General features: G+C 40.2%; 52 protein-coding genes (2 of these 52 only partly in view). 33 read left to right on the top strand and 19 right to left on the bottom strand.

Going from position 1 to position 57,671, the window contains the following annotated elements; translation table 11 throughout:
• The 3 genes from ACFSGI_RS21395 to ACFSGI_RS21405 form a co-directional block, all read right to left on the bottom strand.
• On the bottom strand, positions 1–473 hold the 5' portion of the coding sequence (locus tag ACFSGI_RS21395) for a hypothetical protein (protein ID WP_204826221.1). 253 nt of this gene lie to the left of the window's left edge; only the first 473 of its 726 coding nucleotides appear in the window; it begins with the start codon at positions 471–473; the stop codon falls past the left edge of the window.
• Between the two features lie 195 nt (positions 474–668).
• A complete protein-coding gene (locus ACFSGI_RS21400; RefSeq protein ID WP_204826222.1) occupies positions 669–2,477 on the bottom strand; it encodes an ABC transporter ATP-binding protein in 1,809 nt (602 codons plus the stop codon).
• Complete coding sequence (locus tag ACFSGI_RS21405; protein WP_204826223.1) at positions 2,470–4,206, bottom strand: ABC transporter ATP-binding protein; 1,737 nt, start codon at positions 4,204–4,206, stop codon at positions 2,470–2,472. The genes ACFSGI_RS21400 and ACFSGI_RS21405 overlap by 8 nt, the downstream gene beginning before the upstream one ends.
• 215 nt (positions 4,207–4,421) lie before the next feature.
• Here ACFSGI_RS21405 and glsA point away from each other — a divergent pair, with 215 nt between their 5' ends.
• From glsA to ACFSGI_RS21425, 4 genes are all read left to right on the top strand, one after another.
• Positions 4,422–5,363: a glutaminase A gene (gene glsA, locus ACFSGI_RS21410; protein ID WP_204826224.1), complete on the top strand. Its 942-nt coding sequence runs from the start codon at positions 4,422–4,424 to the stop codon at positions 5,361–5,363.
• A gap of 245 nt (positions 5,364–5,608) precedes the next feature.
• The gene (locus ACFSGI_RS21415) at positions 5,609–6,664 is read left to right on the top strand and encodes a FecCD family ABC transporter permease (RefSeq protein ID WP_204826225.1); all 1,056 of its coding nucleotides are present in this window, start codon (positions 5,609–5,611) and stop codon (positions 6,662–6,664) included.
• Between the two features lie 8 nt (positions 6,665–6,672).
• The gene (locus ACFSGI_RS21420; RefSeq protein ID WP_204826333.1) at positions 6,673–7,686 is read left to right on the top strand and encodes a FecCD family ABC transporter permease; all 1,014 of its coding nucleotides are present in this window, start codon (positions 6,673–6,675) and stop codon (positions 7,684–7,686) included.
• 159 nt (positions 7,687–7,845) lie between these two features.
• On the top strand, positions 7,846–8,709 hold the full coding sequence (locus ACFSGI_RS21425; protein WP_204826226.1) for an ABC transporter ATP-binding protein: 864 nt from the start codon (positions 7,846–7,848) through the stop codon (positions 8,707–8,709).
• A 172-nt stretch (positions 8,710–8,881) separates the two neighbouring features.
• On the opposite strand, the gene ACFSGI_RS21430 is transcribed toward ACFSGI_RS21425, so the two are convergent.
• Positions 8,882–9,538, bottom strand: a complete 657-nt coding sequence (locus ACFSGI_RS21430; protein ID WP_204826227.1) for a pyridoxine/pyridoxamine 5'-phosphate oxidase — start codon at positions 9,536–9,538, stop codon at positions 8,882–8,884.
• 398 nt (positions 9,539–9,936) lie between these two features.
• Between ACFSGI_RS21430 and ACFSGI_RS21435 the strand changes: the two genes are divergently transcribed.
• From ACFSGI_RS21435 to ACFSGI_RS21455, 5 genes are all read left to right on the top strand, one after another.
• Positions 9,937–11,298 (top strand): FAD-dependent oxidoreductase, encoded by a 1,362-nt coding sequence (locus tag ACFSGI_RS21435; protein WP_204826228.1) that lies wholly within the window; start codon positions 9,937–9,939, stop codon positions 11,296–11,298.
• A gap of 237 nt (positions 11,299–11,535) precedes the next feature.
• Complete coding sequence (locus ACFSGI_RS21440) at positions 11,536–12,423, top strand: formate/nitrite transporter family protein (RefSeq protein ID WP_204826229.1); 888 nt, start codon at positions 11,536–11,538, stop codon at positions 12,421–12,423.
• Between the two features lie 202 nt (positions 12,424–12,625).
• Complete coding sequence (locus ACFSGI_RS21445; RefSeq protein WP_204826230.1) at positions 12,626–13,042, top strand: GNAT family N-acetyltransferase; 417 nt, start codon at positions 12,626–12,628, stop codon at positions 13,040–13,042.
• Between the two features lie 116 nt (positions 13,043–13,158).
• Positions 13,159–14,364: a sensor histidine kinase gene (locus ACFSGI_RS21450; protein WP_204826231.1), complete on the top strand. Its 1,206-nt coding sequence runs from the start codon at positions 13,159–13,161 to the stop codon at positions 14,362–14,364.
• A 249-nt stretch (positions 14,365–14,613) separates the two neighbouring features.
• Positions 14,614–15,831, top strand: a complete 1,218-nt coding sequence (locus ACFSGI_RS21455) for a sensor histidine kinase (RefSeq protein WP_204826232.1) — start codon at positions 14,614–14,616, stop codon at positions 15,829–15,831.
• 125 nt (positions 15,832–15,956) lie between these two features.
• Here the strand turns inward: ACFSGI_RS21455 and ACFSGI_RS21460 are convergent, their stop codons facing one another.
• The 3 genes from ACFSGI_RS21460 to ACFSGI_RS21470 form a co-directional block, all read right to left on the bottom strand.
• Positions 15,957–17,594, bottom strand: a complete 1,638-nt coding sequence (locus ACFSGI_RS21460; protein ID WP_204826233.1) for a copper amine oxidase N-terminal domain-containing protein — start codon at positions 17,592–17,594, stop codon at positions 15,957–15,959.
• A gap of 591 nt (positions 17,595–18,185) precedes the next feature.
• Positions 18,186–18,632: a carboxymuconolactone decarboxylase family protein gene (locus tag ACFSGI_RS21465; RefSeq protein WP_204826234.1), complete on the bottom strand. Its 447-nt coding sequence runs from the start codon at positions 18,630–18,632 to the stop codon at positions 18,186–18,188.
• 88 nt (positions 18,633–18,720) lie between these two features.
• Entirely contained in the window at positions 18,721–19,635 is a 915-nt protein-coding gene (locus ACFSGI_RS21470; RefSeq protein ID WP_204826235.1) for a sigma-70 family RNA polymerase sigma factor, read from the bottom strand.
• A 154-nt stretch (positions 19,636–19,789) separates the two neighbouring features.
• Between ACFSGI_RS21470 and ACFSGI_RS21475 the strand changes: the two genes are divergently transcribed.
• Entirely contained in the window at positions 19,790–21,028 is a 1,239-nt protein-coding gene (locus ACFSGI_RS21475) for an MFS transporter (RefSeq protein WP_204826236.1), read from the top strand.
• A 75-nt stretch (positions 21,029–21,103) separates the two neighbouring features.
• A complete protein-coding gene (locus tag ACFSGI_RS21480) occupies positions 21,104–21,601 on the top strand; it encodes a GNAT family N-acetyltransferase (RefSeq protein ID WP_204826237.1) in 498 nt (165 codons plus the stop codon).
• Here ACFSGI_RS21480 and ACFSGI_RS21485 read toward each other — a convergent pair.
• The gene (locus tag ACFSGI_RS21485) at positions 21,589–22,008 is read right to left on the bottom strand and encodes a hypothetical protein (RefSeq protein ID WP_204826238.1); all 420 of its coding nucleotides are present in this window, start codon (positions 22,006–22,008) and stop codon (positions 21,589–21,591) included. The genes ACFSGI_RS21480 and ACFSGI_RS21485 overlap by 13 nt on opposite strands.
• A 279-nt stretch (positions 22,009–22,287) precedes the next feature.
• Here ACFSGI_RS21485 and ACFSGI_RS21490 point away from each other — a divergent pair, with 279 nt between their 5' ends.
• From ACFSGI_RS21490 to ACFSGI_RS21500, 3 genes are read left to right on the top strand one after another with little or no spacing between them, the layout of a single operon-like run.
• Entirely contained in the window at positions 22,288–24,012 is a 1,725-nt protein-coding gene (locus ACFSGI_RS21490; protein ID WP_379284442.1) for a response regulator transcription factor, read from the top strand.
• The gene (locus ACFSGI_RS21495) at positions 24,009–25,097 is read left to right on the top strand and encodes a HEAT repeat domain-containing protein (RefSeq protein ID WP_204826240.1); all 1,089 of its coding nucleotides are present in this window, start codon (positions 24,009–24,011) and stop codon (positions 25,095–25,097) included. The genes ACFSGI_RS21490 and ACFSGI_RS21495 overlap by 4 nt, the downstream gene beginning before the upstream one ends.
• Positions 25,078–26,577, top strand: coding sequence for a glycosyltransferase family 2 protein (locus tag ACFSGI_RS21500; protein WP_204826241.1), 1,500 nt, complete (start codon positions 25,078–25,080; stop codon positions 26,575–26,577). Before ACFSGI_RS21495 ends, ACFSGI_RS21500 begins: the two co-directional genes overlap by 20 nt.
• A gap of 112 nt (positions 26,578–26,689) precedes the next feature.
• On the opposite strand, the gene ACFSGI_RS21505 is transcribed toward ACFSGI_RS21500, so the two are convergent.
• Positions 26,690–27,238 carry a GNAT family N-acetyltransferase gene (locus ACFSGI_RS21505; RefSeq protein WP_204826242.1) on the bottom strand — a complete coding sequence of 183 codons (549 nt, stop codon included), beginning with the start codon at positions 27,236–27,238 and terminating at the stop codon, positions 26,690–26,692.
• Between the two features lie 78 nt (positions 27,239–27,316).
• The gene (locus tag ACFSGI_RS21510) at positions 27,317–27,577 is read right to left on the bottom strand and encodes a DUF2164 domain-containing protein (RefSeq protein WP_204826243.1); all 261 of its coding nucleotides are present in this window, start codon (positions 27,575–27,577) and stop codon (positions 27,317–27,319) included.
• A 211-nt stretch (positions 27,578–27,788) separates the two neighbouring features.
• Between ACFSGI_RS21510 and ACFSGI_RS21515 the strand changes: the two genes are divergently transcribed.
• On the top strand, positions 27,789–29,480 hold the full coding sequence (locus ACFSGI_RS21515; RefSeq protein WP_204826244.1) for a glutamine--tRNA ligase/YqeY domain fusion protein: 1,692 nt from the start codon (positions 27,789–27,791) through the stop codon (positions 29,478–29,480).
• Positions 29,481–29,668: 188 nt separating this feature from the next.
• Here the strand turns inward: ACFSGI_RS21515 and ACFSGI_RS21520 are convergent, their stop codons facing one another.
• Positions 29,669–30,874, bottom strand: a complete 1,206-nt coding sequence (locus ACFSGI_RS21520; RefSeq protein ID WP_204826245.1) for an MFS transporter — start codon at positions 30,872–30,874, stop codon at positions 29,669–29,671.
• Positions 30,875–30,977: 103 nt separating this feature from the next.
• On the opposite strand from ACFSGI_RS21520, the gene mobA reads away from it, so the two are divergent.
• The 3 genes from mobA to ACFSGI_RS21535 all read left to right on the top strand — a co-directional run bounded on the left by mobA (position 30,978) and on the right by ACFSGI_RS21535 (position 32,875).
• Positions 30,978–31,625: a molybdenum cofactor guanylyltransferase gene (gene mobA, locus ACFSGI_RS21525; protein WP_204826246.1), complete on the top strand. Its 648-nt coding sequence runs from the start codon at positions 30,978–30,980 to the stop codon at positions 31,623–31,625.
• 237 nt (positions 31,626–31,862) lie between these two features.
• On the top strand, positions 31,863–32,534 hold the full coding sequence (locus tag ACFSGI_RS21530; protein WP_204826247.1) for a TorD/DmsD family molecular chaperone: 672 nt from the start codon (positions 31,863–31,865) through the stop codon (positions 32,532–32,534).
• Between the two features lie 140 nt (positions 32,535–32,674).
• A complete protein-coding gene (locus tag ACFSGI_RS21535) occupies positions 32,675–32,875 on the top strand; it encodes a hypothetical protein (protein ID WP_204826248.1) in 201 nt (66 codons plus the stop codon).
• A 5-nt stretch (positions 32,876–32,880) separates the two neighbouring features.
• On the opposite strand, the gene ACFSGI_RS21540 is transcribed toward ACFSGI_RS21535, so the two are convergent.
• The 4 genes from ACFSGI_RS21540 to ACFSGI_RS21555 are packed head-to-tail and all read right to left on the bottom strand — an operon-like array spanning position 32,881 to position 35,154.
• On the bottom strand, positions 32,881–33,822 hold the full coding sequence (locus ACFSGI_RS21540) for a 1-phosphofructokinase family hexose kinase (RefSeq protein WP_204826249.1): 942 nt from the start codon (positions 33,820–33,822) through the stop codon (positions 32,881–32,883).
• 14 nt (positions 33,823–33,836) lie between these two features.
• On the bottom strand, positions 33,837–34,151 hold the full coding sequence (locus ACFSGI_RS21545; protein ID WP_204826250.1) for a DMT family transporter: 315 nt from the start codon (positions 34,149–34,151) through the stop codon (positions 33,837–33,839).
• Entirely contained in the window at positions 34,151–34,516 is a 366-nt protein-coding gene (locus tag ACFSGI_RS21550; RefSeq protein ID WP_204826251.1) for a DMT family transporter, read from the bottom strand. Before ACFSGI_RS21550 ends, ACFSGI_RS21545 begins: the two co-directional genes overlap by 1 nt.
• A 41-nt stretch (positions 34,517–34,557) precedes the next feature.
• On the bottom strand, positions 34,558–35,154 hold the full coding sequence (locus ACFSGI_RS21555) for a TetR/AcrR family transcriptional regulator (protein WP_204826252.1): 597 nt from the start codon (positions 35,152–35,154) through the stop codon (positions 34,558–34,560).
• A 178-nt stretch (positions 35,155–35,332) separates the two neighbouring features.
• Between ACFSGI_RS21555 and cls the strand changes: the two genes are divergently transcribed.
• Positions 35,333–36,841 carry a cardiolipin synthase gene (gene cls, locus ACFSGI_RS21560; protein ID WP_204826253.1) on the top strand — a complete coding sequence of 503 codons (1,509 nt, stop codon included), beginning with the start codon at positions 35,333–35,335 and terminating at the stop codon, positions 36,839–36,841.
• Between the two features lie 155 nt (positions 36,842–36,996).
• Here the strand turns inward: cls and ACFSGI_RS21565 are convergent, their stop codons facing one another.
• Positions 36,997–37,605, bottom strand: a complete 609-nt coding sequence (locus tag ACFSGI_RS21565; RefSeq protein WP_204826254.1) for an esterase/lipase family protein — start codon at positions 37,603–37,605, stop codon at positions 36,997–36,999.
• Between the two features lie 230 nt (positions 37,606–37,835).
• Positions 37,836–39,347: a phospholipase D family protein gene (locus ACFSGI_RS21570; RefSeq protein WP_204826255.1), complete on the bottom strand. Its 1,512-nt coding sequence runs from the start codon at positions 39,345–39,347 to the stop codon at positions 37,836–37,838.
• A gap of 183 nt (positions 39,348–39,530) precedes the next feature.
• Here ACFSGI_RS21570 and ACFSGI_RS21575 point away from each other — a divergent pair, with 183 nt between their 5' ends.
• The 11 genes from ACFSGI_RS21575 to ychF all read left to right on the top strand — a co-directional run bounded on the left by ACFSGI_RS21575 (position 39,531) and on the right by ychF (position 52,448).
• Positions 39,531–41,081: a phytoene desaturase family protein gene (locus ACFSGI_RS21575; protein WP_204826256.1), complete on the top strand. Its 1,551-nt coding sequence runs from the start codon at positions 39,531–39,533 to the stop codon at positions 41,079–41,081.
• A complete protein-coding gene (locus ACFSGI_RS21580) occupies positions 41,078–42,541 on the top strand; it encodes a phytoene desaturase family protein (protein WP_204826257.1) in 1,464 nt (487 codons plus the stop codon). Before ACFSGI_RS21575 ends, ACFSGI_RS21580 begins: the two co-directional genes overlap by 4 nt.
• The gene (locus tag ACFSGI_RS21585) at positions 42,538–43,419 is read left to right on the top strand and encodes a phytoene/squalene synthase family protein (protein WP_379284353.1); all 882 of its coding nucleotides are present in this window, start codon (positions 42,538–42,540) and stop codon (positions 43,417–43,419) included. The genes ACFSGI_RS21580 and ACFSGI_RS21585 overlap by 4 nt, the downstream gene beginning before the upstream one ends.
• A 1-nt stretch (position 43,420) precedes the next feature.
• On the top strand, positions 43,421–44,215 hold the full coding sequence (locus ACFSGI_RS21590) for a carotenoid biosynthesis protein (protein WP_204826258.1): 795 nt from the start codon (positions 43,421–43,423) through the stop codon (positions 44,213–44,215).
• Positions 44,199–44,936, top strand: a complete 738-nt coding sequence (locus ACFSGI_RS21595; RefSeq protein WP_204826259.1) for a lysophospholipid acyltransferase family protein — start codon at positions 44,199–44,201, stop codon at positions 44,934–44,936. The genes ACFSGI_RS21590 and ACFSGI_RS21595 overlap by 17 nt, the downstream gene beginning before the upstream one ends.
• 4 nt (positions 44,937–44,940) lie before the next feature.
• Positions 44,941–46,143 (top strand): glycosyltransferase family 2 protein, encoded by a 1,203-nt coding sequence (locus ACFSGI_RS21600; RefSeq protein ID WP_204826260.1) that lies wholly within the window; start codon positions 44,941–44,943, stop codon positions 46,141–46,143.
• Positions 46,140–47,624, top strand: coding sequence for a phytoene desaturase family protein (locus ACFSGI_RS21605; RefSeq protein ID WP_204826261.1), 1,485 nt, complete (start codon positions 46,140–46,142; stop codon positions 47,622–47,624). The genes ACFSGI_RS21600 and ACFSGI_RS21605 overlap by 4 nt, the downstream gene beginning before the upstream one ends.
• 14 nt (positions 47,625–47,638) lie before the next feature.
• A complete protein-coding gene (gene fni / locus ACFSGI_RS21610; protein WP_204826262.1) occupies positions 47,639–48,691 on the top strand; it encodes a type 2 isopentenyl-diphosphate Delta-isomerase in 1,053 nt (350 codons plus the stop codon).
• 130 nt (positions 48,692–48,821) lie between these two features.
• On the top strand, positions 48,822–49,313 hold the full coding sequence (locus ACFSGI_RS21615; RefSeq protein WP_204826263.1) for a hypothetical protein: 492 nt from the start codon (positions 48,822–48,824) through the stop codon (positions 49,311–49,313).
• A gap of 201 nt (positions 49,314–49,514) precedes the next feature.
• Positions 49,515–51,254 carry a methyl-accepting chemotaxis protein gene (locus ACFSGI_RS21620; RefSeq protein WP_204826264.1) on the top strand — a complete coding sequence of 580 codons (1,740 nt, stop codon included), beginning with the start codon at positions 49,515–49,517 and terminating at the stop codon, positions 51,252–51,254.
• Positions 51,255–51,347: 93 nt separating this feature from the next.
• On the top strand, positions 51,348–52,448 hold the full coding sequence (gene ychF, locus ACFSGI_RS21625) for a redox-regulated ATPase YchF (RefSeq protein ID WP_204826265.1): 1,101 nt from the start codon (positions 51,348–51,350) through the stop codon (positions 52,446–52,448).
• 69 nt (positions 52,449–52,517) lie between these two features.
• On the opposite strand, the gene ACFSGI_RS21630 is transcribed toward ychF, so the two are convergent.
• Together ACFSGI_RS21630 and ACFSGI_RS21635 are read right to left on the bottom strand one after the other, a co-directional pair.
• Positions 52,518–53,369, bottom strand: a complete 852-nt coding sequence (locus ACFSGI_RS21630; RefSeq protein WP_379284359.1) for a hypothetical protein — start codon at positions 53,367–53,369, stop codon at positions 52,518–52,520.
• A gap of 279 nt (positions 53,370–53,648) precedes the next feature.
• Positions 53,649–54,635, bottom strand: a complete 987-nt coding sequence (locus tag ACFSGI_RS21635) for an aldo/keto reductase (RefSeq protein WP_204826267.1) — start codon at positions 54,633–54,635, stop codon at positions 53,649–53,651.
• A gap of 401 nt (positions 54,636–55,036) precedes the next feature.
• Between ACFSGI_RS21635 and prfA the strand changes: the two genes are divergently transcribed.
• The 3 genes in view from prfA to ACFSGI_RS21650 are tightly spaced (at most 31 nt apart) and all read left to right on the top strand, a layout consistent with a single transcriptional unit that may run on beyond the window.
• On the top strand, positions 55,037–56,104 hold the full coding sequence (prfA, locus tag ACFSGI_RS21640) for a peptide chain release factor 1 (RefSeq protein WP_204826268.1): 1,068 nt from the start codon (positions 55,037–55,039) through the stop codon (positions 56,102–56,104).
• A 31-nt stretch (positions 56,105–56,135) separates the two neighbouring features.
• Positions 56,136–57,011 carry a peptide chain release factor N(5)-glutamine methyltransferase gene (gene prmC / locus ACFSGI_RS21645; protein WP_204826335.1) on the top strand — a complete coding sequence of 292 codons (876 nt, stop codon included), beginning with the start codon at positions 56,136–56,138 and terminating at the stop codon, positions 57,009–57,011.
• Between the two features lie 25 nt (positions 57,012–57,036).
• A protein-coding gene (locus ACFSGI_RS21650; protein ID WP_204826269.1) for an FtsW/RodA/SpoVE family cell cycle protein crosses the window boundary here: on the top strand, positions 57,037–57,671 show its 5' portion. Its footprint extends 547 nt past the window's final position; the window shows 635 of its 1,182 coding nt (coding positions 1–635); the start codon lies at positions 57,037–57,039; its stop codon lies off the right edge, out of view.

The raw sequence follows: 57,671 nt of genomic DNA on the forward strand, positions 1-57,671 counted from the left end.
TCATACTTATGACGGTCATATGCATGCTGATTAATAAAACTAGCTCTATTTGTTCCTCCGTTAAGCTTATAAGGAACTGTATTTGTTTTGACTGGTTTTGTTGGTTTTGTTGGTTTACCAGGTTTTCTTTTTTGCTCTTCAATTCCTTGGTTAGGAATATTTAATCCTATAGAAGGACTTGAAATAATATTTGTTATATTTTTATTAATATCTGTAGTAATAGTTAAATTAGTACTAGTTTCAAAACCATATTCATCTCTAGAAGTATATGTAACTTGTGTCACTGTATTTTCTATTAATGTACTTTGTATTTCTTTTAAACCATATAATTCTATTTTTTGTTGTATGTTTTCTGTGGCCTGTGTTGTAGCAGATAGTGCATTTTCTGTACTTGAAGCTTGCACTACAGTGGGGGTTGCTATAGATATTGCTGTTACTGTACTTAAAATAATAGTATTCCATTTCTTTTTCATTTTTGATACCTCCAAATATTTTTTGAAATTAACCTTTAATAACTTAACATTCAAATAATACTAATGCAAATAACAGTAAAAAAATACATATGTAAGGTTAGTTTGATTTTTCAGGTGAGCTTATATGATTTTAATCAAAATTCTTTCCATTAAAATCATATAAGCTAATAAAAAAGATTTTATTGTATATTTATATTACACCACACGATTGAATTGGCTTTGATACAGATCATGATAGAATCCACCTGCTTGCAGTAACTCATCATGAGTTCCACGCTCTACGACTTCGCCGCTCTGGATCACGAGAATCTGATCGGCTTCACGTATAGTGCTCAGTCGATGAGCAATCACAAAGCTAGTACGTCCTTGCATTAACTGTTTCATCGCTGTCTGAATATGCATTTCTGTACGTGTATCAACACTACTTGTAGCTTCATCCAGAATCAGAACCGATGGATTAGCAAGAATCGCACGCGCTATCGTTAACAATTGGCGTTGTCCTTGACTTAGATTGCTTCCATCGGCAGAGAGAAGCGAATCATACCCTTCCGGTAATTTGTGAATAAAAGAATGAGCATTCGCCAGCTTCGCCGCTTCTTCAATCTCCTGATCAGTTGCTTCAAGTCGTCCATACCGAATATTATCGCGTACAGTACCGGAAAATAAATAAGCATCTTGCAATACAATCCCGATTCGACTACGCAAGTTTTCTTTATCCAGTAAACGAATATCTTCACCATCGATTGTAATCATACCGCTATCAATTTCATAGAAACGGGTAAGCAGATTAATAATTGTTGTTTTTCCTGCTCCTGTAGGGCCCACAAGCGCAATCGTCTGTCCAGGCTTAGCTGTTAAAGAAACATCTCGTAAAATCGGTGATCCTTCTTTGTAGCTAAATTGGACATGATCAAAAATGACTTCACCATGTACTTGAGCAGGGAGTTGATGTACAGCTATTTTCTCATCTTCTGTACTTTCAGGGCGTTCATCCAATACTTCAAAAACTCGTTCTGCTCCAGCAATAGCCGATTGCAGTAGATTGAATTGATTTGCCAGTTCATTGATCGGACGACTGAATTGCTTGGAGTAACTAAGAAAACTGACGATCACACCGACACTGGTCAACCCTTGCAAAAATAACCATCCACCAGACAAAGCAATCAACGCATAACTGATATTGTTCACCAAGTTCATCACTGGTCCCATATTACCAGACCAGCTCTGTGCACGAATACTGGCATGAAGTAGTCGATTGTTAATCTCTTTAAATTCGGTTAGACTGCGAGATTCCTGAACATAGGCTTTAACAACCTTTTGACCGGATACCGTTTCTTCAATATATCCATTGAGTCCGCCTAATTCTTTTTGTTGTGCTCCAAAATAACGACGGGTATGACGGGTGATCAAGCGTGTGAGCCAGAACATAATAGGTACAGTCACCAGTGTCACCAACGTTAACCAAATATTCAGCAATACCATAATCGTGAGCGTACCCATAAGAGTAAGAGCACTGGTCATAATCTGTACAACACTTTGATTGAGTGTAGTCGTTACATTTTCAATATCATTTGTCGATCGACTCATAAGATCCCCGCTGCTATGTGTATCGAAAAAGCGTAACGGCAAGTCATGTAAGTGTTTGAAAAGATCGCGTCTAATTTGAAATACCGTTTGCTGAGAAACAGCAGTCATAATATAAGCTTGTATCCAACTGGTCAGACTAGAGATCACATATAAAGCTAGCAACCATACACACAGCTGGGCTAAACCTGTATAATTACCCGTTAAAATGTATCGGTCAAAAGCTACTGTGCCGAGCAAATAGGGAGTAATCAGATTGAAAGCTGTTCCTAATAACGTCAATATAAAAACAAGCAATAGACCTTTGCGTTGTTGACGTAAATAATCCCAGAGACGGCGTACAGTTCCTTTAGCATTTTTGGCTTTGACAGGAGCGCTATTTGATCGCCCGGCTCGACCAGGCATCATCGGATTACCCATGAGCTTCGACCTCCTGTCCTAATTGCGAACGATATATTTCTTGATAAGTTACGCTATGTTTGATCAAGTAAGCATGATCGCCACGATCGATAATTTTGCCATCTTCCATAATTAATATCAGGTCAGCATCCAGTACAGAAGTGATGCGCTGTGCAATAATCAAGCGTGTACTGGAAGACAATCGTTCTTCAAGCGCTTTTTGGATCAACGCTTCTGTACGCAGATCGACAGCGCTGGTGCTATCATCCATGATAAGAAGTGGAGGCTGAATCAGTAAAGCACGTGCAATCGAAAGACGCTGTTTTTGACCTCCTGATAGATTGACTCCCCGTTGTCCGAGTAACGTATCATATCCTTCAGGCAGTTTCTCTATAAATTCGTGCGCTTGTGCCGCTTTAGCTGCTGATTCTACTTCTGCTTGAGAAGCATGAGGTCTACCGTAACGAATATTATCGCGAATACTACCGCTAAACAACAATGCTTGTTGCAACACAATTCCTATCGAACTTCGTAGTTGATCTAGATTCCACTGTTGTACATTCACATCTTGCACCAACACAGCGCCAGCGGTGACATCATACATACGCGGAATCAGATGAACAAGGCTAGACTTCCCTGCACCGGTAGCTCCTAGAATCGCAATCGTCTGTCCTGCTGTAGCCACAAAGCTAATTTGATCCAATACCGCAGGAGAATCATCATCATAAGCGAAAGAAACATCGCGAAATTCAAGTTTCCCTACTTGCTCTGGATCAGGTGTGATTGCTTGATCCGGAGCATTTATATCAGGTTCAGTATGTAACACTTCATTGATTCGTTCTGCTGAAGCAGTAGCTCTAGACACCGACACCAATGTCATACTTAACATCATTAGAGACATTAGTACTTGTGTTGCATAGTTGATAAAAGCAATCAGATCACCGACAGGCAAAGCACCTGTTTTGGTCAGTCCACCACCGAACCAGAGAACAGCCACTATACAGACATCCATAATTAACATCATAATCGGCCCAATTAGAGCGACTACCCGATTGGCTTTGATCGCTATATTCGTATAATCTTGATTGACGACATCATATCGTTTATTTTCATGGATAGCCCGTACAAAAGCTTTGATCACTCGAATACCTGCCAGATTTTCTTGAGTGACTGTATTCACCTGATCTAATTCCGCTTGTACCCGGCTGAAAATAGGAAAAGCAGTTCGCATAATCCATATCAATGTAATCAGCAAAATAGGCATAGCAATCAACAAAATAATCGCTAATTTAAAACTAATCGTAAATGCCATAATCAAACTACCGATAGATAATAGAGGGGAACGTACTAACATTCGCAAAGCCATTAACACTAAATTTTGCAATTGCACAACATCGTTTGTGAGACGTGTAATTAAAGAACCCGAGGAAAAGTGGTCTAGATTATGAAAAGAAAAGCGCTGAATATGTTGGAACAGCTCTGCTCGAATATCTGCTCCAAAATGCTGAGAAGCGATACTGGCATAGATCGTACAACCGATGCCGCCTAACATCCCGATCAAAGAGAGTCCAATCATCAACAATCCGGTCTGCTGAATATGTCCAAGATCACCTTGCATGATGCCTTGATCAACAATGCTAGCGACTAATTTGGGTTGCATTAAGTCCATGATCACTTCGACCATCATTAATAAAGGAGCAAGTAGTGCGGCGGTACGGTAAGGCTTTAAATATTTTAGTAAAGCAATCATAGATCCACCTTCTATCTTCAAATATGTAAGCGTCAAACACACATATGTTTATGTTAACGTATATGCAGATTATTCGTAAAGCATCGATTAGACAGCAGTATAATTTCAATGAAGATTAGTATAAGATGGTGTAGAAAATAAATTCGAAATCATGAGATGAAAATACACACTCATTGAATATAGAAAATAAGTATAGATTTGAAGGAGGATTGTCGATGAGTCAAGAACAAATGGAACGATTAAAAACATTATTGCCCGATTGGTTAGAAACAAGTCGTCTGCATACCAGTCAGGGAAAGGTAGCTTCTTATATTCCAGAGCTTGCCAAATCTTCACAAGATGCATTAGGGATTTTTATCGCAGATTCGCAAGGGAAAGTGATCTCAGCAGGCGATTGCGGAATTCCTTTTACCATGCAAAGTATATCTAAAGTGTTTACTTTAATACTGGCACTAATGGATCATGGAGAAGAAGCTGTATTCTTTAATGTAGGAAAAGAACCTACGGGTGATGATTTTGATTCAATGATCAAATTAGAACTGGTAGAGCCAGGGATTCCGTTTAATCCGTTGATTAATGCAGGAGCAATCACTGTATCTTCATTAATCTCCGGTGAGAATCCGCAAGAAAAGTCAGAGCGTGTGCTGCAATTTTTCCGCAAGCTCGCAGCGAATGACAAAATCGATTACAATCTGGCAGTCTATGAATCAGAGACGGAATCCGGTCATTTGAATCGTTCACTGGCTTATTTCCTCAAGCAAAATGGGATTATCAAAGATCCGGTAGATGATGTACTAGAAGTGTATTTCCGTCATTGTTCGATCGAAGTCAATTGTGCCGATCTGGCACGGATGGCATTAGTACTTGCTTTTGACGGGGTAGATCCTTGTTCTGGTGAAGAATTGATTCCCCGCCGTTATGTACAGATCGCTAAAACATTTATGATTACTTGCGGAATGTATAACGCTTCTGGCGAATTTGCAATCGATGTAGGTCTGCCTGCCAAAAGTGGAGTATCCGGCGGAATCTTAACGATGGTTCCCGGACAGTATGGAATCGGATTAGTAGGGCCTTCGCTGAACAAAAGAGGCAATAGTATCGCAGGTGTGCATTTATTGGAACGTTTATCTAAAGAGTTCGATTGGAGCTTGTTTTAAACGGATAAGTTGAGATGAAATAAAGTATATTTAGAATTTGCTTATCTAATTCAGTAGAAAAAGAATAATAGTCTATCGTTCAAAACGTCTAAATCCTCTAAAAACAGAGAAATTTAGGCGTTTTTTTGTGATAAGTGTTGACAAATGATAATGATTATCAGTATCTTTAAACATATGCAATTATTACTTTTATAACAACGACTATAAATGAAACAATAGATTTTGATGTAGAAAGAGGCTTGCTTATGAATCGCAGCAATGTTGTGAAAGGCAGACAGACCTCACCTAAAGAGCAGATATGGTCGCGTCCTTACACAGCAATTTCGATCATCATCGGTGGGCTTGTCCTGTTGATATTAGGTTGTGCATTTTCTATCGCCAAAGGCAGTAAAGATATTCCGCTTGAAGAAGTCTGGCAAGCATTAGTTGCTTTTAATCCTTCAAATAGTGATCATCAGATCATATGGGAACTTCGCTTACCACGCACGATTGCAGGTGCTCTGGTTGGAGCGGCTTTTGCTGTATCTGGCGCACTAATGCAAGGAATGACACGTAATCCGATTGCAGACCCGGGATTACTAGGGGTCAATGCAGGAGCAGGATTTGTATTAGCTCTTTGTTTTGCTTTTTTTCCGGGGCTGTCATTTAATCAGTTAATTCTGTTTTCTTTTGCTGGCGCTGCTCTTGGTGTAGGACTGGTCTACGGGATCGGATCACTTGCCAAAGGTGGGCTCAGTCCCGTACGTCTAGCATTAGCAGGATCAGCAGTAGCTGCTTTATTAGTCGCATTATCGGAAGGAATTGCTTTATATTTTCGGATTTCACAAGATATAGCGTTCTGGTATGCCGGTGGTGTAGCAGGGGTTACATGGTCGCAGGTGAATATCTTATGGCCGTGGATACTTTTAGCACTGATTGGTTCTTTATTTCTTTCTCGTTCGATAACGATTCTCAATTTAGGGGATGATGTTGCTTCTGGATTGGGACAACGTACCGCATTAGTGCGTTTGGGCGCTGTACTGTCTGTAATGGTGTTAGCAGGAGCTTCTGTATCGACAGTAGGAGCTGTCGGCTTTCTAGGTTTGATGATTCCTCATGCCGCGCGTGCGATGGTGGGTGTCGATTACAAATGGGTGATTCCTACGTCTGCGATTCTAGGTGCATTGTTGATGGTATTTGCAGATACGATCGGACGACTGAGTAATCCTCCTCATGAAACGCCGGTTAGTGCGTTGATCGCTGTGATTGGCGTACCTTACTTCTTCTATATTATTCGGAAGAAAGTGAGGGATAATCTGTGAATCAAGCGATGTTTCACCGCAAACGCACGATACGTACGACTATTACATTAATTGTATTAGCACTAATCGCTTTTGGCGTGTTGTTGCTAAGTATGAATACAGGATTTAGTAAAATGTCTCCACTCGATGTATTACGTACGTTATTTGGAGGCGGAACACCCAAGCAACATTTGATTTTATTTGAATTTCGCTTACCACGGATTGTGATTGCTCTATTGGTTGGAATTGGCTTGGCGATAGCAGGAGCAATTCTGCAAGGAGTATCTCGCAATGGATTAGCAGATCCGGGGATTCTTGGTATTAACTCGGGAGCAGGATTAGCAGTCGTATTATATGTAGTGACTAATCCGCAACGCGAATCTACTTCGCCGATGTTATTGCCTTTTCTAGCATTAATCGGAGCATTTGCAGCAGCGATTATTATTTATCTGATGGCATACAAACGTCATAAAGGGATATCGTCTGCACGTCTGGTCTTATCAGGTATAGCACTTGCCGCCGGCATTAACGCATTAATGATTGTACTTACGATTCGATTAGACCCGAATGAATTTAACTTTATTGCAACCTGGCAAGCCGGAAGTATCTGGGGAAGTAGCTGGAAATTTGTAATTACTTTATTACCATGGTTAATCGTACTGATACCTATAGCTTTGTGGAAAGCAAGACAATTGGATGTGTTTTCTTTAGGAGATGACACAGCGACAGGGCTTGGTTCACATCTCAATATACAGCGCATGATATTGTTGGTCGTTGCGGTAGCGATTAGCGCGGCTTGTGTAGCAGTGAGTGGCGGAATTGGATTTATCGGTCTACTCGGCCCGCATATTGCTCGTCGTCTGGTTGGCCCTCGTTATGAACATGTGATTCCGGTATCCGCACTGATCGGCGCGGTACTGTTGCTAACAGCGGATATGGTTGGTCGGTCGTTGTTACAGAATTCTGAAATTCCCGCAGGGGTAATGGTCGCTATTATCGGCGCACCCTACTTCTTATACTTATTGGCACGTTCCAAAGCCTAACAGTAAGTGATATCGCGTAATACTTCCAAGCAAAATATAAAATTAACAAGTTGTGTCGCTGTTGCTAATGATTAATCTTGATCGTGTAGTCTAAGATTGAAAATACAGAGTGGAGTCAGGTGTATTGTGCATCGGGTTCACTGAAAAGGGTGGATAACAATGGTTCGTTTAATGACGTCTAAGCTTGATATTGCATATGAAGATCGGTTGATTGTAGAAGACTTGAGTGTACAGATTCCTCAAGGACAGATTACAGCATTAGTCGGAGCCAACGGTTCAGGCAAATCAACGATTCTGAAAACGATGGCACGTATTATGCAACCCAAATCGGGAGCAGTATTACTGGACGGCAAATCGATCCACAAACAATCTACTCGTGAAATTGCCAAACAATTAGCCATTTTGCCTCAGAATCCGACAGCACCTGAAGGATTGACGGTCACTGAATTGGTATCATATGGACGTTTCCCGTATCAAAAAGGATTCGGTTCGATGAAAGCAGAAGATAAAGCGATGGTTGAATGGGCTATCGAAGCGACAGGTATGGTAGACTTCTATGATCGTCCAATCGATCAGTTATCCGGTGGTCAGCGTCAACGTGCATGGATCGCGATGGCACTTGCGCAAGATACCGATATTTTATTTTTGGATGAGCCGACGACCTTTTTAGATATGGCGCATCAGTTGGAAGTACTGCAATTGTTAGAAAAGCTGAATGCTGACTCTCAACGCACGATTGTGATGGTTGTACATGATCTGAATCATGCTTCCCGTTATGCTCATCATATGATTGCGATCAAAAATGGTAAAGCTGTAGCAGAAGGAACACCAGTAGAAGTCGTTTCTTGCGATGTGCTTCGCAACGTATTTGGTATCGAAGCAGATATCGTAACAGATCCTCGCAGTGGCGTGCCTTTGTGTCTGCCTTATGCACTGGAAGGTCATATTGCTGAAGCAGTGCAACAAGAACAACAGGTCAATCAAGTGCGTCATCAACATTCAATGCGTATGGCACACAACTAATATACATTAAATAATAATAGATACATCTAATCGGTAGTTTTCTTCTTTTAAAAGGAGAGAACTACCGATATTTTGATTCCAAATAAAAAAAGCAAAATCGGATATAAATGATTTTGCTTTTACAATAGAAGCTGAGATAAAGAGAATTTTACTGAAAAAAATTATGATCTCTTTAAGGCCACAACTGCTGATGTGTCCATTGTCCATCATGGAGCAGATACTGATAACGTGTATGTTTGCGATCAGTATCAGCTTGCCAGAATTCGATCTGTTGCGCATGAACAGCAAATAGTCGCCAATTGGGTGTAACGATATCAGGATCTTGGTCGATCTTTTGCTCTTGAATAGCGATCGAACGTTCCAATTCTTCTTCACTTGCTAAAGGTTGGCTTTGATGTTCGGTCATAGCTACAGCGCGTGCAATCGGGGAACGTCTTCTTAAATCGATCGCTCCTGCTTCTAGTCCCATATCTTCGGCTACACCCCGAATACGAATCTGTCTACCTAACTCTGGCCAATAGAATGTTAATGCTACCTTTGGATTGTGCTGGATATGTTGACCTTTTTGACTTTCTAATCCGGTTGCAAAATAAAAAGAATCGTCTTTGGCTTCTTTGATAATCAGTACTCGTGCATCTGGAAAACCATCAGAATCTACAGTAGAAATCGTCATTGCATGAGGTTCTTTAACTTTCATTTCGATCGCTAATTTCATCCAATCTAAAAAGAGTTCAGTCGGATTCTCCGGTAATGATTGAGTATCCCAGGTAGGGAAAGGGCCAGATAAAGCTTTCAAACCACGCAAGATATTGCTTGATTGTGTACTCATTTTACCAACCACCTTTATATAATTTGTTCTCACTATAACATAAACAATGTAGAGCAAATAAACGCGATGATCAAACATACCATATAAGAAACATATTCTTATATAACTTTGTGAAAATATGAACAAATTGCGAACTTATCGTAAACCCCTTGTAATGTGATAAAAATCACAATATAATAGCAATACAAGGTGAATTAATTCACAACATAAAAAAAACAAAAAACACCATATTAAAAAATAGAACAGTCAACCAGAAGATGGGCAGATAGAGAAACCACACACTTCTCTTACTCCTAACCATTTAATTCACCTGAATGTTACTTGTCGGATATTCAGCTCAGACTGTACAACATTGGATAAAAATTATAAAAATATAGATTTATCAGGAGGAAGAAACCATGAAAGTAGCTGTTATAGGATGTACTCACGCAGGAACTGCCGCTGTTGTTAATACCGCTAAATTATACCCGGATGCTGAGATCACTGTGTATGAACGTAACGATAATATCTCATTCTTATCTTGTGGGATTGCGTTATATGTAGGTGGAGTAGTGAATGATCCAGACGGACTGTTTTACTCTTCTCCAGATCAATTAGCTGATCTAGGTGTAACGACTAAAATGTTGCATGAAGTCACAGCGATAGATACCGATAACAAAACATTACAAGCTCGTGACCTGACTACAGGTATTGAACTAACAGATACGTACGACAAATTAATTATGACTACTGGTTCTTGGCCCATCGTTCCTAAATTTGAAGGTATCGAACTGGATAACATTTTACTTTGCAAAAACTACAATCACTCCAATACCATTATTGAAAAAGCACAGCATGCTAAAAATATCGTTGTTGTAGGTGCAGGTTATATCGGTGTGGAACTGGTTGAAGCGTTCCAAATGAATGGCAAACAAGTGACTTTGATCGATGCAGAAGAACGTATTTTGAGCAAATATCTTGACCCTGAATTTACAGACCGTACAGAAGCTTCTCTACAAGAGCATGGCATCGAACTTGCGCTATCTGAGAAAGTGGTAAAATTCACAGGTGAACATGGTAAAGTTACCAATGTCGTTACGGACAAAGCAACACATGAAGCAGATATGGTTATCTTGTGTATCGGTTTCCGTCCGAATACTGAATTGCTTAAAGGGCAAGTCGATATGCTAGTTAACGGTGCGATCCTGGTCGATAAATATATGCAAACAAGCAAAAAAGATGTGTTCGCTGCTGGAGATAGCTGTGCGATCTTCTACAACCCAACAGGCAAACATGCCTATATTCCGTTAGCTACGAATGCAGTACGTATGGGTACACTGGTTGCACGTAACCTTGTTCAACCTACGAATGAATATATGGGTACTCAAGGCACATCCGGTATCAAAATTTATGAAGATAATATTGCAGGTACAGGGATGACCGAGACAGCCGCTCGTGAAGCAGGCTTGAATGTAGAAACAAGCACGATGCACGATCATTACCGTCCAGAATTTATGCCGACACATGAGACTGTTACATTGAAAGTGGTATATGAAAAAGAAACACGTCGCATCTTAGGCGCACAATTGATGTCCAAAGTCGATTTAACTCAATCGATTAATACGATCTCTGTCTGTATCCAAAATCAAATGACAGTCGATCAACTGGCCTTTATCGACTTCTTCTTCCAACCACATTACAACAAACCTTGGAACTACTTGAATACTGTAGGTTTGCAAGCATTAGCACCGATTCAGACACAACAAGAAGTTCACGCTTAATTGAACTAACACTCAATCATTTTATATCATTTCAAGCTCCCAATTATCGTTATCAAAAGTCTACCCCTAACAAAGCCTGTACAGTCCCCCACTGTACAGGCTTTTGTGCTTAATTTCACAAATTCTTTTTCATAGTGACATTTGTTACTTTTTTCACAAAGTAGTTGTATTAAAATTGAAATATGAAAAGGTAATTTAATTATGCGGATATAGATGCTTATAAGGGGGATGCAACACATGGCTTATTACAAACCACAACAAATTGCAATGAATACGATTGAGACAGGAATCATCAAAGCCAAGTCGACCTGGATACAGATGCTTGTGCTTGGTTTTCTAGGTGGAGCTTTTATTGCATTAGGATTTTTATTAGATATTCGAGTGATCGCCAATACACCGGAATCATGGGGAAGTTTTGCTAACTTTATCGGAGCGGCGTTGTTCCCTGTAGGCTTGATTCTGGTACTGGTTGCAGGTGGAGAACTATTAACCGGTAATATGATGGCTGTTCCATTAGCACGGATGGCGAAGCGAATCAGTACGCTGGAAGTGGCACGTAATTTACTAGCTATTACTGTCGCTAATCTATTAGGTGCTTTGTTTGTCGCTTACTTCTTCGGGCATGTGGTGGGATTAACCGAGACCGGCCCTTACTTGACCAAAACAGTAGAAATGGCAGGGCACAAATTAGAAGGAAGCTTTGCACAGATGTTTTTATCCGGGATCGGTTGTAACTGGTTGGTAGCTCTAGCTGTCTGGTTATCTTATAGTGCGGATAGTATTAGCGGTAAAATACTCGGTATCTGGTTCCCAACGATGGCATTTGTCGCTATCGGATTTCAGCACGTTGTCGCTAATATGTTTTTGATTCCAGCAGCGATCTTTGCAGGGTATTATTCCTGGGATATGTATCTGATGAACTTTATTCCGGTATGGCTTGGTAATCTAACCGGTGGAGCGGTATTTGTAGCAGGAATTTATTTCACCGCTTATATCAAAAAAGAAAGCCAACTTGCTCCAGACGGTTCAGGGCATACTCAACATAATGAACCTACCATTTCAACGATGCCAGCAGTATCGGCTACAGCGACATTACCGTTGCAACATAGCGATCAAGCACATTAATTCAAATCAAGTATGATTAAAAAGACCTTCAAGTGGATGAAGGTCTTTTTGATGTTATAGAGTAATAGATTATAGAAAGAATAAATAGACATAAACAAAGTACTGTATTAATACTTTATTGTTTTAGCATATAATCTTCTGATAACGAACTATAATCAAAAAATTGTTCCACCACTATCTCCGAAAGAGCAGGTGACTTCTTTTGCCTATTCAAGAACTATCCTTAGACGAAAATCTACTACAGATCGGAACATTTCTAGATCAGCATAATATGAATAACAATCTTCAAATTCCTGCTTATGAAAGTATTCCTTTCTCACTGGCTGCTTATGAAGGTGAGCAGTACATCGGTGGAGTGACAGGATCGATGGCATGGGGGCTACTTTATATTCGTTATCTGGCGGTTGATCCTGTATACAGAGGGCAGGGCGTTGGAGCGAAGCTGTTACAAGCGATTGAAGATCAAGCAAGGCAACAGGGTGCTAGAATAAGTGAATTGACGACAATGAGCTGGCAAGCCCCACATTTTTATATCAAATATGGATATGTAATCTTTGGAGAAATTAAAGATATTCCGATCGAAGGACAATCGAAAATATACTTACAAAAGCGTCTATAATAGATATTTATAAATGGTAATATATTATATAATTATAAATATGTAGTATATTGATATTGGTATTGGGTAATAGAGAAAGAACGATGATCTTATACTGATTCATCAGGAGTGTATAAATGAAGCAAAATAGCGAGTGGAGTGCGAAACAACAAGAGCTAGAAGCTGAAAATACTCATTTAAAATCTTTGGTGAATGAACATATGGAATATTGTAAAATGGCGGAGCAAACGTTACAGCATAACGCTACATTTTTGGCTATGATTAGTCATGAGATTCGTACATCGATGAATGCGATCTTATCACTTACTGAACTGCTAGAACAGACGTCTATTGATGAAGAACAGCGATATTATCTAGAATTGATGGATACCAGTAACTCCACACTGATGTCGCTAGTGAATGATATATTGGATTTGAGTAAGATGGAAGCAGGCGAGATGAAATTAACCAAAGAACCTTTTGATGTGATCAATACGATAGAAGATTTGTTGTATTCTCTTGCTCCTTCAGCTTTTCAAAAGCAAGTGGAAGTCATTCTGGACGTGGAATCTGAGATTCCTTTATTTGTGATGGGAGACGTACTCAAAGTCAGACAGATCATAATGAATCTGGCTCAAAATGCGATCAAATTCACCCATCAAGGTGAAATACAGATTTCAATGGTAATGCTTGAATCAACCGAAGAGTTGACTTCAGTCAAAATCGTAGTTCGTGATACAGGTATCGGGATGTCTGAAAAACAAGTATCTCGATTATTTCGTAATTATAGTCAAGTTCATGAGTCGAGTGATCAGATGTATGGCGGAACAGGGTTAGGGCTAGCAATTATTAAGCAATTGATTGAATTGATGAATGGAAAGATCGAAGTGAAAAGTGAAGTGGATGTAGGAACCGAGATAAATATAATGCTAGATTTTGAGAAGTATACAGAAGTGCCTGCAATTCCTTTCAAAAAAGATATATTATCACTAATGAATGTGATGGTACTGGATCAGAATAAGACCAGTAGCGAATTAATCAGTAATCTTCTGACAGAGTGGGGGGCTAATGTAACGTACCGTTTAGAAATGAATGATGAATTTTTTACAGATATTCAAGGGTACCCCTACGATCTAATTCTTATTGATCTGCGTACTATAGATGAAGATCTGTGGAAACGGGAAAAAGAAAATTTGAAAAAGCAATCACTGGCTGTTCTGGCTCCTTTGGGCGATAAAGTTGAAGAAGAATCTACAGATATGTTTAAAGCGGTTATTACGAAGCCTATACGGAAGCTTCATTTGTTAAATGGAGTATTGGCGATAGAAATAGAAGAAAATTAACGAACAGCTAGACCTATTCAAAGCTATGAATAGATCTAGCTGTTTTTGTGCTGAGCTACTTTGAAATAAATGATATTATCTTCATTCTAGCGTTGTGAAATGTATTATAACGTATTGTTATTTGCTAGAGAAAGTTCATTATTTTCAAATATAGTAAGCTATTTCTAGCAGTTTGCTTTATGATAAGGTAGAGGATAGACGCAGAATGAACGACAAAATATATAGGTACGGAAATAGAGGTGTCTGACTATGACTGATAAGAATTTACATGCTCTTACAGAGAACGAAAAGAAATTGCAAGCAGAGATCGAACGATTACAACTTTTAGCAGAAGAACGTTTGGAAGCGAAAGTAAAAGCTGAGAAAGCAGATGGGAATAAATCTGCCTTTATCGCTACGCTAAGTCATGAGATTCGTACACCGATGAACGGTATTATTGCAATGGCAGATTTATTACAGCAGACTTCACTGGATGAAGAACAGGTTCGATATACTGAGATTATTCAATCCAGTAGTGAAGCTTTGATGAATCTGGTCGATAATTTGCTGGATATTAGTAAAATGGAAGCTGGAAAAATGGTTTTGGAACAACATCCATTTGATCTTATTAATACCGTTGAAGATTTGGCATATGTGCTATCTCCAACAGCTTTTGAAAAACAAGTACAAGTTATACTTGATATAGAATCCGATATTCCGTTATTTGTAATTGGCGACGCGCTCAAGATTCGGCAGATTTTTATGAATATTTTGCAAAATGCAATCAAATTTACACACTCGGGAGAGATTTTAATCTCCTTATTTTTACTGTCTACTGTTAAAGAAGAAGATATTCATGTCAAAATTGCAGTTAGAGACACAGGTATAGGAATGTCAGAGAAGCAACTGGGTGTTATTTTCGATAGTTATGCTCAAGGGCACAGCAATGAATCTCATCATTATGGTGGAACCGGTCTAGGACTTGCGATTACCAAAAGTCTGGTTGAATTGATGGGTGGTGAAATCTACGTTAATAGTGAATTTAATGTTGGAACTGAATTTAGTGTTGAAATCCGATTTGATAAGTATACCGACTTGCCTTCAATTCCTTTTGAAAAAGATATATTAGTAGATATGAATATTATGGTGCTCGACAGCAATTTAACAAGCTTGGAGCTAATGACCAATACCCTTCAAGGATGGGGAGCACGAGTAGCGACTGCTTCAATGATGGACAATAATTTTATCCATAATGTATCGACACATTCATACGATATCTGCTTGATTGATCATCAGACGATTGACTTCGAAAAGTGGGATTTGGAATTAGACAATTTGAAAAAACAGCGTATGTTATTAATGGTACCTTTGGGGAACAAAATAGATGAAGATTTTAGAGGACGATTTGAGACGGTGATTACCAAGCCGATCCGTAAGCTTCATTTACTTAATAGTATTCTAGCGTTGCAAAAAATCAAAAAACACTAATGATTTGTAGGTAAGCTCAAGCAATCATTATATAGAAAGGGCACTTTAGAGAATGAACTCTAAAGTGCCCTTTGCGTTGATTGTATTTATGAACAGATATGATCTAGCGTATAGAAAAGACTAGATTACATAGATTTAGTTAGTGTGATTTCACCAGTAGATTTATTCCATTTAACATCCCAACCTAGCAATTCAGTGATGGAGCGTAAAGGAACCATTGTTCTACCATTGCTATCTACCATAGATACCGCTTCGATTTTTTGAGTTTTACCGTTAACATCAACAGTGTTTTTACCAACCCAGAATTTCATAGTATCTTTACCAGCCATTACAGTTACTTGACCAGCAGATTTATCCCAAGCTACTTTAGCGCCAATACCTTCTGCAAGGTAACGCAATGGAATGTATGTTGTACCATTTTTCACCATAGGCATAGTATCCATAGTTGTCATTTTGTCGCCAACTTTAAGTTGTTTGCTGTTTAATTTCATCCATACTGTCATCATAGAAGCATCTTTAGCAGGTGTTGCTGGTTTAGCTGGCATAGGTTTAGCAGCAGCCATTTTGAATTTATCAGGGTATTGTTTTACAATTGCGCCACCCAAAGCTTCGCCGATACCGAACATTGTTTTAAATCCTTCACGATCTGCTTTGTATGCAGCTTCATATTTCTTAGCAGCATAGTTGTCGATAACCATTTGAACTTGATCTTCATGAGCGACCAATGCTTTTTTAGCAGCCGCAGCCGGCAAGTTGTTTGCTGTTGCTGTTCCTAAGAATGTAGAGAATTCTGTTGTGAAATCAGTAATACGATCTTTTACAGCTTGTAGAGATGTTTTGTCACCTTTTTTCAATGCTGTTACATAATCGCTTTGTGCTTTGATATGGTTAGTGACCCAGATTTTTTCGAACTGGTTACCACCTTCTGCACCATATATCGAAGTGATCGCTTTTTTGAATGCTGCTGTGTTGCTAGCTTCAGCTTTGATCAATGCTGCGGAATCTTTATCTTCGCCACTGTATTGTTTTTGCATTTGCAATACAGACAATGCAAAGTGTTCTGCTGCCAATTGGTTTAGTGCAGAGCGTAGATCAGCCGCTGGTGTGTCTACAGAACCGTTGTTGAATTTAGCAGGGTTTTGAGCAACGATTGCTCCTGATAGCGCTTTACTAACAGTGAACATAGTTGCGAAACCTTCACGATATTCAGTGTAAGCACCTGTGTAATCGCCAGCTACATATTTTTCAAATACATCTTGTACTTGATCTTCATGTAGACGAAGAGCTTGAGCTGCTGCTTTTTGTGGTAATTTGCCACCTGTAGCTGTTGCAAGGAATTTGGAGAACTCATCTACAAAGCTTTGTACTTGAGCTTCTGCTTTTTTGATAGCAGCTTTATTATCCATTTTCGTTGCTTTTACCAAGTTGTCTGTGTATTTGTTGTGAGCACGGAAGATTCTTTCAAATTCAGCCGCGCCTGCTTTACCGTAGATCGCTTCGATAGCAGGTTGCATGTCTAGTGCATTTTGATCCAATGCATCGTACGCTTGTTTAGCATCAGGTGCACCTTCGTATGCTTTAGTCATCGCTACAACAGCTAATGCGAAATGCTCGGAAAGTAAGTAGTCTAGTCCTGCACGAAGGTCAGCAGCTTTTGTGCTAACTGTAGGAGTCGCTGTTGTTGGTGTTGCTGCGAATGCTCCTGTTGTTGGAAGAAGTAAAGAAAGACTTAATGCAGGTACAATTAGTTTTTGAATTTTCATAAGTAAGCTCCCTTTGTGTTTACATTTTTTGGTGAAGCAATGTTGCTGTCCATACACAGATGAACGAAAGATAATTGTTTTTGGATCACTTTATTTATTTTTTTATTTCAAAAGTGAGGCTGAAGCGAAGTCATATCATGCTACACATGCAGTCATGACGACTGTTTTTCCGTTATACGTTCTTGACCTTGCCTGCCCGATCACCAGCCCCACTGTAGTAGAATAATGGACTTACCTTTTTTCACTTGCATACTCACGAATAATGTATAAACACATTTTCCAGAAATTAAACTAAGTATCTTATCTAATTTTATAGAACAGCAGAAACAGGAGAAAAGAGAACAAAAAAAGTGCCCTTGTTATAAGGGCACTTTGGTCATATATATGTATGCTATAGGGGTAGAATACGTTCAAACAAATGAAATCCGCCATAGTGCGGTTCGGGGGAACGAAACCGTAATATGGCGGATTCCGGGAGTGGTCCATGATATAGCAGAAGTGAGAACGAAGGGGACATCATTCTCGCCAATTGCCGTTACTTATTGTTAAACACGGACACAAATATTGAAACAGGTGATTTATAAATTTTTTTTAATCTTTACAACCAGGAAACATACCGGTTGAAATTGCGATTCGATTCCAATTATTAATCGTGTTAATGGCTACAATTAGATCCATATATTGTTTCTCACTAAAGTATTGTAACACTTCATTGTATACATCTTTAGGCACGCCTTGCACTGTAATTTCAGTCACTACTTCTGTAAGATGAAGTACTGCTTTTTCAGCATCTGTATAATACGTACATTCTCGCCATACACTGGTCAAAGCGATACGTTCTTCCGTTTCACCCATTTTTCGTAAGTCGCGTGTATGAGCATCCAGACAGAAGGCACAGCCATTTATTTGTGAAGCGCGAATTTTAATTAATTCATACAAAACAGGGTCAAGATTTTGTTCTTTGATAAATTTCTCCATTTGTCCCATAAGGGAATAGACTTTCGGATGTACTTTGTAATAATCCATACGTGTTTGCATGTGTGATCCTCCTGAGATATTGAATAGTTATAAGCTTTATGTAGGCTTATATAGACTAGACCAATGAGGAACACGATTTGTGACAAGCTTAGCGAATTTTATCTGGATTAGAGATCATAAAGATATGATCGACTTGTCCATATGCATTATATCTGAATGAATAAATCGCTACCGTTACCCCTTCACGTTGAAGTTGTAGACCGATATCTCCATTGATCGATATGATCGACCATTCTCCTGTAAGTGAACCTTTAGCCGCAATACCATTGAAAAATGAAATCACACGTCGACGATCGAAAATAGGACGTAAAGCGGATTTGACTTTACCACCGCCATCTGTGTAAAGACGCATATCTTGTTGAAGTAATTCTAATAAAGAAGAGAAATTACCAGTTTGAGCGGCTTGTAAAAAAGCTTGAGTAAATGCTGATTTTTGTTCAAAAGAAACAGATTGAGAATGTTGAGCGGCTTGTAGTTTGGGGAGCGCACGACTGAGTATTTTGCGACATGACGCTTCCGAGCGATCCAGCCATAACGCGATATCCCGATAAGGAAAATCAAACGATTCTCGCAACACAAAGATAGCCCGTTCGATAGGTGTTAATTGATCGAGCATGACCATGACGGCATAACTAATATCGTCTTTGAGAATAGTCGAAGTATCGGCACTTTCTGTTAACAAAGCTGTATGTTTGGAGAGAGAAGATGAATAACTTTCGGTAACTTGTGGTTCAGGCAACCATACCCCCGGATAATCTACACGTTTTATACGTGCTGATTCCAGTACATTTAGACTGCGATTGACAGTCGATTGAATCAGGTAGGCACGTACATTATGGACGTGGTCTTGATTCCATTGAGTTGTACTAAGATGGATAAAAAGGTCTTGTACAATATCTTCTGCTTCGGTACGCATACCTGTGATACGATAAGCAACAGATGTTAACAAAGACCGATATTCTACATATAAAGATTCGATGTGAGTACTAAATAAAGAAGTCATATAGGGTCTATCTCCTTATTAAGATCAGTAATACGATAGGGATTATCGATGTACAGCGTTGCATGGGACACTTGCTGAATTTCTATTCTCTATATCATACTAAAAATATTGTGCTTATTCTGTGCATGCTCAACAAGAAAGGAAATTTCATCTTATGAATTGGCTTAGATCATATCCACGCGAAATACAAGTTTTTTTGCTAGCGAGCCTGATCAGTGCTGCAGGTGGATCATTAATGTGGCCACTGACTACACTTTATGTCTATCAGGAACTCGGTCGCACGATGACCGATGCAGGGTTTGTTGTCCTTTTACAATCGCTAGGTGGTATTGGTGGACAATTGCTTGGAGGTACATTATATCATCGTTTAGGTGTCAAAAAGTTAATCGTAGGTTCATTGTCATTGAATGCTTTGTGTTTGTTTGCATTGCCTTTTGTCAGTCAGAACTGGCATCTGTATATGATTACGATGATCTTTGTAGGATTATTTAATGCAATGTCTTTGCCAGCTATTCAAGCATTTATTGGCTTTCGCTTTGCTGATCGGCGCGGACAATTATTCAATATTGTCTATGTTGCGAACAATATTGGAGTTGCGCTAGGAACGGCTTTATGTGGCGTGTTAGCAGATATTTCGTATCATTTAACATTTGTGCTTAATGGCGTAAGTTGCGCGCTTTTTGCTGGTTTCTTTTTGATCTATTTGACCAAAATCGGTGAAGGCGAACGTCCTCCAACCGAGCAAGAAGATGTACATAACCCGGGACGACCACAAGTAAATACAGAAAAGCGTCCATTATGGTTGTTGGCACAAGTGAGAGTCTACTTATATATGGGGATCGGTTCTTTATTTCTATGGTTAGGCAATTCGATCTGGAATACAGGGGTATCTCCTTTTATCGTTAGTTCAGGTATGTTGATCAGTTATTACAGTCTATTATGGACATTAAATGGGATATTGATCTTTGCAGGACAGCCATTCGTCAATTTCATTCGTCGGGTTGCTGCTCGTACCGCAGAAGCTCAAATGACAGCAAGTGCTTTGTTTTATTTGTTTGGTTATATCGTTATTCTCGGATTTCATAATTATCCGGCGATGATTGTAGCGATGATTCTGATTACATTTGGCGAAATGCTATTATCTCCAGCCATTCCTTCGTATGTCTCGGAAAAAACAGGTCTGTATGCTCCATTTTATCTAGGGGTTGCAGGTGGAATCGGTGCAGTCGGACGTGTAATTGGGCCTTATATTATGGGTGTATTTTACGATTCCGGCGGACTTCATCCTGTAGCATGGGTCGCTGTACTAGCAGGCATACTTTCATTAGCTTTCTTTATGATTCATCATTATGTACAACGAAAAGCCGTATCGCTTTCTTCATCTGCTAGCTAATACTTGAGCATAAAATGAATGATATACTATACTCAGAGTACAAAAGACCAAATAGATAAGAGAAGGTGCGTATACATGTCGGTTCAGCCTGTTGATCAGTTAGTGACTCGATTATCGATTATGAATGATGCTCAATATTTAATGGAGATTGATCATTTAGTATGGAATGATAATAATACTCCATGTGTATTGCAATACGGATCACGTCAGCAATATTTGCAAGATCATCCACCGGGTACGCAACTGGTTGCTATAGCAGGAGAACAGATCTGCGGATATGTAGGATTTCAATATCCTACTCACGTCTTTACCAATCAACATGTATACGATATTCATATTGCGATTCACCCTGATTATCAAGGTAAAGGGGTAGGACGCAAATTGATCGAATCATTAGGTGAATTTGCTCGGTCGCAACACGTTCGTAAATTAACTCTTCGTGTGCTGTCTACAAACAAAGAAGCCTTCCAATTCTACAAAAAACTAGGCTTTGTAGAAAACGGAAGACTTCCTGAAGAATTTTATATTAACGGGCAATATGTGGATGATATCTTGATGACTTACTGGCTGTAGGAGGTCTGACCATATACACTCTTTGTAATGAGATCGGTCAATTCTTCTTTTTGTGCCCGGTATGTATCCGGTGACAATAATCCTTTATGGAGTCGTTCATTTAACATCTCTGTCATCTGTGCTACCTGCAAGTCGATTACGGCTTGCGGGTTTTTGTTATGTCGACGTGCCGTTTCTGCAAGTGATCTGCCTTCATATAAATCTTCATAGACATCCTCATCCGACGAAGCGCCAAGTGTACTTAGGAACGTGTCCTGTTGCTCACTCGTCAACGAAGAACCAGACGCACTCGATGGCGTTTGAGCATTTGCTTCTTCCCCTAGCAACATGCTGCTGATCGCAAGTCCTAGAAGCAACGTACTGATCATCGCTTTACGTGAACGGTGGTTTTTTTTCGTGCTTTTCATCATGGATACCTCATTTCATACTATTGATTAAAAGTAGAGCTCAAACCTTTAACGTAATTGGCTCTATCGTTATCTTAAACAGGTTGCCTTAAAAGAAACTTAAAGAAACGTAAAGGTAAGCTAAAACCTCTATTTTTTGTTTCAACCTTGTGTCAGATTCTTTACATATTTAGTACCAGTATTTTCTATTGGTGTGTCTTTATGGTTAAAGTTTGAATCGATATATCCGATAATAGAAAGTAGAGTAATTTAGGCAAAGGGGGGTTATTTGTGAATCGTATGTTGAAGTACCAGATTCTTTTCAAACTTCAATTACAAGAAAAATTGCAAAAAATGCTAGAACCTCATGCACAGATTCCAGAGCAGGAATTATATCGGCTAGCACATTCGATTAAAGGAACAGCAGGCACAATAGAATTACCTGAATGGTACTCCGAAGCATTACGTTTACTCATGACATTCAAAGAAGACGGTCAACGTGTATTTGACCATGAACAAATGGTTATTATATTAGAACCTTTATATGAACTTATACAGCAGTCGAATCTGGAGCCTGAAGTAAGCGAGACTCCGCCAATCCATAAAATACCCTTTACTATAACATCTCCTGTCAATACGGCTAAAGCCCGCACTGTCTTGATTATTGATGATGATATCGGACTACTTACATTACTAAAAGATGAACTGGTTAATCAGAATTTCACTGTGTTAGCAACGACAGAGCCTGAAGAAGGATTGGCGTTGTTTTATGATAAACGTCCTGATTGTGTAGTGTTGGATTTGGTATTACCGGGTATGAACGGATTTGAGTTGTTAGCACAGATTCAAGACTTGTGTGAACGTCATTTTATTCCGGTTATGATTATCAGCGCTTCAGGCAACAAAGAAACCCGGATGCATGGTTATGCGATGGGAGCCGAAGATTTTATGGTAAAACCGTTTGATCTGGACGAATTTTCGTTGCATATACGCCGTTTAACCAGTAAAAGAATCAAGCTGACAGAATTACTGTTGTTAGACAGTGTCACCGGGGCATACAGTATGCCTTTTCTAGAACGTGAATTAGAACGATATCAAGAACAATCCAGAGTGCATGCGACAGAAGTATCATTAATCGTTATCGATCTGCAAGGTCTGCGAAATTACAACAAAACGTATAATTTTGCTAAAGGTGACCAGTTGCTACGACAAGTCTCAGATACGATTAAATCGTCTCTACGTGTAGAAGATATCTGGGCACATGAACGTGCAGGACGATTTTATTTGCTACAACCAGGTAGCTCATCTGCTCAAAGTAGTGCTTTTATTGATCGTATTCTGTATTCACCCAAAGTAGCGTCTTTGATACCAGCAGGGATGATGCGTATTCGCTATGGAGTAGTACCGGTATTTGCTACAACTGATCGATCACAATTATTTGATCAGGTGAATCAACAATTGTTACATTTACATGCGTCTTTGGAGCAAGGGACATCGGTAACCTCAATACCGTTACAGACATCGTCCAGAATGAATGCATCTATAAATGCTGAACCTGCTATTCCAGAGCCTGTTGTATCAGAATCTACTAGCAGTCCAGCTCTAGCACCTAAGGTATCTGCTAATGAACCTTTACGATTAGCGATTATTGATGACGATCCATTAATACGTAATATTTTGGAACGACAAATGTTCGATCTCGAACAAGAATACTTACTGGATATTCGAGTCTATACAGATGGTAAAGAATTTTTAAATGATCCCTGGCATGATGAGTCTGCGCAATATGTACTGATTCTGGATCGGATGATGCCACGAATCAACGGCATGGAAGTCCTTTCCCGTCTACGTGGCGAAGCAAACTCCAATTATACGGTACTGATGTTAACAGGAGTCGATGATGAACAAGGTATTACAGAAGCTATACGCGCAGGAGCTGATGATTATATGACAAAGCCATTCAGTATGATGGAATTGGAAGCGCGAGTACGACGTTTGCTTGGTAAAGTAGGGGCAGCCTTATGAGTATTGAAAATATATTAATTACGATCTGGTGGGCAACGGTTGGGGTTGTATCATTGATTATCGTATTGCTCCTGTATCTGATGTTTCGTAAATACCAACGGAATCGGCGATTACAGGCGATAGAACGTGTTACAGAGCAACTTGCCAAAGCAGATTCTGCGCTAAATCAGTATATTTTGACAGGCGAACGCTCTCGTAAAATGCTGGCTAAAAGTGATATAGAGCAACAAGCGATTGAAGAAATGTTGATTCACCGCTTATCACTGAGTCGCTCCAAAGATGAAACCGAGCGGATCAGAGAATTAAGTGAGTATTATTTTGCAGAGTCGTATGCAAGCGATTTGCGTAGTTCTCGTTGGAGTACTCGAATTAATGCATTACTGTATATTGAACAATTTCAGATGATGAGTCTTCAAGCAGAACTTTTACAGGCGTTACAGCGCAAAAATTGTACAGGCGATGAGCGCTTTTTGATTTTGAGAATTCTGGCTGTGTTTCAAGCATCTGAAATTATGGATGAGCTAGAATCAGCAACCATACAATATTCAGAAATTCAATTATTGCAACTGGTGTTGTTAATACGAGGAGAATTGTTGGAACAAATGCTTCAGCAGTTCGATCAATATACTCCCAAATTACGATATATCATTATAGATAGTCTGCGCATCAACAATATTCGTACGCAAGAAGTATTGCAATTGTTAGAGAAATGTATGGACTCTAAAGATAAAGAAATGCGTATTCGTGCGATGAAAGCACTCGCTAATTTTGGGTATATGAGCCCTGAAGCAGCTGATCGTATGGAACAAGCAATGACTGAAGAACAACCTGTATCATGGCAAGAACGATTGATGAGAGTCAAAGTTATAAATAGTACGCGTGATGAGCGCTTTTTGCCGTATTTGGAACAATTGGTTAGTGACGATTCATACGAAGTTCGTCTGCAATCTGCGCAAGCGTTACTTCGCTATCGTCAAGGTGTAGCGATATTAGAACAAATTGCTACCGATCATCCTGACCGATTTGCAAAAGAAATGGCGCAAGAGATCCTGGAAAGGAGAAATTATGAGCGGAATGTGGGCTGACCTGGGATTGGTTGTTTACCATATCGTTGCTGTGATCACGATATTATACGTCGCTTTTTCAACCGGAGCGTATTTATTGATGTATTTTGCTGCTGCCAAAGATTTGCGTAAAGACAAAGATGTGAGCGGGCTTCAATATAGCAAAGCACTTGAAAACGAATTAGCTCCTTTATCGATTCTTGTTCCTGCTTATAATGAAGGTGGTAATATCGTATCCAGTGCCCGTTCACTGCTGAGTATTAACTATAAGCAATTTGAAGTGATCGTAATTAACGATGGTTCCAAAGACGATACCGCACAACGGATGATCGATGAATTTGATATGTCGCCGATTTCCAACCGTGTTCCTTTTTCAGCTTTGGGCAAGTCTACAGCACCGATTCGCAATATTTATCGTTCTTTACAACATCCCAATTTGGTACTGGTAGATAAAGAAAACGGTGGTAAAGCAGATGCGCTTAATGCAGGCATTAACGTTTCGCGTTATCCATACTTTGCTTCGCTTGATGGAGATACTGTACTGGATACCGATGCTTTTATCAAAGTGATGAAGCCTATTATGGAAGCGAAGCCGGGCGAAGAAATTGTAGCTACTGGTGGGAGTGTAGGGATTGCGAACGGAAGTATCGTAGATACAGGTTATCTGAGCAGTGAAAATGTACTGTTATCTCGTAATCCGTATGTGGTGATGCAAGTGATCGAGTATTTACGTGGTTTCTTAATGGGACGGATCGGTCTCAGTAGCTTTAATATGTTGATCCTTGTATCGGGAGCATTTGGTGTATTCAAAAAAAGCTGGGTTATCGAAGTAGGCGGTTATGAGACAGAGACAATCGGTGAAGATATGGAACTGATTGTTCGTCTACATCGTCTGCTACGGAAGAAAAAAAGCAAAGGTCGTATTATCTATATTCCTGAACCTGTCTGCTGGACAGAAGCCCCGGAAAGTCGCAAAATCTTACGGCGTCAACGGATTCGCTGGCAACGTGGATTATTCGAAAGTCTATGGCGTAACAAAGACATGCTGTTCAATCCGCGTTATGGACGCATTGGATTCGCGGCTATGCCATTATTTATGTTTGTAGAGCTATTTGGGCCTGTGGTCGAATTAATTGGCTTAATCATGATTGTATTAGGTCTGGTTCTCAAAGCAGGAGCAGGCTGGGAAATTAGTGCTTCATTATCACTTATGATGATTTTGTATGGTTCGCTGTTATCGACAGGTGCTGTATTATTTGAAGAATGGCGATTCCATCATTATAACCGCATATCGGATGTATTCCGGTTGGTGCTTCATGCGTTATCCGAATCATTCTGGTATCGTCCTATGCTCACCCTCTGGAGAGTAATTGGACTTGCGCAAGCGATTCGTGGTAAAAAAGCTCAGTGGGGCGAAATGACCCGTGTGAATGTGATCGGTGGCAGTTCAGACACAATCAAAATGCGACCGGAAAGCCCGCTGATTCAACCTAAAAAATAAACGCTTGTACCTTTCATGATAAAAAGCTACTTCACCTGCAATATGCAGAGCGGAAGTAGCTTTTTGTAGTTAGATGATCTATTCTATTTTGCGCAAAAAAAGATCAGCTAGATTATCGTTTTAATTTCCATTCTTGTTGAAGCATTCCGTATACAGCATGATCTACATAACCAATCGGTAACAATTCAGCTTCCCGAATAATGCCTTCTAAAATAAAGCCCAGACGCTGAGGAACAGCGCGACTGCGATGATTACCGGTAGCACAGCGAATCTCAACCCGATGCAGATTCAGTTCAATCAGTGCGTAGTCGATAAATACACGAAGAGCAGAAGTTACCAGTCCTTTGCCTTCATAATTAGAACCGAGCCAGTATCCGATACCGACCGAACGATGATTCCAATTGATCTCATGAAATCCGATAATACCCGCCAATTGACCTTTATACCAGATACCCGCGTTAAAAGCGCCATTTTCCAGCGCTTGGGTCATCGAAGAACGCACATATTCTTCACTAGCAGCTACCGAGTTGGTCGCGTCTACCCAGGCTAACCATTGACGTAATGAAGAACGGGATTGATCGATCAACTGATAAATAGGACGAGCATGACTGGGTTCAAGTGGCCTTAATTCGATTTCTTCATCCAATTTATATGTAAACATCAAAGTATACCCTCTTTCTTAATCGAATATGAAATGAAGTGGACCGGATAAGATGTGTAGATTAGAGTAGTTCATGATTTAACGACGCGGACGAAGAGGAGGGTGTTGTTCCAAAGCATAAATATCTTCTTCCAGTCCAGCCATACGTTCATTTAACGTGGTACGACAATCCGCTAAAGCTTGATTATAAATAAGAGGCCCTGCCGACTGCAAAAAGAAATCAAGTACCGAATCAGCCGCCAAATCGCCTATGCTTTCGCCACGTTCGATTTCAAAAAAGTGCTGGATTTGCGCAATCATATGTTCACGCTGTTCTTTCGGTAGTGTCAATGGTTTCATGCTTCATTACTCCTTTGTACACGTTTATACTACATGCTACCGTATTCAACCTCTAGCGTCAAAGCCATTTAGCATCAAAAATACGGTTGTTAGAACAGGACAAAGGTCTCTATCTAAATCGTCATATCCTTGTCTAACTTGCCAGAACAGTTATAATGGAAGTATTGGATTATTCCTGTAAAACAAACTGAACGATGAAAGGTTGATTGACGTGGAGCATACAAATACCCCGCCTAATTTTATAAAAACAGTAATTGCGGAAGACCTACAGTCCGGTAAAGTTAATAAGGTCGTTACCCGTTTCCCACCAGAGCCTAACGGTTATCTCCATATTGGTCATGCCAAAGCCATCTGGATTAACTTTGAACTTGCGAAAGAGTTCGGTGGTAGTACGAACTTACGCTTTGATGATACGAATCCGGCAAAAGAAGATGTAGAATACGTAAAATCGATCGAAGAAGATGTAAAATGGTTAGGTTATGAATGGACAGGCAAATATTTTGCTTCCGATTATTTCGATACGATGTATGAAAAAGCAGAATTGTTAATACAAAAAGGATTGGCTTATGTTGATGATCAATCGGCTGATCAAATTCGTGAAATGCGTGGAACATTAACCGAGCCGGGTACTAACAGCCCGTATCGTGAACGTAGTATTGAAGAAAACTTGGATTTATTCCGCCGTATGCGTGCAGGTGAGTTCGGTAATGGTGAACGTGTATTGCGTGCGAAGATTGATATGGCTTCACCGAATATCAATTTACGTGATCCGGTAATCTACCGTATTGCTCATCTAGAGCATCATAATACAGGTGACAAATGGTGCATTTATCCAATGTATACTTTTGCTCATCCATTAGAAGATGCGATAGAACATGTTACACATTCGCTTTGTTCGATTGAATTTGAAGATCAACGCCCGTTTTATGATTGGGTGATTCGTGAATGTGAAGTGGAAGCAGAACCTCATCAATATGAATTTGGTCGCTTGAACTTAGCACAGACGTTAACAAGTAAACGTAAGCTGAAGCAACTGGTCGATGAAAATATTGTGGATGGTTGGGATGATCCTCGTATGCCGACAATCTCAGGATTACGTCGTCGTGGATATACACCGGAAGGTATTCGTGCTTTTGTCTACGAGACAGGTATTTCTAAGAGTCAAGGCGTTGTTGATCTACAAACACTAGATCATTTTGTACGTGAAGACTTGAAATTGCGTGTGCCTCGTACAATGGGTATTTTGCGTCCACTTAAAGTGGTAATTACCAACTACCCTGAAGGACAAGTAGAAATGTTAGATGCTGAAAATAACACTGAAAATGAAGAAATGGGTATTCGCCAAATTCCATTTTCACGTGAAATTTATATCGAGCAAGATGACTTTATGGAAAATCCACCGAATAAATATTTCCGTCTATTCCCGGGCAATGAAGTTCGCTTGAAACATGCTTACTTTATCAAATGTAATGATGTCATCAAAGATGAAGAAGGCAACGTCACAGAAATTCATTGTACGTATGATGTAGAAACGAAAAGCGGTAGCGGATTTACCGGACGTAAAGTTAAAGGAACGATTCACTGGGTGGAAGCAAGCCAAGCAGTTCCAGCGGAATTCCGTCTGTATGAGCCATTGATTACAGCGGAAGAAGCAGACGCAGAATTAACCGATGAGAACGAAGAAACTACTGAAAAAACGTTTTTGGATTATTTGAATCCAAAATCACTTGAAGTGGTGCATGGATTTGTAGAACCTGGTTTGAAAGATTCCAAAGCGTATGACCGCTATCAATTTTTCCGTCATGGTTATTTCAGTGCTGATCCGAAATACACCATGCCAGGTGATCCGGTCTTTAACCTTGTTGTATCAATGAAGAGTTCTTTCAAATTGCCAAAAGCATAAGAGTGATCTACCTCTATAACAAATCAAATAAGAATAAATAGTATCAAAAAACCGCCTGTTCTCAATTAGTGAGAAGGGCGGTTTTTATTTGATCTATTATCAAACTGTAGAGTATTGGATATGGTGCAAAAGATAACGTTGATATCATGCATAGATATTGTATAACCTATTCAAGCTTATCAACGGCTTTAATACTGTTCGTCTTCTTCATCCATCCGGTATTGCGTGCGCTTCACATTGAGCCACATCGATGCGAATCCGATCGCTCCGACAAAGGAAAGAGCTACACCGGCTAGATACATTTGTTCTGAACCGAAGTTCTGAAATAACCATCCACCGAGAAAACCTGCAATTACACCGGAGACACCGCTCCATGTCATCGTATAGATCGCTTGCCCTGAGCTACGGAATGCTTTGGGAACAAACATCATCGTAAGCTGTGTACCGACATAGAAATAACCACCAAATGTCACCGCATGAAGTAATTGAATCGCGATAATTTCCCACGGGCTGGTTGCTTCCGCCATCAAAAACCAGCGTAACGTGAACAGCAGACTTACAATCGCTAACCAACCGATCATAAATGAAATATTACGCTTCAAATACCGATCAAATAACAAAAACAAAGCCGCTTCAAAAATAGAAGAAGCAAACACCGCCCAGCCGACCATCGATTTGGTTCCACCGAGTTCAACGATATACAGCGATACAAACGTACTGTTCATCGCATTGGGAATCGCAACCAGAATACCAAATACAATAAAGCCGACAAAATATAAATTACCGAGTAATTTCTTCATCGCATAGCGATTCATCGTTGCTGATCCACCCGGTAACTTGTTCTGTGGTGGCAATAACAAAATGATACCGATTGCAATAAGAAGCAGCACTGTAAACACCGTACCGATTTGGGATACGCCTAATCGATCAATAACAGGGCCTGCGGCAACAGCCGTTAATGCCCAACCTAGTGAACCGTATAAACGAAAACCGCCAAACTTTTTGGGTGTACCATCAATATAACTAAGAATAAGTGTATTACTTTGTGCCAGCATCGGTGTCTGGAAAAAGAAAAATACCGTCATCACAATATAAATAATCGTATAATTGTGCACATGAAAAACAAGCTGAACCATCAGCAACGTACCTAGCATCATAATCAGTAGTACAAATCGTACATTTTGTAGACGATCACCATAAAATCCCCAAAATGGATTAGCAATTAATGAGATTAGTGGGCCAATCGCCATCAAAGCACCAATCTCACTCTGGCTCATTCCGATATCTTGCAGGTATAATTGAAAAAAGCTCGTAAAAATAACCAGTGTTCCATATATAAAAAAGGTAAACCATCGTAATGGTGTAAAAGTAGTGTTGTTTATATTCGGATGCAAAGCCAGCCAATCCTTTCATCGGACATTTCATTCACTGTAGCATGTGTTGAAAAGGGATACAAACCAATTTTGTTTATTTTTGGAGTAGAAAGGATAATTCATGATGCTATCCACTTTTAAATATACAGGTATTATTTTAGCAGGTGGTCAGTCTAGCCGTATGGGTCAAAATAAAGCATTATTATTTATTGCTGATCATACCATTATTGAACGTGTAGCCCAAGCGTTACAACCGGTTACTTCGTCATTATGGATCGCAGGTAATCCTACAGCAGATTATTCATTTTTGCGTATTCCGAGCGTACCTGATATTTACCCCGGACAAGGCCCGCTTGCCGGTCTACATACAGCGTTATCACAGATTAGAAGCGAGTGGTATGTAGTCAGTGCTTGTGATCTGCCTTTTGCCAGTACTTTACTTATGCAACATCTGATAGCGCAAACCAATACCGAAGGTGTGCAGGCGATTATTCCGATGCAAGCTGGACGTATTCATCCACTGTATGCTGTCTATCATCAAAGTGTATTGCCATCACTTCAATTAGCATTAGAACACAATCAATTACGTGTACGAGATTGGTTAGATCAGCAACAGGTACAATACGTAGAGATCGAATCATTATATCAACCCGAGAGCACGTTACACTCTTCTTTTCAAAGTATATCGGAGTATAGCTTGTATAATATGAATGATCCGCAGTCGTATGAGCAGGTTTTGCAAATTTTGAAGCAATATCCTTCTTTATTGTAGCCAGTCTGTGGCATAAGTCCTTTTGAAAGCGTGACAAACATGACTATTTTATGAACGTATACGTAAATTGCCCCTAATGCGTAGAAAATAGAGTACAATAAAGACAGATCAACAAGTCAAATGATGAACCACAACGTATACGTTTACTAACGATCAAACCTATATATTGCTTCAAACCTTTGATGTCGGAATTCAATTATTTAAATATGTGAATATTATCACAAGGAGTGATGTAAGATGACTATGTATACAGAACCGGAAACGCATCAATCTCGCCAAGAATGGTTATACAGTCGTGTAATGACGTATCGTCTGCTTAGTGAAATGTTAGAACGCAAACCTACCTTATCCAAGTTAATCGAATGGAAAAAAGAAGCTTCCAAAATCAACCGTCTATTTACAAATGATTATGCTTTGCTGAATACACTGGAAAATACAAAGCTACATGATATTATGCAATATGCTCGTCAAGAATGTGCAGAATATAGCCAGTTGTTCGAGCAAGATCAACAGGTGAATTATCCACCTCAAGCGTCGTATTATGTAACGAATGAGCAAGGGCGTACTGCTTATGAAGCTGTTGTTAATGCAGTATATGCTCGTGCAGGCATTGCTTTCAAAAAAATGGATCATGAAACAGATGATCATATCGGTATTGAATTAGAATTTATGGCTTTATTAGCTGAACGCTCTGCCGAGACAGATATGCATTCATCTAACCGTAAAATGATTGCCCAAATGCAGATCGAATTTTTGGAACATTATTTAATTCCGTGGGTTCCTTCATTCTGCGCTGAACTTGGTAAAACCACTTGCAGTCCGTTGTATCGCGAATGGGCTCAGATGTTACCGACGTATTTACAAAATGATCTAAAAGAACTTCAGCACATTGTGACACGCCTAGCATAAAAGGAAATCCCTATTTCATGACAAGAATAATCTGAAATAGGGATTTCCTTTTATGTTATAAAATAATAAGAATTTTTTTCCAATTCTGTGTGTCAAATCAGTCATTTCAGTCTAATGATTGGTAAGGGAGGTTTACTGCCTTGAATAAATACCATTGCCTCAAACAATGTATTGTCGTAAAAGCAGTAGACAGAAAAGCGGAATTTCCATCGCTCGATTGGGCGCGTCAGTATGCGTTAAAGGAATTAGTACCACAAGAAATTAATTTTGTGGTAAGCGATGGAGATACAGGTCAAATTTATATGGATGTTCGATTCGGTTCGCACACCAAAATCCCCTGAGTACATTATGACTCAGGGGTTATTTTTATTTGCTGAAGTATATGTTGTACGTCGTGTAGATCTACTTTGCCAGCAATCGGTTGAAGTGCACAAGCACTACCACAAGCAGCGCCATATCGAAGCATTTCTGCAAGATCACCACCACGATAAGCGGCTGTTACCATGCCTGCTGCCATGGCATCTCCGCTTCCAAGAGCACTGACAATATCTAGCTGTGGCACATGCAATCGATAACGTGCCGAACCTTGAGCTGCTATCGCTCCATGTTTGCCTAAAGAGATCGTAGCCATCGGAACACCATGATCAAGCATAGCGGTTAATACATCATCTAATGTCTGATCCGAATAGTGATCAGCGTAAGGGATACCAGCCCATGCACCAGCTTCATCTTCATTAGGCTTCACCAGATCAGGAGCAGCTTGTAATCCGTAACGTAGCGCGTCTCCACTTGCATCCAGTGCTGTTTTGGCACCTTTGGCTTTGGCAATCTCTATCAGTGTCGCATACAGATCAGCAGGGCAACCTTCAGGAATACTACCGGAAAATAATACCCATGCTGACGTACTAGCTACTTGTGCAATCTGCTGTTCCAAAAGAAGCAACGATTCAGACGTTACATAGGAAGAAGCTTGCTCGATCAATTCAGTCTGTGTGCTGTGCTGTTGATCCAGTACAGTGATAGCTAGCCTTGTTTCTCCTTGTACTTCGATAAATTCACAGTGTACGCCTTCTTGTTGCAATAGAGATTGCATTTTCTGTCCATTGTAGCCTGCCATAAAGCCTGTTGCTGTAACCGATTCACCCAGAGTATGGATCACGCGCGCAGCATTGATTCCTTTGCCACCAGGAACCGTAATCCCTGGTAAGCGATGCACCTGATCTATATGAAAAGCAGGAGCACGATAAATAATATCTAGCGCTGTATTCAACGTAACTGTTGTTATCAAGTACGATTCACCTCTTACGCAATCAATTTAAGTCCAATAGCTGATGCAATAATCATTGCGATAAATAAAATGCGTAGTCCACTTTTGGCTTCGCCGTACATAAACATACCGACTAATGTACCACCGACTGTACCGATTCCTGTCCAGATGGCATAAGCAGTTCCCATCGGAATACCGTTCATGGCAATCGTTAGACAAGAGAAGCTCCCTGCAAATGTCAAAATCATCAAAAGATAATTTAGCAAGGACTTCTGGCGAACAATACGGTTCATCATAATTACACCAACCACTTCAAATCCACCAGCCATAACAAGTGCTATCCAAGACATTATGCTTCACCTGCTTTCGCTGTAGCAGACTGAGCTTCATCGTCGGTGCCATTATCAGTTACTAATTTCAATCCCGCTACACCGATCATCAATACAAGAATCAGTATTACTTTAAGCCAGTGAAAAGGTTCACCGAAAATAATCATTTCAGCAGCGACCGTTCCGGCTGTGCCGATTCCAGTAAAGACTGCATAGACTGTCCCTACAGGTAAGCGAGTAGAAGCTTTGATAATAAGATAAAAGCTGATTGCTATCCCTATTGCAGTGAGTAGCCATTCCAGCGGAGTTGCAGCGTGTTTTAGTCCAGATACCCAGACGACTTCGATACATCCTCCTATTAATACGTATAACCAATTGCGATTCATAATCAGTCTAATCTCCTTTGTTGCTCGTTAAGCAATTTCAATCAAGTTGTGGTCGCCGAGAGAGTGACCCCGCGCCAGTAAATAGGGAAAATCACCTGTAACCGTTGTACCGATCGAGAAGGTTCACTGTACAACATATCGATCATGACTCCATCGACTACGGTCATGTATCCTTTTGCCGCTTCAATGGTAGGTACAACTAACAGCAGATCATACTGATCTACATGCACATCTAATAATCGCAACAGTCTTGCTTCCAAATCATCGATCAAAGCGTACACCAGAGGGATAATTTCTTTTTCCGAAGCCATATGTGGAAAAAAACACATTCGCATCACGAATTTGATGATGGCATCATCTGAATACTGTTGTTGTAAAAATACGATCAATTGATACAAACGCTCTTGTAATGGAATATGCACATGACGAATCATATAACGAATAATTCGTCGCTTAAATTCACGTAAGGTCTGACGAAGTACATGCAGAAATAAATCTTCTTTACTTTTAAAATGAGCATAGATCGAAGGTTTTTTGATCCCTGCTTCACTAGCAATATCAGCCAAAGACGTTCCTTCATATCCATGTTGTGCAAACTGAGAAAGAGCTATCGTTAATAACTGTGGCTTTGTTGTCATATAGACACCTTCCTAACGGTCGTTAGGTAATATTATTGTCTTTTACAGAATGTTTGTCAAGACAGAGGAATAAAGGTGTTATTTTTGTGCAAGAAGGATATAGTTATAGCGAAGTTATGCGACATACTGTGCTGGAGTTACGTACATACTTTGAAGAGACAGACAGGAGTTGATGATATTGCGTAAAAGCGTGCTAGGGGTATTAATTATCGTTATGTTATTTGGTCTGTATTATGTAGGATTTGATCTACTGGGTCCAACTACAGGCACGATTATTAGTATATTTTCAACACTCAGCGTCATCTCAATCGGATTTATTATTTTTATAGATAATCGTCAGCCTGCGGTCACAATGGCATGGATTTTGCTGTTGGCTTTGTTGCCGGTAGTAGGTGTCTTTTTTTACTTCTGGTTTGGACAAAATGTATTTAAACGTCACAAGTATGAGAAGAAAGCCAAGCGAGATCGGCAAGTGTATCAGATGATTGAAAATGCAGGCATGCTAACAGCACTGGATCTGTCTTCGTTGCGCGAAGATCATCAGCGATTACTACAATTGTCTCAACGATTGGCTGTTACCCCTGTCTCACAAGCGACCGAGACGACTATTTTGACCAATGGTGGACAGACATTTACTGCCCTGTTAGAAGCGCTAGAAGAAGCTGAACATCATATTCATATGGAATATTATATTTATCGTGCAGATGATATCGGTACCCGGATTCAACAGATCTTAATCGAAAAAGCGCAAGCAGGTATAGAAGTTCGCTTTATGGTAGATGCTGTCGGAAGTATGCAGTTACCCCGTTTATTTCTACAAGAGATGAGAGAAGCAGGAGTGCAGGTAGGTATATTTGGCGAAGCGCGTATTTTACTATTATCCAGTCAGGTGAATTATCGTAATCATCGCAAAATTGTCGTGATTGATGGCAATATTGGCTTTATAGGTGGGCTCAATGTAGGCGATGAATATTTGAGTCGCAGTCAGACCTATGGATTCTGGCGTGATACTCATATGCAGATCAAAGGCGAAGGGGTACGCACATTGCAGATTATCTTTTTACAAGATTGGTTGCATGTGACAGGAGAGACGTGTCTCGATCAAGTATACTTTTCTCCGCGGTTGATCGCTTCTCAACATGGAGCAGTGCAGATGATTGCAAGTGGGCCGGATAATGATCTACGTGTACTCAAACATGTCTTTTTCTCAATGATTACCTCGGCGAAACAATCGGTCTGGTTAGCGACTCCATATTTTATCCCGGATGAAAGTATACTGACAGCACTGCGAATGGCGGCTTTATCGGGATTAGATGTACGTATTCTTTTCCCGGGTAAGCCGGATAAACGACTTCCTTTTTATGCGTCTCATTCGTATTTTGTAACGTTGCTTGAAGCAGGTGTCCGTATTTATGAATATGAAAAAGGATTTTTACATTCCAAATTGCTTATTGTAGATGGCGAAATTGCCACGATTGGAACAGCGAATATGGATATGCGTAGTTTTCATCTGAATTTTGAAGTGAATGCTTTACTGGTAGAGACGGAAAGTGTACATCAGATGGTAGGAGATTTTGAACGTGATCTGAATTCTGCAAGCTTAATTATTCAAGATCGTTTTGCCCGTCGTAAAGTCATGCAACGTCTGGTGGAATCGGCAGCACGTCTTATTTCTCCGATGTTGTAAAAGGGGAATATACAATAGTATCTGCTGTGTCGCAGGATATGGCTCTATTTATCTCACCGTCGCTTCCTTTTCAAATGAATAATGATCAATAACAACTGTACTGTATCAAAAAAAGCTGACCTTAAATAGAAAGGTCAGCTTTTTGATATGTGCGATTATTCTTCTAGCGCTGTTTTGATTAGACCACTAACAGAAGGGCTGTACAATAATCCGATATGAGCCATACCGAACACACGAATATTGTTGGCTCCATCTAACATAGACAATTGATTGGCTACGATCTGATCATTGATCGTATAGATTGAAGTGACTTTGATTCCATCAGGTGCTCTATTAGTTGTTAAGCGATTAGCACCACCGATGGTAACTAATTTATCTACTTTCGACAGACCACCGTTGTTCAAAATATAATACAGACTGTTAGCACCGCCCATACTATGCGCTACAATGTTTACTTTCTGGCTACCTGTTTGAGCCAACACTTCGTCAACTTTACGGCTGATCGTTGCTGCATTTAGCAGTTGATTACCACTTTTACTAGGCAGTTCAATCGCATATAGTTCGTTAGAAGACCATCCTTGACGGCTTAAATAGCTTTCTATGTAGGTAAAGTTACTAGCAGTTCCCCCGAGTCCATGCACAAAAATAACCGGTGTACGTGTTGTAGCAGCATTTGCTTGATGAGGTGCAAATGCGCCTACACTACATACCAATACTAGCAATACAGTTAGCATCAAACGAAAAGATAAACTTATTTTTTTCATAATCATTCTCCCTTTTGTGTTTGTATGAATACAGAAATTTACTAAAATATGAGTTATTGTATAATGAAACCAAAGAGTTGTAAACCCTTTTCGATATTTTTAACTTTAGGTATCACAAAAAGAACGATACTTTCTTTTCTACAGGATTTGTAAACAAAGAAGTATCGTTCTATTGTAAGTTATCTATATATAGATCATCTTATCCGATGATCGCTTTAGGATAGAATTCATTAGAAGGTAGTGAATCCCAGAATTAATTGTAAGCGATAAGCGATATCTTTAAGCCATGTACTATCTTCTTGATAAGCGCTCAAAGGTAAAGTATATTCTTCCCCTTTGTTGTTCCAGAGCATCGTAAAGTATTTGTTCACACTGGTCATTAACTTATTATCGCCTGGTGCAGAGATCCAGAAATCATTTTCCAGATTATAATCTTTGAGATTACGCGGCGTAAAGTTAGATGAACCGCCAACAATCAGATCGTTCCCTGATGCTTTATCGATATACATCATTTTGGTATGGTACTGTTCATCAGTGGTGTTATACCAGCGTACATCGATTTTGCCACTGGAAGCATTTTTGAGTTCAGCAGCTACAGGACGGTTCGGGATACCAATTTTATCTTGTCCAAATGCATTTTGATTGGGATCGAGAATCAGTTGGATTTTGACACCGCGTTTGGATGCTTCCATCAATTCGCTGGTGACATCTTTATCTGCTAAGTAGAACATTCCCATCCAGAGTGTATCGCCTTGCTTCGTGTCAGCAATTGCTTCAAGCAAGCGATCAAATACTTTACCTTCGGTAATATAACGAAGCTGTATTTCTCCTTTAGGTTTGGTAGCGTTACTCGCAGGTTCTTGATACGTAGGCAATTGCACTGAACTACCAGATAGATCAATAACCGCTTGTTCTGATTTTAAAATATCACCGATAATCGGCCCTTGCACTTCAAAAGCAACATTAGAGTGATACGCACTGGCATCATGAACATTACCTGTGGAGACAAGTGCACTATTTTCGGTAGCTACAACTTTACGATGGTTGGCTTTGACATTAATCAGTTTTAGATAAGAACGGAATGTAACATCAGGGCCATCGGTCGCCATCATATTAGGAACCCATCCTTTACCTGCTTGTCCGAACCATTGGAAAAAGGTACGCCAGATCGCAGAGTATACCGGAGTAGAATCACGTAATGGATCGACATCTGTGAGCACGACATCTATTCCATTTTGTTTAAGCTTTTCCAGTAAGCCATTGGGGCCTGAATTATAATTCGTATTTACTTCATCTGTAATAAATACGACTTGGAGATTAGGCACCTGCTTTTTACGTTCAATAAGCTTGTTCGCTAACCCTTCACTTAATTTAGGATACTTTTGCCCTTTATGTACATAATCGTTAAATAAGAATATATCAATAATCACATATTGTTGAGCGGAATCGATCATTTTAAGTATTCTGTCATAAATTTGTCGTTTTTGTGTAAATCGATCTCCTGTTCCAGGTGCAGGATAGGTCAGATCATAATAAAAGTTCACATGATCGACAGTGTAAATAGGACTCTCATAGGACACACCGGGAGGTAAAGGTTTGTTCGTCTGATAGATCATAACGGCGATAAGCCAGACGATCAGTAGTCCGAGGACATAACGCACCCAATGGGAACGTCGAAATCGACGGGGTGATTTACGCTGTGCAGCATGAATCGGTGATTGATTATTTGAAAAAGAATTCATCTCTTTTGATCCCCTTCCGAAAGCGCAATTCATACACTTCCACCTATTCATTAACAACAAAACATTAATTTTGACGCAGGTTGAGTTGCAAACAGGGGTTCGGAAGTTTATATATTAATTATAGTAAAAGAAATCATATAACTTTACGTACTTATAAAATTCATTTTAGCAAAGGGGACTGTGATGAAAGCCAATCATTCAACTCGAAAAGCAATTGTTATTGGAGCAGGCCCGGGTGGTCTTGCAGCAGGGATGTTACTTGCTAGTCAAGGATATGAAGTCAATATGTACGAGAAGCAGTCTGTTGTCGGAGGGCGTTCTTCCCAATTGAAGTTAGGGGAGTATCGTTTTGATCGCGGAGCTACGTTTTTAATGATGCCTCATTTAATTGAAGAGTTATTCAGCGTATCCAAGCGTTCATTATACGATTACGTAGAAATGCAAGAGTTAACACCGATGTACAGCTTGCATTTTGGCGATAAAGTATTCCAACCTTCTCGTGATCGAGAAGATACGGCAGCGCAGATCGCCACACTTTTCCCCGGTGATGAAGCAGGGTATTATCGTTATTTAGAAGAAGAAGATGTGAAGCTGGAAAAAGTAATGCCACTATTACGCAGACCTTTTTCAAATCTGACCGATTATATGCGTGCAGATGTTTTTCGTGCTTTACCGAAGCTTCATCTCAATGATACGGTATATGGACGGTTATCTAAATATTTCAAAGACGAGCGCTTAAAAATGTCTTTTGCTTTTCAAGCGAAATATTTAGGAATGTCTGCTTGGGATTGTCCGGGTACATTTACGATATTGTCGTATTTAGAACATCGTTATGGACTTTTTCATCCCAAAGGCGGCATAAACGCTATATTCGAAAGTATGGCTAAAGTAATCTCTGAGCATGGAGGTCACGTACATACAGGTATAGGCGTGAAGCAAGTCATTACCGAAGGACGTACAGCCAAGGGGGTTGTACTGGACAACGGAGAGACTGTATATGCAGATCATATCGTGATCAATGCTGATTTTTCGACAGCGATGAATCAGTTATTTGCACCCGGTGTATTGCATAAATATGCTCCAGATAAGTTAGCAGCTAAAAAGTATTCTTGTTCTGCGGCTATGCTTTATCTAGGTGTGGACGGAGCTGTAGATTTACCTCATCATTCCGTTCATTTCTCGGAAGATTATCACCGCAATGTCGATGAAATTATGAAGCAAAAAACGTTGTCTGAAGATCCATCGATCTATGTGCATAATCCATCGGTATTAGATCCAACGTTAGCTCCTGCTGGCAAATCATCACTATATATTTTGATGCCAACTCCGAACTTAACCGGTGAGACCGATTGGGAAGCGAAGCGTGAGCAGGTAAAAGAACAGATGTTATCCCGAGCAGAAATGATTCCAGAACTCGCGAACTTGCGCGAACGGATCGAAGAAATGAGCTTTTTCACACCACTCGATTGGGAACAGCAGTTAGATGTATATCAAGGGGCTACTTTTAATCTAACGCATCATTTGGATCAGATGATGACTTTCCGTCCGCATAATCGTTTTGAAGAATTAGACGGTGTGTGGCTAGTAGGCGGAGGAACCCATCCGGGTAGTGGATTACCGACTATTTTTGAATCTGCACGTATCAGTACCAGTATGATCTTTAAGCAGGATGGCATCGTGATTACCGATGAGATTCATGCCGATCAAGTGATGACCGAGGTTACTCATTCATGAAGCGTCGTGTAGCGATTGTAGGGAGCGGTATAGGAGGCTTAACAACGGCTTTACTGCTGAGTAAGCAAGGTGTGAATGTAACGATATTTGAGAAAAGTAATCGTGTAGGCGGTCGTATTGCTTTTGAATACGAAGGTGACGAACGGATCGATCAAGGGCCAACAATTGTACTGCTACCTGAAATGCTTCATGGTATTATGGAAGAAGCAGGTGTATCTCGTGACAAAATTCCATTGATTGAATGTGATCCACTTTATCGGGTTCATTATCCAGATGGCAAAGTACTTACCAAACACCGCAAGTCCGAGATTCAAGCGGAAGAAGTAGAACGCGTTTTTCCAGGACAGGGAGCTAATTTTAGTCGCTTTATGCGCGAAATGAGTCCATTGTTTAGCAGAGGACAAGCTTCATTTCTAGAACGTGATTTTCCAAACTGGAAACACTTTTTCACACCGGATAATTTATCGTTAATGCTTAATCTTCGTGCTTATCGCAATCTAAGTAGCGCTGCTGGATTGTATTTCAAAAACGATCAGTTGCGTGAAGCATATTCTTTACAAAGTCTATATATTGGCGGTATTCCTGAAAAATCACCGGGACTGTATACGATGCTTCCTTATGCTGAACATGCTTTTGGCATATGGATGATCAAAGGTGGATATGGCAGATTGCCTGAGATTTTGGCGCAAGAATTAGCAGAGCGCGGGATTGAGATTCAGTTGAATCGCACTGTAGAAAAGCTAGAAATCCAGAATGGAGTCTGTCTGGGTGTACAAGTAGATGGAGAACGACACCATTTCGATGCAGTCTTATATAATGGAGACTTCCCTAATATTTCAGCACTAATGGATAAAGAAATCACCAAACCTCGTCGTACACCATACCAACCATCGTCTGGTTGTGTACTGATTTATGCGGGAACAAATCGTAGATGGGATGATATGCTAACCCATCAATTCTTTTTACCACCAAGTCTAAATGACAGTCTTAGACAGGCGTTTAGTCAGCGACAATTGCCAGAAGATCCGGCTTTTTACGTATTTAATCCGGTAGCGGTAGATCCAGATGCGGCGGCAGATGGACAAAGTGTATTGTACTTCTTGATTCCGGTGACAGATGAAGCAGGGATCGATTGGGAAAGAGATACTCCTCGTCTTGTCGAACATGTATTAGAAGCAGCAGAACGTCGTGGATTCCCGGAACTTCGTTCTTCGATCCAATGGACCAAAGTACGTACACCCGCAGATGCATTACGTAGCGGATTGTATGGAGGCGGAAGTTTTGGGATTGCTCCAGTTATTGGACAGTCCGGTGTATATCGTCCACAGCCCAAGCCTTTTCCACATATTCGAGGATTGTATGCAGCAGGCGCTTCGGTTCATCCAGGCGGCGGCGTACCGATTGTTATGCAAGGAGCAAGGATGGCTGCACATCAAATGTTAAAGGAGTTGGGAATTTGAAATCCATCCGAAAAGCTGATTTGCAAAATTGTGAGGAAATGATTCGTCATGGATCGTCATCGTTTTATTACGCATTTAGCTGGCTCCCAAGTCCGCAAAAAGAAGCAGTTCATGTGATTTATGCTTTTTGTCGAATGATCGATGATAGTGTAGATGAACCCGAACAATCGTTATACAGTATTCATGAACTGCAAGCGTTGTTTAACCGATTGGAATCAGCAGAAGGACACTTTATTTGGCCTTCTTTACGTTGGTTATTTAGTGAATTTCCGGGATTATCCAAAGACCCGTTTCGTCGTCAAATGGACGGTCAAACGTATGACCTAACATTTACTCGTTATTCCACGATGCGCGAATTAGAGCATTATTGTTATCTGGTAGCCGGAACAGTCGGCGAGATGTTACTGCCTGTACTGAAAGGTGAACATAGTGATGAGATTCGTCATTCAGGTATCGCACTTGGCAAAGGAATGCAGATTGTCAATATTATGCGTGATATTGGAGAAGATGGCAGACGGGGTAGACGTTATATTCCGCTTGAATTGTTGCAACGACATCATTATACAGAAGAAGAACTGGAAGCCGGTGTGATCGATGATCGTTTTCGCGCGTTGATGGATGAACTGCGCTTTTTAGCAGAGCAGTGGTTTGCAACAGGTCTTGGCGATCTGGCTGCATATCCTCAGACCAGCGCATTTACTGTAGAGTTAGCAGCTACTTTTTATGCGGGGATTATGGATGTCATTGTAGAAAATAAATACGATGTATTCACTCAGCGTGCTTATGTTACAGATGAACAAAAGCGTGATATGTTAATCGGAATTGCGATGAGACATGGATTTACTACAGATATGCTCAAGCGATCGGTGGTTTCTTAATATGGGATGGTTATTTTGGATCTGGTATAGTATCGGAGCTGTCTTATTATTAACTGTAGGCGTACCGAAAGTATTGGATTTCTCAAATGGACTTTTTCTCGTCTTTTATGCATTATATGCGCTCTATTTAATTCATAGGGCAGAACTTTTTAATGGAATGTCCGACCAGTCAGTCAGTAATGCTACCAGACCTTTATGGTCACGCCTTATCGTATCTGGCGTGATCATCTGGTTCGGTGGTATGGCATTAGAATGGCTTGGAGTACATAGTGGTTGGCCGTTTGGAGAATACGAGTATACATCGGTTCTAGGCGCTCTTATATATGGTGTACCATGGACGCTAGGATTTGCATGGATAGGTGTTGTCGCAGGAGGCGTACTGTTAAGCAGCTCTTCCAAGCATCAATCTGCGTATAAGTCAGCGATATCAAGCAAAGGTAGCTATCAATTACTGCGTGCTTGCAAAGTAGGCATCTGGATTATTTTGCTAGACCTTGTGCTTGATCCGGTAGCTCATGCACGTGGGTTCTGGCACTGGGCAGAAACAGGCGGATTTTATGGTGTACCGTGGAGTAATTTTGTCGCATGGTTTGTTGTAGGTGGGCTGTTATCGATGGTGTTACCACGATTGATACTGACGGTACGAATTTTGCGCCATGCGACTTTTTTGTATCAAGGGATGTTGTTGTTATTTGGTTTGCTGGCTTGGCAAGCTGGTATTGGCGGTTCGATGATCGCTACATTGATCGGAATAGTCTTGGCAGAAGGGAATTACCGTTATGATACCCGCAGGTAAATCTTCTTCTTTTCAAATGGTATTTCGCAAGTATAACGAATGGTATCTGATTCGGCGTCATTTTCATTCCTTCACCATGACCGGTTCGCTTGATGCTTTGCCACCTCAGCAATCGATTATTTATATTATGAATCATAGTTCGTGGTGGGATGGACTACTGGTATACCATGCTTATAACCGCGCTTCAATCGGTGATCATTATATGATGATGGAAGAACGACAATTAAAGCGATATGATTTTTTTCGCAAAGCAGGGGCATTTTCTATCGAAAAAGAAAGTGCTAGTGATGTTCGGCAAAGTATGCGTTATGCTGCTGGATTGCTTGGACAAAGCAAGCGAGTATGGTTGTTCCCACAAGGAGAAATTCGTCATTTGGAGACACGTCCATTGATATTTCGTCCGGGGATTGGATTACTATTGCGACAAGCTCCACCGGAGACCGCTGTGATTCCAGTTACGCTACATTATGGTCTGTATCAACAAGCTCGTCTGCAAGCTTCTTTACAGATTGGGAAGCCGATTACTCGCAACTGGAAACAGATTAGTTCAAATGACTGTGCAGCAATGCTAGAGACGATTCTGACAGATCAGCTAGATCAACATCGTCAACAATTGATATTGTCTAAAGAAGGCTATTTATCTGAAGAGATTCACCTTATTCCACCCAAGCGCACCACAGACGACAAGTTCGATCAATATCGCAAACTAAGAAAAAGGTGAAATCATGCTGTGGATACTACAGATCATAACGTTCTGGCTTTTGATTCAGCTTGTATTTACGATTTGGAATCTTTCTCGTATGCCCAGATTAGGCACATTGTTATCTAGCAAAAGCAGTTATTATCAACCGCCTGCTTCTACAGATCGCTCACTAACAGATACCTACAGTTCAACGATTCTTCATGCTAAGCCGTTGTTATCGATTATGATTCCAGCACGTAATGAAGAGATCAATATTCGTGAATGTTTGTTATCTGTATTGAACTGTCGTACCGATTCGATAGAGATTGAAGTATTAGTCATAAACGATCACTCAGAAGACCGTACAGTAGCTGAGATTGAGAAAGTAATGCAACAAGATCAGCGAGTACGGCTTTTTCATAGCAATCCTTTACCAGAAGGGTGGATGGGCAAGTCGTATGCTTGTCATCAATTAGTCCAGCATGCTCAAGGAGATTGGTGGTTATTTATCGATGCTGATGTTCGATTAGAAGTCGAAGGATTAGAAGCAGCTATGGTAACTGCTCAGTCACAGGGAAAAGGTCTTATCAGTGGATTTCCACGTATGGAGACAGGCACATGGTTAGAAAGAATAGTTGTGCCTATGATGTCTTTTGTGATTGCCTATCATTTGCCGATTATGATGGTTCGTCGTAGTCGTAGCCCTCTCTTTTTGGCGGTCACAGGAGCATGGTTAATGATTCATCCTGATAGTTATGCTCGCTCAGGTGGACACGAAGGCATTTCTAATCAGATTGTAGAAGATATGGAATTGGCTCGTGCTGTCAAGCGAATCGGTGATCCTGTCACATTAGCAAATGTACAGCATTATACGTCTGCTCGAATGTACCGTAATGCTGCTCAAGTGTGGGAAGGATATAAGAAAAATATTTTTGTCGGTGCAGGGCGTAGTGCCTGGTTAGCCGTTGGTATTTCTATCTATTATGGACTTTTATTTATTTTGCCAGTATTCACATTGCTCTATAGTCTTGTGGCTGTAGATACGATGCTTATAGGCTGGTCGTTGCTAAGCATATTGCTCGGTATGATTACCAAAAGTATTATCGATTTCTATCATGGTAAGCCTTTCTGGATGGGAATCTATATGCCTGTTAGTGCGGCTTGTCTAATCGGAATTATGCTTGATTCTTGGCGTGCAGGAGTCAATGGAACAGGTTACAATTGGAAAGGAAGGAATTATGGATGAGTGATCGCAAAGCGCTGATTATCGGTGCTGGATTCGGCGGATTATCGTGCGCGATTGGTCTAGCTTCACGCGGATATGATGTAACAATCTTAGAGAAGCAATTGACAGTTGGCGGTAAATTACAGCATATTGAAAAATCAGGTTATCAATTCGACCGCGGACCAAGTACGATCACGATGCCACATGTATTCCGAAGTGTATTTGAACAAGCCGGACGACAGATCGAAGATTATGTAGAATTGTATGATTTGGAACCACGTACACGTAATGTTTTTGCAGATGGTTCGGTGGTAGACCTTAGTCGTCATGCAGAAGCGACAGCGGCTCAGATTGCGCTGTATAGCCCTGAAGATGCGCTTCAATATCCGCGCTTTCTAGCTGAAGCGAAGCAGATGTATCTTGAAGCGAATGATCAATTTTTGAATACCTTATTATTGTCCTGGCGTGATAAAATAAAGCCTTCGATGGGCAAAAGCTTACTTCGTGTACATCCTTTAACTACATTACAATCGTTATTGCGCAAATATTTCCGTCACCCTAATACATTGATGTTATTCGGACGGTACGCAACCTATGTTGGTGCTTCACCTTATCAAGCACCCGCCATTTTTGCTATGCTTAGTCATGTAGAAGCAGAGCTTGGTGTATATGGAGTACGCGGAGGTACATATCAGTTAATACGTGGATTAGAGAAGCTAGCGATTGAACTTGGTGTAACGATCCGAACAGGTATAGAAGTCTCACGCATTTTGGTACAATCAGGCAAAGCGATAGGTGTTGAAAGTAGTCTAGGCGATTATTTGGCACCGATTGTGATTATCAATGGCGATGTATTAAGCATGAGTCAAATGCTATTAGATGAAAGTGAACGCCCTTCGCTGACTAATCGGCAAATTGATCGCTATGAACCTTCGTTATCCGGTTTTGTAACACTGGCAGGAGTAGCCCGTCAGTATGATCAATTGCTTCACCATACTGTTTTTTTTCCTGAACAATATGAACCTGAATTTCAAGCGATTTTTGGGCAAAAACGTCCGCCTGCTTTACCGACATTGTATATTTGTTATTCCGGTTATTCAGAAGCAACGATGGCGCCACCTCAAAGCAGTAACCTGTTTATTTTAGCGAATGCTCCCTATTTATCAGATCAATGGGATTGGGAACTGCAACGTCAAGCCTACGGGCATAAGATCGCTTCATTACTGGAGCAGTATGGGCTGGAAGATATCTCGCAGGGCCCAGTGTGGGAACATTATACACCTGCTGATATTCAGCAAGATACGTATGCTCATCAAGGATCGATTTACGGGATTTCATCCAATTCAGTCAAACAAACTTTTTTTCGTCCAGGTAATCGCAGTCGTGATGTACAAGGACTATGGTATGTTGGCGGAACGACTCATCCGGGTGGAGGAACACCGATTGTAACATTATCCGGTCAACTGGTTGCCAAACATATTGCAAATCAACATTGGAATTGAAAGGAGGGCACACAATGAACTCTGAAGAAATCATACCCGAAGGACAGATTGCTGACCGCAAAAGTGCTCATGTCCGTCTTTGTCTGGAAGAAAATGTAGCAGGAGAAGGGGTAACTTCTGGTTTTGAAAATTATCATTTTCGTCATCAAGCATTACCCGAGCTTGATTTTGCTCAAATTTCACTGCATACCTCTTTTCTGCGTATCCCTACTGCTACACCACTACTGATCAGTTCGATGACAGGTGGTAGTCAAGCAACAGGAGATATTAACAAACGATTAGCAACCGCCGCACAAAAGCGTGGCTGGGCGATGGGGCTCGGTTCTGTACGAGCGGCTATTGAGCACGACGAATTAGCGGCTACATTCAATGTGCGTCAGCAAGCGCCGACGATTCCGATTATAGCCAATCTAGGAGCAGTACAGTTGAATTACGGATTTGGGATCGATCAATGCCGACGTGCAGTAGATCTTGCAGAAGCAAGCGCTCTGGTGCTTCATTTGAACAGCTTGCAAGAAGTATTTCAGCCTGAAGGTAATGTGAATTTTGCAGGATTGTTACAGCAGATCGAACAGATCGCCCGGCAGTTAGAAGTACCTATAGGCATCAAAGAAGTCGGTTGGGGTATTGATGGAGAAACGGCGCGCTTGCTAGTAGATGCAGGAGCAACGTTTATCGATGTAGCTGGCGCTGGAGGAACATCATGGAGTCAGGTAGAGAAGTTTCGTAGTATCGATCCTGTACGCCGCGCAGCCGCAGAAGCTTTTGCCAGTTGGGGGACACCTACAGCAGAGTGTATTGTCGATGTGCGTCAAGCATTGCCGGATATGACAGTGATCGGTAGTGGTGGACTCAAAAATGGAGTTGATGCTGCCAAAGCGATTGCGCTAGGAGCAGACTTTGCCGGATTCGGAAGATCATTATTAGGGGCGGCTGTTGAATCGACAGAAGCGTTGGAACAAGTGCTTGCGCAGGTAGAATTTGAATTGTCTGCGGCTATGCTAGGTGTAGGAGCAGGAGATATCACTGCACTGCAATCCACGACTCGTTTGCGTTCCAGACGTTAAGTACAAGATTTCTTTATTTCAAATCATTCATTTATTTTATATAAAATACAAGTGTCTATAGTGTTCGTTCATATAACTCGCTATAAATCAAAGTAGATATTGATCCTTTGTGGCAGAAAGGAGTAGATATATGGCTGTATCCGAAGCAGAACAAGCACGTCAACAAACGATTCAAATCATTGCTGAACGGTATCAACCTCTTTTTAAATATTTGAAAAGCAAAAAATGTCTGCGTCAGAAAAGTGGCGATTTTACATTTGATATTTCATTTACAGGCTCTAAATATGGCGAACTACGCGTGTTTGTAAGTGTAGAGACTTCTATAGCCCCTCCAGATGCTAATTGTATTTTTATCAGTCCACTTGTGAATTTGACGCGTAAATACAAAAAGATAGATAGTTATCATGTTATAACCATCAGCGAGCGAGAGCGAGTGATTGAAGAAATTTGTCGTTATATCGATGAATACGTATTGCCGTTTTTTGCTCGCTTTGAACAAATTGAAGTTCTTTCACAAGAAGTCTCCAAGCAAGGATTTCTCCCTCATCGCAAAAATTGGGATCGGTTTAGTCTGACCACCAAGCGCTTTTTAGAATTATATCCTCCTTCTGCTTCATCCTAATCGTCTCTAGAATACAATTTGAAATCCATAAGATAGCGGATTTCTACGTTTATTGTTGAAAAATGTAATGAAAATTTCAGAAAATAGGATAAAATAACTACTTTTTTTGCAATTACTCTTCATAACTTACATCCTTTGTACGATATATATGTAGTTAGGCATCTTGAGGTCTACAGATAGAGTATGAAGGAGGCAACATCGATGAAAAGGGGCAAAAAAGTTAAGTTGGGATTACGATTAAAGCTGTATCTTATGATTATTGTGCCATTGATTGTGATGGCTGTATTAACTATGTTTATTACACAAATACTTATCAAAGATGCTGCTTTATCTACAATGCAATATAACAACCAAACATTAACTAAAAATACGGTTGCAAATCTTAATGTAGCTGCTATTCAAAAGTTAAACAGTAGTCAAAATCCAGAGCAACTTCAAGAATATCGTGATCTTCGCAGTCAGCTTACGATGTTACGTCAAGAAACAGGATCATTATATATTTATTTGTTTAACTATGTGGACGGTAAATGGTTTTACACTGTTGACGGAGCGGCATGGGATGATGAAGGATATAGCAAATACGGAGACGAATTTGAGTTTAGTACAGCGCTGGATGCAAATACGTTATCACAACAAATGATTACGACAGATGTAGCGACCGATCCGACATGGGGCGAATTATTTTCAACTTTTTCTCCAATCAAAGATCAAAGCGGTCAGACAGTAGCATATTTGGGAATCGATATCTCAGCAAATGCTGTCAATACAGTCTATTCCAATACCTTAAAACAAGCTTATCAAATGGTTATTCCTGTATTTGCAATCGTGTTATTGATTTCGATTTTGTGTGCGATGGCGTTTATTCGCCGGATGTTACGTCAGGTGGGCGAGATTCAATCCAGTATGGAACATGTGACCAGAGGCGATCTTACTGTCAGTTCCAAACGGATTACCGGTGATCAATTAGGAGATATCAGTGATTTGAATAATGCGATGGTGTCTCATATTACCGATATGATTACTAATATTCAGCAAGGTTCACACACATTGCAAGAATCGTCACAATACATTTCCAAAGTCTCCACAGGTACATTACGTCAGACCGAAGAATTATCGCGTGCGATTCATGAGATTGCTACAGGCTCAACGCAACAAGCAGAACAGACCGAAGAAGCTGTACAACATTCGGAACGATTAGGGCAGATTATAGATGAAGTACGAAGTTATGTAGATCGATTCGGAGATACAGCTCGTCAACTTACTCAAGTGCGCGAACAAGTGACACAGGAACACCAACAATTGTTGCAACAAGGGAAGCAAAATGTACAACAAATGCAACAGATGCAGTTGATGTCACGCGCGCTAGCAGAGCAATCACAAGAAGCAGCTAACGTCAGTGGACAAGTACAAAGTATTGTAAAACAAACACAAATTCTAGCGCTTAACGCTTCGATTGAAGCTTCGCGTGCAGGTGAAGCAGGTAAAGGATTTGCTGTGGTAGCAAGTGAAATGCGTAGTCTGGCACAGCAGTCAGAAGATTCAATTCGTGAAATTGATACCATTCTAGGTAGCTTTGTCGAGCAAATCAACAGTATGGGTCATCGCTTTGATCTAACGATGAAGTCTGTCGATCAACAAGAATCGCAGATCACAGAATGTATGCAGACTTTTGAACAAGTGAGTCAAGTATCTGATGAAGTACAAGGGTTGGCTGTCAATCTAACAGAACGCACTGCACATATGCAGAATCTGCGTCATGAAGTAGAAGAACAACTCAGTTATATTGCTTCAGCTACCGAACAAACGTCTGCGATGACAGAAGAAGTATCGGCTAGTGCGCAAGAACAAGAACAGTCGGTTACGGAATTATCGACAATCTCTCAAAATCTAACCACACTGTCGAGTCAACTTCAAACTTTGACGAATAAATTTATCGTATAGTTGTTTGCCACACCGCAGGTTCTCATATATAATGAGTGTGGAAATTCATGTTCGTTTATTTATAAATTCAAATCAATAGGAGTTGTCATATAAATGGCTTTGAAAGCAGGTATTGTCGGATTGCCGAACGTTGGTAAATCTACTCTTTTTAATGCAATTACACAAGCAGGTGCAGAATCTGCGAACTATCCGTTCTGTACGATTGATCCCAATGTCGGTATTGTAGAAGTTCCAGACGAGCGTCTAGACAAATTAACAGAATTGGTTGTACCTAAAAAAACGGTACCGACTGCTTTTGAATTTGTAGATATCGCAGGTTTGGTACGTGGAGCAAGTAAAGGCGAAGGATTGGGTAACAAATTTTTGGCTCATATCCGTGAAGTAGATGCGATTGTGCATGTAGTTCGTTGTTTTGAAGATGAAAATATTACGCATGTTGATGGCAAAATCGATCCAATCAGCGATATCCAGACGATTAATCTGGAGTTAATTTTGGCTGACTTGGATAGTGTAGAGAAACGCATCGAGCGCTCTCGCAAAAACATCAAAGGCGGTAACAAACAAATCGCTCAAGAAGTTGAAGTATTAGAGCGTATCAAAGAATCGTTGTATAACGATATGCCAGCTCGTAGTATTGAGCTAAGTGAAGATGAGCGTCTATTGGTTCGTGATCTTCATTTGCTAACGATGAAGCCTGTATTGTATGCAGCTAACGTTAGTGAAGATGGCGTAACCGAAGCAGATAGCAATCCGTATGTATTAAAAGTAAAAGAATTTGCAGAAGCTGAAAATGCAATGGTTGTACCAATCAGTGCCAAAGTAGAAGCAGATATCTCTGAACTAGAAGACGAAGACAAAGCAATGTTCTTAGAAGAGTTAGGTCTAGCTGAATCTGGTCTTAACCGTCTAATCAAAGCAGCTTACCAGTTGCTAGGTCTATACACGTACTTTACAGCAGGTGTACAAGAAGTACGCGCTTGGACAATTCGCAAAGGAACCAAAGCTCCAGGAGCAGCAGGCGTTATCCATACTGACTTTGAACGCGGATTTATTCGTGCAGAAGTCGTAGGCTACGAAGACCTTGTCAATGCAGGTTCGATGAACGGTGCTAAAGAGCGCGGACAATTGCGTTTGGAAGGTAAAGAATACTTGGTTAAAGATGGCGATGTTATGCATTTCCGCTTTAACGTGTAAGATTGATATAAACAAAGAGTCCCGTTTTCCATTAAGGAAAGCGAGACTCTTTTTTTTGTGGATTTTAGTTTATCGTAAAAAAGGAAGATAGGGCTCTGGATAAGAAGACAGATCACCATGAAATTCATACTCCACAAAAGCAGGATGATCCCGATGGGGAATTCCATTAAACGTAGGTTCTTTCCATGTCTGAGCATCTAATGCATGAACCAATGAACCGATAAACTGTTGAATAATCCTATATGAACGAGTTTTCGAATATCGATTGAATTGCCGATTTATCCCGTACCCTATCACTAGCATGGTTCCTAAAGACGTGTATTTTTGAAGGTCTAATTCATTTGCTAAAATTGCAAGTTGCTTGATTTCACTTAATGGTATAGCTGTAAAAAAGAAATCTTCTTCAGGTTTTTGAATACCGACAATCAATTCTACAGGTGTAACTGCATAAAAATATAATTCTTTTTTGGAATCAGTAACCAGTTTTAAAGTTTCGTTTACATGTATATTTATTTTTGAAGATTCAAAGTTACTTTCTATATCCCAAATCTCCTCTTCAGGTAAAATAATATTGTGTCTGCTTAACTTATTAATCATTTTCATTTTTTGCTCATTAAATCTACTGTCTTTTTTCTGTTTGAAAAAATGTAAAATAAAAATACTTACAGCAAGAATAAGTAAAATCCAAATATTATACATTTGATTCAGCAATAGAGCTATCAAAAAGAGTCCCAGTGACACTTGAAAAAATAAGATTCTAGCATTAATTTGTTTAGGTGTACGTCTATAATAGATGAATTTTTTACCTGTACGATATGGATTAGCTACAACAGTATGTAAATAATGCTCTCTAAACGCTACAACCATTAATACCCAAGTAATTGACATTAGTATGAGAACACGATAATCTTGTTCGCTCATAGTGATGTAAACCATAAATGTAACTACAACAAAAACAAATAAATGAGTAAGATATAATTTGACTCGACTCCAAAATAATTTCCTATACAAATTCAAAATAATCCTCCTAACAAAGTTTAGTATGTATTTCACTTTTTATTATCGGTAGATGTTCATTAAATGTATAGTGAATATCTATTCCAAATAAAACGTCATAAAAAAGCACCCATTCCGCAGAATGAGCGCTTCTTTAACCTATTGATTTCATATATTGATAAGTACAGACGTTATCCTAAAATCTTAACGATTTAACATTTTCATACTTTCAGGTGCATAACGTTCACCGACAGCAGAACCTTTAGGAGCGGCTTCATCAATCGTTTTCAATTCAGCTTCGGTTAATGTCACTTGTGTTGCACCGATATTTTCAAGTAAATATTTTGTTCTTTTTGTACCAGGAATCGGAGCGATATCTTCGCCTTGCGCCAGTAACCATGCTAGTGCCAATTGAGATGGCGAGCAATCTTTCGTTTTGGCAATTTCCTGGATACGTTTGACTAAATCTAGATTCTTCTGAAAATTATCACCTTGAAAACGGGGAGAATAACGACGGTAATCATCTTCTGCCAAGTCTTCAAATGACGTAATCTGTCCTGTCAAAAAGCCACGTCCTAAAGGACTGTAAGGCACAAATCCAATACCTAGTTCACGACAAGTTGGCAAAATCTCGTCTTCTACATCACGACTCCAAAGTGAATATTCTGTCTGCAACGCAGAGATCGGATGTGTCTGATGTGCACGACGAATCGTTTCAGCGCCAGCTTCAGATAGACCTAGATAGCGGACTTTACCGGCTTGTACTAGATCGCTCATCGCACCGACAGTTTCTTCGATCGGCACATCTGGATCTACGCGATGCTGATAATAAAGATCGATCGTATCGATGCCAAGACGTTTGAGACTGTTATCGCAAGCTTCTTTGACATATTCAGGACGACCACTAATACCGGCATACGAGCCGTCTTCATTACGGATATTGCCGAATTTGGTTGCCAGAATAACCTGATCTCGATTTTGTTGTATAAAAGGCCCAATCAATTTCTCATTTGCCCCTACACCGTACATATCGGCTGTATCAAAAAAGGTAACTCCATGATCAAGTGCTACTTGCAAGGTGTGTAGTGCTTCTTTTTCATCGATCTCACCGTAAAATTCGGACATACCCATACAACCTAGACCGAGTGTCGAGACTTGCAATCCTTGTGAACCTAATTTTCGTTGATCCATGAATACAGCTCCTTGTGATCGATAGAGTAACGGTCTTTATCTATGGTAATAGATAAAAGCACGCCCTTTAGTATTTAACCATTTTCACCCTCGAACGCTTACCATGATAACCTGTGCACGAAATGTAAATTGTGTATGTTGTGACATATAACTTTCTTTATTATAGGCTTATTCATCTTACGTATTCAAATCAGGAGAGCAAGACGAAAAAAAAGTGCTATAGCGCTGTAATTAAGGATATGAAATGCTTACTGCTTGTGCTATAATTAAGAGTCGTAACCACTAATATTTCCCAATATTATATGGACAACGATATTAGATAAAATGTTTGTTTTGATAATAGTCGATGTAAAGTGAAACTGCGAATGCAGCAGATTGAATAAAAGAAGAGGTGGATTTCCGTGTTAGATCGTTTACAAGCATTAGCGGACCGCTATGATAAATTGAGCGAGTTATTGTGTGACCCTGACGTAGCAAGTGATTCCAAGCGTTTGAGAGACTTATCCAAAGAGCAATCTGATCTACAACCAACGTATGAAGCATATATCGAATACCGTAAAGTAACAGAAGAATTAGATGCGGCTAAAGTAATGCAAGGCGAGAAGTTAGATGATGAGATGCGTGAAATGGTCAAAATGGAAATTGAGGAACTTTCAGCTCGCAAAGATGAGTTAGAATCTCAAATTCATATTTTACTATTACCTAAAGACCCCAACGATGATAAAAACGTTATTGTTGAGATCCGTGGAGCAGCCGGTGGAGATGAAGCGGCTTTGTTTGCGGCTGATCTTTATCGTATGTACACTCGTTATGCAGATACACAAGGCTGGCGTGTTGAAATGATGGACGCAAGTACAAGTGATCTAGGTGGATTTAAAGAAGTCACGTTCTTGATTAATGGACGTGGAGCATACAGCAAGCTGAAATTCGAAAGTGGAGCACATCGTGTGCAACGTATTCCTACGACTGAATCCGGTGGACGTATCCATACGTCGACTTCAACAGTAGCAGTAATGCCAGAAGCTGAAGAGTTAGAAATTGAAATCCATGATCGTGATATTCGTGTCGATACGTTCTGTTCAAGTGGAGCAGGTGGACAGTCTGTAAATACGACCAAATCCGCTGTACGTGTAACTCATGTGCCTACAGGGATTGTAGCGACTTGTCAGGATGGTAAATCTCAGAACTCGAATAAAGATAAAGCATTGCAAGTGCTTCGTGCTCGTATCTCGGATATGATGCGTCAAGAAGAAGAAGCAAAATATGCAGGCGAACGTAAAAGCAAAGTAGGTACAGGTGACCGTAGTGAACGTATCCGTACGTACAATTTCCCACAAAGTCGTGTAACCGATCACCGTATTGGTCTAACGATGCACCGTCTGGATCAAATTATGAATGGTGAGATCGAAGATATCGTATCTGCATTGACGTTAGCAGAACAAGCAGATTTGATGGAAAAAGAGGCATAATCTATTGGTACAACAGACAGAACAATTTACGATGAAGCCAGAACAAAGTATACGGGAAGCCTATGTTGAGGCTTCTTCTTTTTTAAGCGCTCATCAAGTGATGGAACCGGAATCGAACAGTCGTCTTTTACTTGAATGGGTGCTTGGATTAGAAGGAACTGCTTTTTATATGGCGATGTTTGAACCTTTTCCTTATGATAAGCAATCTCTATGGCAAGAAGTCATTATGCGTAAGGTATCAGGAGAACCAGCACAGTATATTATTGGTGAGCAGGAGTTTTATGGGGAACGTTTTATCGTCACTCCTGCTGTATTGATCCCTCGTCCTGAGACGGAATTGTTGGTCGAAGCTGTTGTAAAGATCGGTCAACAATTGATGGAAGAACAGGCAGATCAATCTCCTTTTGTATGTGCAGATATCGGGACAGGCAGTGGAGCAATAGCATTAACGATTGCGCGTATGTGCCCTACATGGCAAGTATATGCAAGCGATATTTCGCCTGATGCACTAGCAGTCGCCAAGCAAAATAGTATTCAGCAACAGACCCCAATCTTATGGCGTGAAGGTAATTTGTTAGAGCCTTTTGCCGGTCAGCATATTGATATTTTGGTATCTAATCCGCCCTATATTCCAGATGCTGATATTTTGGCATTGCAACCGGAAGTGAAAGATTATGAGCCGATGACTGCACTCGCAGGAGGACCGGATGGATTAGGCCCTTATCGCATCATGATGGCGCAATTAGCTTTGTTGCCTACTTTGCCGAAAGTGATCGGGTTTGAGCTAGGAATTGGACAAGCACAGGACGTAGCAGATATGGTTAGAAGTGCAGGTTACGAACATATTGAGATTGTTGCTGACCTTGCAGGTATCGAGCGGCATGTTATAGGTATAAAAGAACGTTAAGGTTGAACCGGAAAAGGGGGCAGACATGATCGCCAAGCTTAAAAGAATAGATTGGAATTTATTTACCATTCTGCTAGTTATGATGGGAGTCAGTATTGCTGTAATTTACAGTGCTACTCATAGTACACCCAAGTTTGCCAATTCGACAGAGCGGATGATTTTTTACTATATTGCAGGATTTGTGGTCTTTTTCGTCATGTCGATGGTTAATTACCGGTTCTGGCTTAAATATTCTCTTTATATTTATGGCGCAGGGTTGCTATTGCTATTGTTAGTTATGGTTGTAGGACAGACGCTTAACAATGCGCAAGGCTGGCTTAGTATAGGTGGTCTTAGTTTGCAACCAGCCGAGTTATTCAAATTGGTATTGATTTTATTTTTGGCTACATTGCTGGCTCGCAAAGAACAATTAAAATTATTATTCTGGCGTGATGTTACACCATTAGTCGCTATTACATTTATTCCGTTTGCTTTAGTAATGGCTCAAAATGATCTGGGTAACGCGCTCAGTTATCTGATTATTATGATGGCACTACTATGGATCGGTAATATCAAATACACACAAGCGATTTTATTTACTTCTTTGGCTGTAGTGATGGTGATTGTTGGGATTCGTAGTTATGTCGCATATCACGATAATATCAAAACGTATCTAGCCGA

This window comes from Paenibacillus nicotianae (assembly GCF_042681745.1).
Taxonomy (GTDB): domain Bacteria; phylum Bacillota; class Bacilli; order Paenibacillales; family Paenibacillaceae; genus Saccharibacillus; species Saccharibacillus nicotianae.

Bases quoted from the DNA above. Each gene is read 5' to 3' on its own strand.
- ACFSGI_RS21400 (WP_204826222.1), bottom strand. From the start codon at position 2,477: ATGGGTAATCCGATGATGCCTGGTCGAGCCGGGCGATCAAATAGCGCT.
- ACFSGI_RS21405 (WP_204826223.1), bottom strand. From the start codon at position 4,206: ATGATTGCTTTACTAAAATATTTAAAGCCTTACCGTACCGCCGCACTA.
- glsA (WP_204826224.1), top strand. From the start codon at position 4,422: ATGAGTCAAGAACAAATGGAACGATTAAAAACATTATTGCCCGATTGG.
- ACFSGI_RS21415 (WP_204826225.1), top strand. From the start codon at position 5,609: ATGAATCGCAGCAATGTTGTGAAAGGCAGACAGACCTCACCTAAAGAG.
- ACFSGI_RS21420 (WP_204826333.1), top strand. From the start codon at position 6,673: ATGTTTCACCGCAAACGCACGATACGTACGACTATTACATTAATTGTA.
- ACFSGI_RS21425 (WP_204826226.1), top strand. From the start codon at position 7,846: ATGGTTCGTTTAATGACGTCTAAGCTTGATATTGCATATGAAGATCGG.
- ACFSGI_RS21430 (WP_204826227.1), bottom strand. From the start codon at position 9,538: ATGAGTACACAATCAAGCAATATCTTGCGTGGTTTGAAAGCTTTATCT.
- ACFSGI_RS21435 (WP_204826228.1), top strand. From the start codon at position 9,937: ATGAAAGTAGCTGTTATAGGATGTACTCACGCAGGAACTGCCGCTGTT.
- ACFSGI_RS21440 (WP_204826229.1), top strand. From the start codon at position 11,536: ATGGCTTATTACAAACCACAACAAATTGCAATGAATACGATTGAGACA.
- ACFSGI_RS21450 (WP_204826231.1), top strand. From the start codon at position 13,159: ATGAAGCAAAATAGCGAGTGGAGTGCGAAACAACAAGAGCTAGAAGCT.
- ACFSGI_RS21455 (WP_204826232.1), top strand. From the start codon at position 14,614: ATGACTGATAAGAATTTACATGCTCTTACAGAGAACGAAAAGAAATTG.
- ACFSGI_RS21460 (WP_204826233.1), bottom strand. From the start codon at position 17,594: ATGAAAATTCAAAAACTAATTGTACCTGCATTAAGTCTTTCTTTACTT.
- ACFSGI_RS21465 (WP_204826234.1), bottom strand. From the start codon at position 18,632: ATGCAAACACGTATGGATTATTACAAAGTACATCCGAAAGTCTATTCC.
- ACFSGI_RS21470 (WP_204826235.1), bottom strand. From the start codon at position 19,635: ATGACTTCTTTATTTAGTACTCACATCGAATCTTTATATGTAGAATAT.
- ACFSGI_RS21475 (WP_204826236.1), top strand. From the start codon at position 19,790: ATGAATTGGCTTAGATCATATCCACGCGAAATACAAGTTTTTTTGCTA.
- ACFSGI_RS21480 (WP_204826237.1), top strand. From the start codon at position 21,104: ATGTCGGTTCAGCCTGTTGATCAGTTAGTGACTCGATTATCGATTATG.
- ACFSGI_RS21485 (WP_204826238.1), bottom strand. From the start codon at position 22,008: ATGAAAAGCACGAAAAAAAACCACCGTTCACGTAAAGCGATGATCAGT.
- ACFSGI_RS21490 (WP_379284442.1), top strand. From the start codon at position 22,288: ATGTTGAAGTACCAGATTCTTTTCAAACTTCAATTACAAGAAAAATTG.
- ACFSGI_RS21495 (WP_204826240.1), top strand. From the start codon at position 24,009: ATGAGTATTGAAAATATATTAATTACGATCTGGTGGGCAACGGTTGGG.
- ACFSGI_RS21500 (WP_204826241.1), top strand. From the start codon at position 25,078: ATGAGCGGAATGTGGGCTGACCTGGGATTGGTTGTTTACCATATCGTT.
- ACFSGI_RS21505 (WP_204826242.1), bottom strand. From the start codon at position 27,238: ATGTTTACATATAAATTGGATGAAGAAATCGAATTAAGGCCACTTGAA.
- ACFSGI_RS21510 (WP_204826243.1), bottom strand. From the start codon at position 27,577: ATGAAACCATTGACACTACCGAAAGAACAGCGTGAACATATGATTGCG.
- mobA (WP_204826246.1), top strand. From the start codon at position 30,978: ATGCTATCCACTTTTAAATATACAGGTATTATTTTAGCAGGTGGTCAG.
- ACFSGI_RS21530 (WP_204826247.1), top strand. From the start codon at position 31,863: ATGACTATGTATACAGAACCGGAAACGCATCAATCTCGCCAAGAATGG.
- ACFSGI_RS21545 (WP_204826250.1), bottom strand. From the start codon at position 34,151: ATGTCTTGGATAGCACTTGTTATGGCTGGTGGATTTGAAGTGGTTGGT.
- ACFSGI_RS21550 (WP_204826251.1), bottom strand. From the start codon at position 34,516: ATGAATCGCAATTGGTTATACGTATTAATAGGAGGATGTATCGAAGTC.
- ACFSGI_RS21555 (WP_204826252.1), bottom strand. From the start codon at position 35,154: ATGACAACAAAGCCACAGTTATTAACGATAGCTCTTTCTCAGTTTGCA.
- ACFSGI_RS21565 (WP_204826254.1), bottom strand. From the start codon at position 37,605: ATGAAAAAAATAAGTTTATCTTTTCGTTTGATGCTAACTGTATTGCTA.
- ACFSGI_RS21570 (WP_204826255.1), bottom strand. From the start codon at position 39,347: ATGAATTCTTTTTCAAATAATCAATCACCGATTCATGCTGCACAGCGT.
- ACFSGI_RS21575 (WP_204826256.1), top strand. From the start codon at position 39,531: ATGAAAGCCAATCATTCAACTCGAAAAGCAATTGTTATTGGAGCAGGC.
- ACFSGI_RS21580 (WP_204826257.1), top strand. From the start codon at position 41,078: ATGAAGCGTCGTGTAGCGATTGTAGGGAGCGGTATAGGAGGCTTAACA.
- ACFSGI_RS21590 (WP_204826258.1), top strand. From the start codon at position 43,421: ATGGGATGGTTATTTTGGATCTGGTATAGTATCGGAGCTGTCTTATTA.
- ACFSGI_RS21595 (WP_204826259.1), top strand. From the start codon at position 44,199: ATGATACCCGCAGGTAAATCTTCTTCTTTTCAAATGGTATTTCGCAAG.
- ACFSGI_RS21600 (WP_204826260.1), top strand. From the start codon at position 44,941: ATGCTGTGGATACTACAGATCATAACGTTCTGGCTTTTGATTCAGCTT.
- ACFSGI_RS21605 (WP_204826261.1), top strand. From the start codon at position 46,140: ATGAGTGATCGCAAAGCGCTGATTATCGGTGCTGGATTCGGCGGATTA.
- fni (WP_204826262.1), top strand. From the start codon at position 47,639: ATGAACTCTGAAGAAATCATACCCGAAGGACAGATTGCTGACCGCAAA.
- ACFSGI_RS21615 (WP_204826263.1), top strand. From the start codon at position 48,822: ATGGCTGTATCCGAAGCAGAACAAGCACGTCAACAAACGATTCAAATC.
- ACFSGI_RS21620 (WP_204826264.1), top strand. From the start codon at position 49,515: ATGAAAAGGGGCAAAAAAGTTAAGTTGGGATTACGATTAAAGCTGTAT.
- ychF (WP_204826265.1), top strand. From the start codon at position 51,348: ATGGCTTTGAAAGCAGGTATTGTCGGATTGCCGAACGTTGGTAAATCT.
- ACFSGI_RS21630 (WP_379284359.1), bottom strand. From the start codon at position 53,369: ATGAGCGAACAAGATTATCGTGTTCTCATACTAATGTCAATTACTTGG.
- ACFSGI_RS21635 (WP_204826267.1), bottom strand. From the start codon at position 54,635: ATGGATCAACGAAAATTAGGTTCACAAGGATTGCAAGTCTCGACACTC.
- prmC (WP_204826335.1), top strand. From the start codon at position 56,136: ATGAAGCCAGAACAAAGTATACGGGAAGCCTATGTTGAGGCTTCTTCT.